Below are 57381 nucleotides of genomic sequence, written 5' to 3' on the forward strand. Positions count from 1 at the left end.
GGGCTCCGGAAATTCGGACAGTGTGCTAAGTGGTAGCCTGGCTTCACCGAGGCCCCCGCGAGGTGGCGACACAAAGGAGCGAGGCGATGAAGAGAACGAGACGGAATCACGGGGCCACGTTTAAGGCGCAGGTGGCCTTGGCGGCGGTCAAAGGCGACAAAACCCTGGCCGACTTAGCGGAGCAGTTTCAGGTTCACCCCACCCAGATCACCGAATGGAAGCAGCAATTGCTGGCGCGGGCGGCGGACGTGTTTGGCGGAGCGAACCCGCCAGCAGAGACGCCCGATCTCAAGACCCTGCACGCCAAGATCGGCCAGCTGGCCCTGGAGAATGATTTTTTAGCCGGGGCGCTCACCAAGGCGGGCTTGCGGAGCGCAAAGCCATGATCGATCGAACCCATCCCCTCCCGGTTGTGCGGCAATGCCAGCTGCTGAAGCTGGCCCGCTCGACCGCGTACTACCAGCCGATGCCGGTTTCAGAGACGACGCTGGCGCTGATGCGTCGGATTGACGAGCTGCATCTCCAGTATCCCTTTGCCGGTGCGCGCATGCTGCGCGATCTCTTGCGACGCGAGGGCCGCGCCATTGGCCGACGCCAGGTGGCCACTCTGATGCGCCGCATGGGCATTGAGGCCCTGTATCGCAAACCGTCGCTCAGCCGGCGGCATCCAGCCCATCAGATTTACCCCTATCTCTTGCGGGATCTCACCATCTCGCGTCCGAATCAGGCCTGGGCGGCGGATATCACCTATATTCCCATGCGTCGTGGCTTCCTGTATCTCTTTGCGGTGCTGGACTGGGCGAGTCGTCGGGTCTTGGCGTGGCGGCTGTCCAATACGTTGACGACGGACTTCTGTCTCGAGGCCGTACAGGAGGCGATTACGCAGTATGGCTGCCCCGAGATCTTCAACACCGATCAAGGGTGCCAATTCACGAGCCAGGAGTTCACGGGGCTGCTGACCCACCACGGCATTCAGATCAGCATGGACGGGAAAGGGTGCTGGCGGGACAACGTGTTCGTGGAACGACTCTGGAAGAGCATTAAATACGAAGAGGTCTATCTACACGCGTACGACACCGTCGAGGCCGCGCATCAGGGGGTGGCGCGCTATCTGACGTTCTATAATCAGACCCGGCCGCATCAGGCCCTTGACGGTCAGACACCAGACCAGGTGTACTATGACCATCTGACGACACGGCAGACCGCCGCGTAGTCAACAATCCGCCAGGCGCCACTTAAGAATGGGCCGACACTGTCCAACCAACCGGAGCCACCTCTTACTGCCTGAAGGGCTACGACGATGAGTCCGAGTACCCTGAGGCCAGCGGCTGCTCGTTCACGAGATATTTCTTTCCCTCAGGATTTGAGGCGGGATGGCGTTTGGCCGGGGAAGCAAAGGTTCTCTGGGAGGCTTTCCAGCACGTGCGGGCGGAGGCCAAACTGCCCGGTAAAACTGAAATCCCGATGCAGTACTTTTCAAGAACTGTGGAATTTGCTCTCAGGGACTACAGGTCGATTGACGGCGGCCCACCGACAATTTCGTTGAATCAGTGGAAAGAAGCCATCGAACGTTCTGGATACCGTGATGCGGGGCGATACTTATGAACCAAGTGAACACAGTGAATTGTCAGACGATGCCGCGCGCAAGATATACTTGGGATGCCAGCCAATGCTTTCCGTTTGAGTCCACATGGTCAATCCTTCAGAAGTTCATGGGGCTTAATGCATGCGGGGCTCGAGATATTCAGCGCGAATTTGGTATTGCGTCGAAAAGACAACATCCTCAAAACTGGTCGGATCGGGATCGGAACTTACATGGCTGGGGCGCTCTAAATCCGGAGATCGTACAGCTTTCACTGAACTTAACAGACCTCCAAATGAGGACGGCGCGCACCGTTGACTATGTTCGCCCGGACGAAGCGAAAGTGTTAGCCAGTCGATCCCTTCGTATCTGTCCGAAATGTATCAGGGGAGGATTTCATACGCCTCTCCATCAGTTGGTATTCATTCCCCAATGCCCTCTGCACAAGGAGCCGCTCCTGAACGTCTGTGTTGACTGCGGTAGGCCAACTCCTCTTTACTATTTGTCGAGGCAGTCGTTTTGTACTCCGTATGGTTGCGCAGAATGCGGAGCGGTCTGGTGGCAACGTAGCCGTGTCGGACAGATGACAGAAGGGGAACAAGAAGAGCGTGTTCGCATCATGTCTGAGATCGGGGAGTGGCTGACTAAACGGAGGGAGGACCAAACGATTGAGGCTCAGATCTCAAAATTAGCTCGATTTATACCGGACGAGAATGAATTTCAGGCCTATGTTCGACGTCTGCCGGAAAGGTGGGCGGACGTCTTAGGAGTGAGCGCTCCGCAACAAATCGCAGAGTTACGAGAGGCAGACTTACATGTCACGGTGGAGTATATGACGCGTAGCGTCGATGGACCAGGTTCATCCAGATCTTTAGACAATAGGAAATTTTTCGATGTGTATCGCGCGATTCGCCGTTCACTTACAAGGCGAGTTCACAAAGATCATCAAAAGTGTTTTGAGAAAATGGGGCGTGGCCTTTGGTTCCCGGTCACAGCCAGAGAATTGCCCGTGCGGCAATTCTGCCAAGAGGCATACGCGTTGCTTCTCTGGAGAATGTTTTGGGAAAACATCGATGTTCCGCAAAAATTCTTTTCGCGGCAGTTATTGCTCATCCATCGCGAGATAGATTTTGTATCCGACCGAATACTATCAGGCATCTCTCAAGAGGCTGCCATTCGAATATTCGGGCTGGAATGTCTGAGAACGTATCGGCGATGCCAGGAGCTCGGGAGCTTGATGCGGCAAAAGGAGCATATCGCTTTTCCCTTGTATCGCCTGAATAAGGATCGAGCTGGCGAATGGGTTGTGAAGGTCCCTAAAATGGGAAACAGGCAGAGGCTTCATTGGTGGTGGCCAAGGCGATGGGAAAAGGCTCTTTCGATTCAAGACCACGAATCAAAACGGGCTGCTTAGGATGACATTCTAAAAAGGCGTTTGGACTTGAAGAATATACCGTAAGGGAGAGCATCGGCTTAGTGCCAGAGATTCGCCCGCATCTGCCCCAGTTTCCGGCCCTTCTATATATTTGGCCTGGAAGACACCATCCTTGTATGGCAAAGCTAATTCTTGCCGTTCGTCGAAAAATCATCCAATTGACTGAGTTGGGGTATCAGCCTACACTCGGCTGCTATAGCAAGCGGCGCGGGAATGAACATTTTTGTGCCCAGTGCCCAAATACGGCTGACATCATTTTACTTCCAAAGTGTAATAAGATTTAGTAGTTCGGACATGTGGAGTGGGACGGAATCTCGAATCGGACAAGCAAGTTGACATAATATATCTTATCGGACATTTATCCGATGCTGTCTTTTGAGCTGTTGGCTCGCGTCCGCAAAGAACTGTTCCTCACCGGCAGCGCACTCTACGAGACGATTGTCGCCATCGCGGAACGCGTCAACCGCAAGGTCCATGTCCTGCGCCTCCATGGTCAGGCCACGACGATTCTGAACCAGATTCACGCCATTCATCGACAGGTCGGTCGCCGCATCGCAGAGTTGGGAACCAAACCCTCCGGCGCCATACCGGCGGTCGCTCCCGGCACGCTCCCGTCGCTGGAAAATACCATCCGCACAGCCTCCGACCGCATCAAGGGGCAACAGGCCGCCTTGCAACAGATCGAACGGCATATCCGTGACCTCAAGATCGAATTGGCCCACGAGGACCTGCTCACCATGCAACGCGAACTGGGTCTGCGTGACGCGGCCATCGAACGCGTGCTCGTCGCCCGTGGCGCACCGGTCATCGGCCATCCGATCGGTGAATTCGACCTGCCGTCGACGACCCACATCGTGGCGGTCTTTCGAGGCCCATTCCTGCTCCCGCTCTCCGATTCCATGACGCTCCGGCCCGACGACATTGTGATTCTTGTCGGCCTTCGCCACGACTTGGCTCACTGGCTTCCGCATTTCCAACGACCGGCTGCATCGAAATCGGCCTAAGCCTCCTCGCTTCCGTTGCCGCCCGAGAATCTGTTATTCTGAAACCGAACCAGGTTCGTGAGATTCGGCCTCCGGAGCTTGCCCAGCATGAAGACACAGACTTCCTTCGCGACCGCACTCATTCTCGCTCTCGGTTTCTCCGGGTGGCTGACAGGCACCTCAGCGATCACACTGGCCGCTACCGACATCGCATCACCCCCTCGGAAAGAGTCGCCTGGGCTGCGCATGCTCGAAGAACTCCAAACCGTGATCACGGACTTGGCCGAGGAGGCTAAACCGTCGGTCGTGAGCATTTTCCCGATTCAGACCCTGGGCAAGTCGCGCGACGGATCCGGCGAGCGGGTTCCGAACTCCACAGGTTCCGGCTCAGGCGTCATCGTCGATCCAAACGGTCACATTATTACGAATAACCATGTGGTGGGTGATGCCACGGAAGTTGAGGTTCGCCTCTCCGACAAGACCAAACTGTTCGCACAAGTCGTCGGCAAGGATCCGGACACCGACCTGGCTGTTCTGAAAGTCACGACCGACCACCCCCTCCCCGCCGCCCGGTTCGGTGACTCCACCGGAGTGAAGGTCGGTCAGTGGGTGCTGGCGGTCGGAAACCCCTTCGGTCTGGATCGAACGGTGACGCTCGGGGTGGTCAGCGGCATCGGGCGGGAAAACATCAATCTCTCACGGTACGAGAACTTCATCCAGACCGACGCCTCCATCAATCCAGGGAACTCCGGCGGACCGCTCTTCAATCTGCGGGGAGATGTCATCGGCATCAACACGGCCATCATCAATTTTGCCCAGGGGATCGGATTTGCGATTCCCTCCAACATGGCCAAGCAGGTGATGAACCAGCTCATCTCGAAGGGAAAGGTCGTGCGGGCCTGGCTGGGCGTCGGGCTGCAACCGCTGACACCGGATCTGGCCAACAAATTCGGCGTGGATGAAAACGAAGGGGTCCTGGTGAACGAAGTATTCGAACGGGACCCGGCCGCTCTGGCCGGCATCAAGCCGGGCGATGTCATCACCAAAGTCGATGGCGCGCTCGTCGATACCCCGAACAAACTCTCCCGCCTGGTCGCCGCGTTAGACCCCGGTTCCACGACGCATGTTGAAGTCGTGCGGGACGGCAAACGCCTCACGCTGAACGTGGCCCTGAGCGAACGCCGTGATGCGGTGGTTACGGCCTCTCTTCCTCAGAGCAGGACGGACTTGAAGCTGGGAATCGACGTACAAGACCTGACTGCGGGTCTGGCGGAGAAGTTTCGACTGAACGAGAGCAGAGGCGTTCTGATCTCGAAAGTAGAAGCAGGAAGTCTGGCCCAGGCCGAAGGGTTGCGGGAAGGCGATCTGGTCAAGGAAGTCAACCGCGTCGACACAGGCACAGTCGGAGAATTCACGGTGGCCGTCTCCAAGGTCAAACGCGGCGACACGATTCTCTTGCGCGTCCTGCGCGAAGGGCGGGCATTCTACGTCGTCCTGAAGCCCGCCGATCGGTAAGAGGGATAGCCCGCCAATCCTTCCTTCTGGCGGATCCCGCCGGTCAATGCGCCACGGCCCCGTGGCGCTCCATCTTGTGTTCCTCAATGATGCGGCCGGCCAACTCGCGCGGCACTTCCTCGTATTGAGCATATTCCATTGCGTAGCTCCCCTGTCCTCCCGTCATTGAATTTAGTGACGCCGCATAGCTGAGCATCTCGGCCTGTGGCACCAGGGCCTTGACGATTTCAATGTGGCCGTTCGCCTCGACCATGACGATCCGGCCTCGCCTCGCATTCAGGTCGCCAAGGACCGTCCCCACACATTCGGCCGGTACCTCGACTTCAACCGTCATCAGCGGCTCAAGCAAGATCGGGTGGGCCGCTTCCAGCGCTTTTTTCACTCCCATCGACCCGGCGATTTTGAAGGCCAACTCGGATGAATCCACCACATGGTAGGAGCCATCGTAGACGGTCACCCGCACATCGACGGCAGGATACCCGGCAAGCGGCCCTTCATGCAGCGCCTCCACGACACCCTTTTCGACCGCCGGCACGAAGTTGCGCGGAATGGCGCCGCCGACGATTTTATTCTCAAACTCGAAGCCCTGGCCGCGCGGCAACGGACCGACTTCCAACCAGCAATCACCATATTGGCCATGGCCGCCGGTCTGCTTCTTATACTTCCCCTGTGCCTGGGCCACGCTACGAATCGTTTCCCGATACGGAATTTTCGGCGCGTGCACAATCACGTCCGCGCCGTATTTACGATGCAGTTTTTCCAACGCCACATCGATGTGTAATTGGCCCATGCCGCTCAGGACCATCTCCTTCGTCTCGATATGACGCACGAACTCCAGGCTCGGATCTTCCTCGATCACCTTATGCAGCCCCAGGCTCACCTTCTCGATATCTGTCTTCGATTTCGGCTCGATCGCAAACGACACCACCGGCCTGGGAAATGGAATCCCGGGATATCGGATCGGCGCATGCTCGTCACAGAGCGTATCTCCCGTCACCGTATCCTTCAGCTTGCCGATCGCCACGATTTCTCCGGCCGTCGCACGCGTGATCGGCGTATATTTTTTGCCGAAAATGGAGAACAGATGCCCGCCTCGCTCCCTGACCTGCCGCGTGGAATTATACATTGCGGTATCCGCTTCCAGCGTTCCCGAATAGACGCGCACGTAAGAAAGACGGCCGATGAATGGATCGATGAGGGTCTTGAAGACGACGGCGGAGAATGGATCGGTCGGCAGCGGGTGCCTGTTTATCGGTCCCCCGTCTTCCATCGACCCTGTGCCCTGCAGCGGTGCAACCCGGGCGCGACTGACTGGTGAGGGCAACAGATCGACGAGAGTGTGCAGGAGCGAGTGCACACCGATGTGTCGCAAGGCGGATCCTCCGACGATGGGCACCAGCGACCCGCGTTGAACTCCGGCCTGCAGTCCCTCCAGCAACGCCTCCTCCGTCAATGCGCCGTCGGTCAAATACCGTTCGAGCAGCGCCTCGTCTCCCTCGGCTACGAGTTCCATGACGCGACGCCTGGCTTGATCAACCCGGTCACGCCACTCAGGCGGCACCGGCCCCTGCTGCGATTTCGGACGGTCCGGCTGCGACGTCACCACATGATTCTGCAACACATCCACGACGTCGCCCAATTGCGCACCGCTGCCCATCGGCAGGATCAGGGGAACGGCAGTCATCTCCAATTCCTTGGTCAGATCCTCCACCGTGTTGTCGAATACCGTGCCGTCCTTGTCCAGATCATTGACGAACACGACACAGGGTACCCCGGAGTCACGGACCATCGACCAGATCCTCTGCAGGGCGCTGCGCACGCCCGATGCCGCACTCACGACCAATACCACACCGTCTGCCGCACGCAATGCCGATCGCGTCTCACCGATGAAGCTGGGCGAGCCCGGGGTATCCAGAAGCGTGAGCACTCGATCCTGATAAGAGCAACGAAGGACGGTGGTGTTGAGTGAGGTTCGGCGATGGATTTCTTCCGGCTCAAAATCCGACACCGTGGTTCCGGCGAAGATGGAGCCGGGAGCGGAGAGACTGCCCGCGCAATACGCCAGCGCTTCGACTAACGAGGTTTTGCCCGATCCCGCATGCGATACCACAGCCACATTCCTGATGGATTCGGTGAGGGGAACGTTCATGATGACCTCCTCCGATGAGTCGGCGGCCGCTGTGGGCCTGGTTAGAGAGACACGTGCAGGTGATGCCATCCTTTCTCAAAACATTCGATCGAATTCTGCCGGGAAAGGAGCGAGCGCGATCTGTCGCCGCAGTTCATACCCTCGCGCCTTCCCCATTCAACCACCCCTGGTCGGCAAAACTGACATAGCGACCGTCCCCCACGATGAGGTGATCCAGGACCTGAATTCCCAGGAGAGAACCGGCAGACACCAGCCGGGCCGTCAACACCCGGTCTTCCTGGCTTGGCGTGGGGTCCCCGCTGGGATGATTGTGGAGGAAAATGACTCCGGCGGCAGACGCACGCATGGCGGGAATAAAGACTTCCCTTGGATGCACGATGCTCAACGTCAGACTGCCTTCAGAAATCGTCACGTCGCGAATGACTTGGTTCTTGGCGTCCAGCAGCACCACCGCGAAAATCTCGTGCCGCAAGTCCCGCAACCGTGCGTGGTAATGCTTAAACAGGTCGGCGCTCGAGCTGATGCGCGTCCCGGTCGTCAACGGCGCAGACACCGCGCGTTTCCCGACTTCTACCGCCGCCTTCAACTGCGCAGCCTTGGCAGGGCCCACTCCGGGAATGGCGCAGAGCTCCTCGGCGCTGCAATGCAGCAGGCCGAAGATACCTCCGACACGATCGAGTACTTCCATCCCGACTTTGACGGCGGAGGCTTCCTGCCGCCCCACGCGCAACAGAATGGCCAACAATTGAGCGTCGGAGAGGCTTTCGGCACCCTCACGGAGCAAACGTTCGCGCGGACGTTCAGTCTCGGGCCACTTTCCAATCCCGCGCCCTGTTTTTTGGGGTGTCATTGCCTACTTCCTACGACAAAAAAATGTCGGCTTGCACCTTTTTGTGCCGGAGACTTGACGCCTGACGCATCTCATGTATGGCGGTTGGCATACATAAATAGTTGAAAAACATAGACTTGACATTTTGGTGCAGCTCTTGCTTGAGAGGTGACACAGCTGTAAACGTCACCACCCAGGAGGAGCAAATGGAATGTCCGAAGTGCAAAGGCATGATGATGTTGGAACGGTTCTCAGACTTCTTCCTCATTTTCTACGCCTGGAAGTGCATTAACTGTGGAGCCATCATCGATCGGACGATTTCGGCGAATCGAAGAAAGAGCCTCGCCGCTCGCGAAGCTCAGCCCGTCGCGACCCGCTAGTCCGGCGCGTTCGCTGCTCTGTTCTCTGTGTGATGTGGTGGTGTGACGACCTTTGAATTTCGGCCACCTCCTCAGCCCGCGTGAACCGAGACTTGGTGTCGCCCGATTATAGCGAGCCGCTTCCTACGCGTCAAAGCACGCCCACTCCTCGTCGACGTCTGCAGCGCTCCCCGCCCCGCGGCGGGGAGAAGACCTTTTCGACGCTTCCATCTCCGTGATCACACCTCGTCACCTTGACCCCTTCAAAAACGCTGTGTTAGAGTCTCTCACTTCTTAGCCAGAGACGAATGGCTCTCACCCGAATACGATCATGCGCGTCATCGCAGGGCTTCATCGGGGCCGACGGTTGCTTGGTCCCAGAGGACAGGCGATTCGACCGACGTCCGACCGAGTGAAAGAGGCCCTCTTTTCGATCCTTGGCGAACGGACCACGGGAGCTCGTGTGCTCGACCTCTATGCCGGAACCGGCTCAATCGGAATTGAAGCGCTGAGCCGCGGCGCGGCACATGCGACCTTTGTGGAAGCTGATCGTCAGGCCCTGCGCCTAGTCAACTCGAACCTTGAGCAATGCGGCTTGCAACAATCCGCCAATGTCTGCGCCTGCCAGGTCAGCCAGTTTTTCCGTCGGGCAACCCAGTGGTCGGGCCCCTACGACATTGTGTTCTGCGATCCGCCCTACCAATTGACCCCGGAGCTCATCGCAATGGCGCAGGAATGGAATGCCGGATGGCTGGCCGACGATGCCGTGGTGATCATCGAGCACGGAAAGAAAGCGGAGATCCCGCAGACCCTGGGCCTGCTCTCGCAGGTCAAACGGTACGACTACGGCGACACCGCGCTCACACGATTTCACGTCACAGCGAAAGAAGCCCAACCCCGATGAAGACCGCCGTCTATCCCGGCACATTCGACCCGATCACGCATGGACACAGCGATATCATCCGACGCGGATTTCGGATGTTCGAGAAGGTGATTGTGGCGATCGCGCCCAACCCGGGCAAACACCCGTTCTTCAGCGTGAAGGAACGACTGGAGATGGTGGGACTGGTGACCAAAGATCTGCCGAACCTGGAAGTCACCACCTTCGAAGGGCTGCTGGTGGATTTTGTGCGGGAATGCGGTGCCCATGCTATTCTGCGCGGCCTACGGGCAATTTCCGATTTCGAGCATGAGTTTCAGATGGCGCTCATCAATCGCAAGCTGGCGGAAACCGTCGAAACGGTCTTCCTGATGCCCAGTGAGGAATATTCCTATTTGTCTTCCACCATCATTAAGGATGTCGCCAGCCACGGCGGATCGCTCCAGGACTTTGTGCATCCCGAAGTGGCTCGGAGGCTCCAAGAACGAATTCGGAGTTTCAAAGGATGAAACTTGCAGCCCGTGTCGGACGAATTGTCCCCTCCCCGACCCTCAGTATTACCGCCACCGCCAAGTCGATGGCGGCACAAGGGATCGATGTCATCGATTTCGCGTCCGGAGAACCGGACTTCGATACCCCCGAACCGGTGAAGGCCGCGGCAGAAGCAGCCATTCGCGCGGGCTTCACGAAGTATACGCCGTCGTCGGGGATCGACGAATTGCGCGTGGCGATTGCGGATAAATTGAAGGAGGAGCAAGGCCTCCAGTACGACAAGTCCCAGATCCTCGTCTCCTGCGGCGCCAAACATTCACTCTACAACCTGGCGGAGGCCCTGCTTGAAGCGGGCGATGAACTGATTATCCCGGTTCCCTTCTGGGTCTCCTATCAGGACCAGACCCTGCTCAACGACGCCACGCCCGTCCTGCTCCAGACGCGGGAAGAAGACGGGTATACGATCAGCCAGGAAGCGCTGGAAGCCGTCATCACGCCACGAACCAAAGCCATCATCGTCAACAGTCCCTGTAACCCGACCGGCGCCACCTACGACCGGACAACCCTCGAAGGTATTGCGGCCGCAGCCCTGCGCCACGACCTGGTGATCATCTCGGACGAGATCTACGAGAAAGTGCTCTACGATGGCACCCAGCACATCAGCATCGCGACCTTAAGCCCGGAAGTGGCGGCTCGAACCGTCGTCATCAACGGAGTCTCGAAAGCCTACGCCATGACCGGCTGGCGCATCGGGTACGCTGCGGGACCAAAGCCGCTGCTGACGGCCATGGCCAATATTCAAAGCCAGAGCACCTCGAACCCCTGTTCGATTTCACAGAAAGCTGCGGTGGCCGCGCTTCGCCTCGGGAATCCCTTTACCAAAACCATGGTGACGGAATTTGACCGGCGCCGACGCGTCATGGTCGACCGTCTCAACAAGATGCCCGGCGTGACCTGCTGCATGCCCACGGGGGCGTTTTATGCGTTCCCGAATGTAAGCGGCTTGTTGGGCAAGCGCTGGAAGGATCAGCCCATCGGCTCCGCGGCGAACCTGGCGACCTATCTACTCAACGAGGCCCAGGTGGCGGTGGTGCCCGGCGAACCGTTTGGAAGCGACATTCACATTCGGCTGTCCTATGCGACCGCCATGGAAGCGATCGAGCGAGGACTGACCCGTATCGATGCGGCGCTTCGCCGGTTGTCCTAAGCTCAGAGGACCTGAATACCTCGTAGCACTTGATTTTGGCTCAATCAAAGCTACTACAAGATGGCGCCGCGGATCCCGGCAAATCGAGCATCAGGACAGCGCGCGACGCTAGCTGACCAGAGGAGGAATGACCCGTGCCCATATATGAATATCAATGTACGAGCTGTGCCCACCGCTTCGAGGTGAAGCAAAGCATCAAGGACGAGCCCATTAAGGAATGTGTGCGTTGCGGAAAAGAAGTGACGAAGCTGATCTCTTCCCCTGCCATCATGTTCAAAGGCAGCGGGTGGTATATCACCGACTATTCGGACAAGATGAAACCCGGCTCGGGAAGCGATACCTCCGAGAAACCGGCGGCGTCCAGCACGGATAAGACAAAGGCACCGGCTTCCTCTGAAGGCGGAGGCACGAGTTCTACGACAACGCCTGCTCCTGCCCCTGCGGCAGCTCCGAGCTCGACGACATCGACGAGTACAAGTACATCCACATCCGGCACGAGCACATCAGGCTCAAGCTCCTCATCGTCCTCAAGCACCTAGCAGGTTCTTGACAGATGGTTGCCCCCCTGCGCGCTTCAGCACCGGCGACAGTCAAGCATTCCCTGCACATCCTCCTCAGGCCGTTCAAACTCGCTGCCCAATGGAGCCGCAGCGAAGCCTGCGGCGCGACGATAGAGGAGCCCCAGGTCGCTGGACGCCGGCGAGACGGTACGCTGACAGTGTTCTAGCCCGACGCGTCCCCCTGCAGTACGTGGAGGCCCTGAACCAGGCGGGACCGCCGTTGACGGAATTTTTCAACGGTGTACCAGTCCCGGAAGCAGAAGGGACGGACACCACCGGCAACAGAAGCGACGGGTGTTTACCTCACCGGGGCAGGTTTTATTTTCTTGGTGCTGTGGGACCTGACCGAGGACTTCGCGGCGGGCTTGTGCGTCGGCTTGACGGACTTCTTCACGGCTGATTTTGCGACCGGCTTGGCCGCACTGCTCTTCGTGGCTTTCACCGCGCGTTCTCTTGCGGCGGCGATCGTGTGCTCCAGGTTCGCGATCATCGCGGACTTTTCTTTATTCACCCGCGTCAAATCTTCCACCCGAATCTGCAGTTCCTCTTTCGCCTTGTTCGCGGCGTTGAGCTGATTCTGCAGCAGCGCCTTATCTGCGGCCGCCTGTTGGGATTCCGAGTGCAACTGTTCGATCTGAGCCTGGAGAGCCGGCGGCCAGAAATCGCACCCCGACAGCAGAAGCATCGCACCGACCCCGAGCGTAGACAGTCCCATCACCGCGCGACGTGAACGAATGAGCATAAGTGATCCTCCCATGAGGGTGAATTATACCGACAACCGAGAATCAAATCATGATGAAAGTTCGTAACCCTGCCGTGCAAGCGCCGCGCGGATCAGGTCCGTGGAGAGGGCCCCGGCTCGAAGCAGGTGCGGGCGGTCGCGCGCATCCACCATGGTAGAAGGGAGACCTCCCGGCGTGTGCCCGCCATCCAAAATGAGATCCACCCCTGCCCCCAACGCGCGCTGCACTGCCACGGCGTTGTCGAGCGGTGGTTCCGAGGAGCGATTGGCACTGGTCCCGGTCAGGGGGCCGGTGTGCCGCAACAAATGCTGGAGCTGAAGCAAGGGAGCCTGCCGCACCCCGATCGTTCCGGTCCCCGCCGTCAACAGCGCCGGCAAGTCAGGCGCCGCAGGAAACACGATGGTCAGAGGCCCGGGCCAGAACTGTTCCATCAGGAGGGCTGCGGCGGGAGGAGTCGCCTGGACCAACTGAGGCAATTGGTCCAGGCTTCCGATAAGCACGAGAATCGGCTTATCGGATGGCCGCCCTTTCAACTCGATGAGACGCCGGAGCGCCGTCTCATCCGTCGGACGGACCGCCAAACCGTAGTACGTTTCGGTGGGCAGCGCGAGAACGCCATGCGCATCCAACACCTGTCGGACATCAGGCAGAACGCGATCGCAGGTTGTGTCGGTAAAGGGAAGGATCAGAGCCATGGAATAATGGCCGAAAACTGCTCGGATCAGATCTTGTGCGGCAAGGCCCGATGCGCGATATCGGTTCGATAATGGCGCCCTTCAAACAAAATCGAAGGCACCGCTTGATACACCTGCGCCCGCGCATCGAGCAAAGACGGCCCCCAGGCGGTGACCGCCAGAACTCGTCCTCCCGCAGTCACCACGCGCCCCGACTCCCGTTTCGTACCGGCGTGGAACACCGCGACGCGCGATTCACCGAATGGAGTAGGCAGCCCCTGAATGGGAAGGCCGGTCGGATAGGAACCGGGATAACCCGGCGACGTCATCACGACGCACACGGCCGTATCCGGATGCCATTCCACCGTCAATTCATCTAGACGGTGCTCGACCACCGCCTCCATCACCTCGACCAGATCGGTTTTCAAGAGCGGCAGCACGACTTCAGTTTCAGGATCTCCCATACGCGCGTTGAACTCCAGCACATAGGGGGTCCCCTTCACGACCATGAGGCCCGCGTAGAGCACACCTTGAAAGGGGCAACCCAGACGGGCCAGCGCATCCACCGTCGGCTGCAGCACCTGACGCGTCACCTGTTCACGCAGCGCAGCCGTGGCAATCGGCGCCGGAGCATAGGCGCCCATGCCGCCGGTATTGGGTCCGCTGTCGCCGTCTCCCACTCGTTTGTGGTCCTGAGCCGGCACCATAGGGACCACGGTCTTCCCGTCGGTGAAGGCCATGAGCGTCAGCTCTTCGCCGTCCAGAAACTCTTCGATCAGCACGCGATGTCCGGCCTGACCGAACAGGGATTTTTCCATGGCATCGCGGACGGCCTGCTTGGCTTCCTCGCGTGTCGTAGCCACGACCACCCCTTTGCCCTGCGCGAGACCGTCGGCCTTGACCACAATCGGAACCGGCTGCTCGTCCAGATAGGCCAGCGCCTGGTCCATGCGTTCGAAGCTGCGCGCGGCAGCGGTCGGGATTCGATTGGCGGCCATGATGTCTTTGGAGAAGCTCTTGCTGGATTCCAGGCGAGCGGCGGCCTTGGTCGGTCCGAAGATTTTTAGTCGCGCCTTGCGAAACTCATCCGCGATGCCCAACGCCAACGGCGCTTCCGGGCCGACTACAGTGAGATCGATCTGCTCCTTGAGCGCAAACGCCTTGAGACCCTCGATATCATCGGCCTTGATCGGGACACAGGTGGCGAGACCTTCGATGCCGGCATTCCCCGGCGCACAGAATATCTGCGGTTTCCGCGGACTTTGGGCGATCTTCCACACCATGGCATGTTCCCGCCCGCCACCACCGACAACAAGAATCTTCACATCTCAACCTTTACTTTAAATAAAAACGAAGCAGCATCTTGTAAGTGGCAGGCTCGTCAGAATTGCCGACGTCGAGACGTTTTCCTGCTCGTCCAGATAAGCGAAAGAAGACACATCCCCTGAGGGCGTTCAAACGGGATGGCCAACAAGGCCGCAGGCAAGAAAAAACCGGAGGCGTAGCCTCAGGGCTACGTTGAGGATTTTTTCTCGCCGAGAACGAAGTTGGAGGCCCGTTTCAACGCCCCTCAATGGCGGAAGTGGCGCATGCCCGTGAGTATCATCGCCATTCCGTGTTCGTCCACAGCCTTCGTCACCTCAGGGTCGCGGATCGAACCGCCCGGCTGAATCACACAGGTAATGCCGGCTTCCGCCGCCGCGTCAATGCCGTCACGGAACGGAAAAAAGGCATCGGATGCCATCACGCAGCCCTTCACAGGCGACTGGGCTTTCATGACGGCCAGTTTCACCGAGTCCACCCGGCTCATCTGCCCGGCTCCGATTCCGACGATTTCGCCCGGACGCCCGTAGATGATGGCGTTCGACTTCACATGTTTACAGACTACCCAGGCAAACGCGCAGGCGGCATATTCTTCTTCGGTCGGCTTGCGCGAGGTCGGAACCGCCAGAGCCTTGATGTCCTTGATCATGCCCAAATCGCGATCCTGCACGATCAATCCGCCGACCAGCTTCTTGAGATCGTACCCCTCCGCAGTCGCCTTGCTCAGCGGTCCCACGTCCAAGAGACGGATGTCCTTCTTGCGCTTGAGTTCAGCCAGCGCGTCCTCGGCGAAGCCCGGCGCGATGACGACCTCGACGAAGGTTGAGGTGATTTCCTTGGCCGCAGCCAAATCCACCGGACGATTGAAGGCAATGACACCGCCGAACGCCGACACGGGGTCGGTCGCGCGCGCCTTCACATAGGCGTCCACCGGTGTCGCACCGAGTGCGCAGCCGCAGGGGTTATTGTGCTTGATGATGGCCACCGCGGTCTGCTCGAACTCCTTCACGAGTTCGAGCGCCGAGTTGGAGTCGAGGAAATTATTGTAGGACATGGCCTTGCCGTGGAGAATTTTCCCGCGCGACACAGCCGGTTCCTTGGCATTCATTTCACGATAGAACGCCCCCTGCTGATGGGGATTTTCTCCGTAGCGCAGCGTCTCCACACGTTCAAATTGCAGCGAGAGGATGGCGGGGAACTTCACCTCGCTCCCCTGCACCTGCTTTTCGAGATACCCGGCAATCAGACTGTCATACCGGGCGGTATGCTGAAACACCTTCATGGCCAACTCGCGGCGCAACGCGGGGGTCACGGAACCGGACTTCAGCGCCTCCAGCACCCGGCCGTAGTCGGCGGGATCGACCAGGACCAGCACGTCTTCATGATTCTTCGCGGCGGATCGCAACATCGACGGACCGCCGATGTCGATATTTTCAATGGCCTCTTCGAACGGACAATTGGGCTTCGCGACCGTCGATTCAAAGGGATAGAGATTGACCACCACCACATCGATGTTGCCGATGCCATGTTGCTGCATCTGCTTGACATGATCGGGCACGCGACGGCGGCCGAGGAGTCCGCCATGAATTTTCGGGTGCAACGTCTTCACGCGCCCGTCCAGGATCTCCGGCGACCCCGTATAGGCGGCCACGTCGGTGACAGCCACGCCTGCCTCACGCAAGGCCTTCGCGGTTCCACCGGTGGACAACACTTCGGCGCCCAGGGCCGCCAGCCCCTTCGCCATCTCGACGACTCCGGTCTTGTCAGAAACACTGATCAGTGCCCGCGCAATGCTGGCCATGATGAACTCCTTCAACTATTGATATCGTGTGGGTGGGAAACCATGAGCTAGACGAAAAGCGCCGTGACAATACCAGATGGCTCACGGCCACTGCAAGCCGGACACACCTGAACTCGACCCCGAACGGCACGGCTGCGCGACGCGAAATCACCCGGCAGACGCCGGCCTCTGCTGAAGAATCCAGGCTAGCATGAGTATCGGCGATGTGATACCCTTCCGCCGATAGAGATGCGCCAACATGAGGTGACGCATCAGCTTAATCAAGTAACACTCGAAGTCTTGAAACGACACCAGCCCACGGCGACTCGATGCCGCAGCGGGGCCTCGTGCCTGAGACGATAAAGGCTTGCGCATGTCGCGCGGAATTATTTTCGGCGTAGGACTCTTCGCCCTCACATTATTGGCGTTCCTCTGTATCCCTCGACACCTGCCGGTGACGTCGTCGGCGACCGGTCACTCCGCGTTCAGCGCCCACATTGAAAACGGCCAGCTGACACTGTCCGGCACGGTAGCCAGCGAGGAGGCCAAAGGCGCCGCGGTGGCGCGCGCACAAGATCTCGCCAAGAGCCTCAGGCTGCGTGTCACCGACAATCTGAACATCATCGAAGACGGCCAGGCCGCTGGATGGGAAGCCGCCCTCCCCGCGCTCGTCACACAGGCGGTCACACTCCAGCACCATCAGGCCACCCTCTCCCTCTCCGGCCAGACGGTGACGGTAAAAGGCGCAGTCCCAAGCGCGGACGCAAAAACAAAACTGCTCCATGAAGTGGCTTCACTGCTCGGAACCTCTATACACGTGCAAGACCAGGTGACCGTCGCGTCGTCAGGCTCCGCGAGTCAGGCCAACCTTACTCCCGCCAGCCAGCCGTCCGCCGCACCGCATGCCTCCCGAGCCCAAGTCCAAGCCGGGCTGGATGAGATATTGCGGGGCGAACATATCGCATTCGAAAGTAACAGCGCGGTCCTGACTTCGAAGGGACGAGCCGTGGTCGACAAACTGGTGCCGGCGCTCAAGCGGGCACCCGATGCAGTCATCGAAATCGGCGGCCACACCGACTCCTACGGCGATCCCGACTACAACCTCCAACTGAGCCGCACCAGAGCCGAGGCGGTCCGGCAATACCTCGTGGAACATCAGATACCGAATCGGCTGACCGCCGTCGGTTATGGATCGACGCGCCCCCTGAGCCAGGACCGGACGCGCGCCGCGTCGAAGAAAAACCGGCGCATCGAATTTCGTGTGAAAGAGGAACGGTGAACCTATGGGAGCCATGATTCTGCAAATGGTGGGGTGCTTGCTGGTGGCAGCGACCATCGGACTGATGATGGGCTGGCTGCTCCGCAGCTTTGCCACCTCTGAAAAACGTCAGCAGCTGTCCGAAATCGCCACCCGACTCCGCGGGCGCGAACATGAACTGGATACCCTCAACCATGAGTTGAAGGTGCGCACCTCTGCCGTCCAGATGCTGGAAGGCAAGATGATCACCTCGGAAGCGGCGCTCAAAGACCTGACCGCCGACCTCGGGACAAAAGTCGAACAACTCACGGCCTTGCAGACGGAGGTTCGTGAAAAGGGTGTGCGCCTGCATGCCGCCGAACGTGAACGGGATACCCTCCGACGCGAGGTCGAAGAAGCCGAAGCCAGGATCAAGGCACAATCGACGGGATTTGCCGAAATGCAGGCGCAGATGGAGAATGCCGAAGACGTGTTGATTGCCCGCGACCAGGAGATTGCTACCTTAAAAACCTGGGTGGAGCAACTGGCGCCGAAAGATGCCGAGATCGCCCGGCTGCGCACCCGTACGGAAGAGTTGGAACCGTTCCTGGAAAAAAGCCGCCGATTGGAGCGCGAACAGGAGCAGGATCGCGCCCGCGCGTCAGCCATACTACAGGCCAAAGAACAGCAACTCGCACAGACCCAGGCACGCCTCAACGCAATCGAACTGGACCTCGCCAACCTGCGAACGCAGAGCCAGGAAGACCTCGCGCGATTCGGAGAGACATTGCAGGAACGGGACGCGGAGATTCAGCGTCTGCGGACAACGGTCGAAGAGTTGGACATGTTCCGGGGCGAGGTGGAGAAAAAAGACCTTGCGCTCCGCGAGGCCGAAGAGCGTCGTGTGATGGATGTGAGCGAGCGGGAAGAAGAGATTGGAGCACTCCGCAAGCGACTCGTCGAGTATCGTGTAGCCCAGCGGTTCAGCGCGCAAGCTAAGTCGACGGGAGCCACCGAGTCGGGCTCAACCGGTAGCGCCACCACAAAACGGAGCGCAGGAAAAGGTCACCCGGCCCAAAAAGACGATCTCAAACAGATCCACGGGATCGGCCCGGTGATGGAGCGCGTCCTCAATCGCATGGGGATGTTCACGTTCCGGCAGATCGCCGAGTGGAAGGAACAAGACGTCGAACACATGGCATCGGAACTCAACACGTTCCCCGATCGCATCCGACACGACAATTGGATCGACGGCGCCAAGGAGCAGCACTTCCTGAAGTACGGCGAGGAACTCTAACCGGCAGCACGGTCCTCCCTCCGGGTTCCCGACCACCTGCACCGCGTCAACCACCTCAACACGTTGCCGATCGGCAGGCCCCCGGCACCTCCCCCCTCCCCTCACTCATCCAGGCTGGGTCGGACAAGATACGGCCCATAGACCAGAGCAAACAGCAGATAGGCCCCGCTCCACGCGGCTCCGGCGGAGCCAAGCACCAGATTCGTCGGAAGGCCGGTGCCTGGTCCGAAGACACGCAACATCGCGCCGAGGATCACCAACCCATAGATGAAGACCGTTGCGGGACCGGCATGTTTGGGCCGCCCCGTGTGGCCGAGACTTGCACGCGTCATCACCGCCAGGGTCATCGATCCGACGGCGCCGGTGGTCAATGCATGCACCGCATCTTCTTTCGCGAGCCCGATTCCCAGCAGAGCGCACCCGAGAACCAGCATCGACAAGGCGAGCCAGCCGTACCCCACATGCAGACTCAGCACGAGCGGTTCCCGCCATGTGAGCCAGCCGTACCAGCGCAAGAGACGAACGAGATTCACGGTCCCGGCAGCGAGAAAGATCCAGCCCGTCGCCGACGCCAACGGCAGCACCGTCCAGGCCAGCGCGGCCATGAGGACCAGCGCGATCGAGAGTGCGTCGAAGCGGGAAAACGGTGCAGGTCGTTCCTTCTTCCCGTGACCCGCCAGAAATTCTCGCGTAAAGTTCGGCGTGAGTCGTCCGCCGATGAAGGTCAGCAGGAAGAGGTCCAGCGCGAGCGCGAGCCGCAGCGCAAGGTCCGTCTCCGCGCCGCTCACTGTGAGAACATGGAAGGTCATATTCGCGGCGGCGTACAGACTGATCGCTACGGCCACCGGCGCATGGTTCCAACTGTTCCCGGCGGCAAGTTCCCGCCACAGCAGCCCCACCAACGCGACGAGAAACGCCCCGTCCACGATGGCGGCGAAGAACGGTGTCACCAAAGGAATCGCCATGGCCATACGTCCGGCCAGCCACAGGCTGAAGAGCAGCATCAGTTCGCGGCCCTGGATCGCCGGACGATCCGTCCAGTTGGGCACCGCCGTGAGGAGGAAGCCGGCAATCACTGCAGGGAGAAAACCAAACAGCATCTCATGCACATGCCAATCGCGAGCCGTGGAGAGCAGGACCGGGTTCCCGGTTCCGGCCAGGATCAGAATCCAGGCGGGAACCGCCACACCGGCGAACAGTGCAGCCCCCAGGAAAAACGGGCGGAATCCGTACGAAAAGAACGTCGTCATCGGCGAGACTGCGCGTCGTTCCACTCCATTACCCATGGTCCCTCACTCCTCCCCCTCACCTACTCAGGCCGATACATCGATGCGTCGACATGACCGCCATAGTAATACCACAGCGACCGCGATGTCTCGGCAGAGAACAACCGAAGCTCTGAACAGGCGGTGAGGAATGAAAGAACAACTGCCCTACTCGACGTCGTACCCGCGAGCCGGCAGGTACGGACCCGGCGCGTGCAGCAATTGAAACGCCTCGCGCGTATCGACCCGCGCAGTTTCCGCGGAATGTGCGGCAACCGGAGCAGCCCCGATCTCAACCGGCTCCCTCCGGATCTCCTGACCGGTTCGACTGCGGTACACCAGTTCGTCGGTATCCAGATCGTATTCAGGCAACTCGAGGCTCTCCCATCGCTGCATGAAGTAGTGGGCGTAGAACGTATACAGACCATGCTCCTTGCGGTTCCGCTGCAAGACATACTCCGGCATGTTCTGACTATCCAGATCGACATGGTAATGCTGCAACCAGAGATAGTCACCGAGGATCACCAGTTTGACCAGCGGAGCATCGGCATAGAGCTTCAGCCTCACGACCTTGCCGATCGCCTTGAGACGCTTGAGCAGCGCGATGCTCCGCCGAACCTCCTCACGGAAGGCCGGATACGTGCAGGTAGGATGGGCCAAGGCCTGCATGCGGGCGCGCGCATCCTGACTGAACGGATTCACCAGGAGGATCTTGGCCTCCAGGCTCTTGTCGAGGACCGACGACAGATCGCCGACCTGGTCCACCAGGGTCCCGGCTCCGCTGGACCCGATCACCATCACGGAACGACCGGTACCCTGCTCATCTTTCAACGCTTGAATACGCCGGCGCGCCTGTGGCCCGCGCCGGGGAAAGAAAGAGACGAGGCCGGCGCCGAGCGCAGCTTCGGCAAGCGCCCGATCCCGCAGACTGCGGTGGACATAGTTGAAGCAGCCCATCAACAGAACAGCCGCGATCATCTCGACGGCAATCAGTGAAAATTTGTCATGTTCGACATGCGACCAGAACGACAGGAACCGGCCGGCTCCGGCCGGCAGGAGGAGCGCAATGCCTGCGCTCATGGCGACGATGACGATGTGATACAGGCTCCCTGCCGCATGGCGGAGGAATGCCCGGAGAACGAAACAGGATTCGTGAAACAACGAGACACCTCTAGAACAGGTAAAGAAAGATTCCCACGGCGGTGACGAGCTGGCAGTGCGAACGACGGAGGAACAACCTTCGGCGGTAGGCTCAGCGGAGACGGCGCGGCTGCGGGCACAAACAACAATCGCGTAAGACTTCAGAGATTCAAGGGCTGCTGCCCCCGGCTACAGAAGGTCTTACGCGAACACCCGCACTGTACCAGGTCTGATGACGCGACGCAAGGACGGGAATGCTGAGAGGCGTATCCACACGGTGATTCGACACCAGTCGCTTCGCTCAGGTCGCCAACTGATCCGTCAGCCAATCCATCGCATCAGGCGACGCCAACCAGGCTTCGGCAAAGTTCGCAATATACAAAACCGCTTCGTTCCGGTCTCCGGGACTATAGTGTTCCGGCAAGCGAGCCGGCGGTTTCCGCTTGCCGGCAAAGAACCCAGCCACGTGCGGATTGCCGTCCATCGCCAATACCAAATGCTCCTTTGCTGCGACCTGGTCTCCCCGTCGAAGGTCGAGCAAGACATGGCTCCACAGAAACGCGGCAGAGGCGTCGTGCGCATAGTCACGAAAGAGTCGTGCTGCTCCAGTATCCTTCCCCAGCGTAAGATAGCGACTCAACAATCCATGGCGAATCCCCTGGTTGTCGTCAGGATTCAGCTCTAATAACGCTTCGCAATGCGTGAGCGATTCTCGCTTCCGGCCTAGAGCCCACAAACAATCGGCCAGCCCCCGGCGCGCGCGCATGTACGGTCTGGTTTCGATCATGCCCCAGAAGTATCCCCTGTGCTCGTCAAAAAAGGCTTTGCCCAGGCTCCGCCGCCCGGCATCGACCCCTTGCTGATACAAGGTACAGGCTTCCTGCGGGGATCGTGCCTCTGCCTCCGCCAGCACATTGTAGGCATCCGCACAATCAGGGAAAATTTCGAGAGCCTCGCGGGCGAGGGCGGCAGCTTGTCGTTGAGTCCGTGCCTCCCAGGCCTGATAGATCAATGCTTGAGCCCGTTCTGTCGGAGCCTGCGCCCGAAGCAGGGGAAGCCGGCCACCCCCCTCTTCCATCAGACGAGTCATGAAGGCCTGCGCATCGTCCAGGCTTTCAAACGCTTGTTCCCGCATGATTCGGTTGAGATCCGCCATGAACGCATCCGTGCCGGTCCGGTTCCGCCCCGGCGATGCGGGAGACTTTCCCACCTGTGCGCGTGTGCCTGTGGATTTTTTCGTCATGACCGCACGCTCCCGATCACGCCTCTCCTGGAGATCGCACCTATCATCGATTCAGCCCTCGTCGTCGCCGGCATCTGTACTCTGCGCTCATACCGGCCGGAGACGTTCATATCAAAAAATGGTGGCCAGGTACTCCAGCAGAAATACAAGCCCGGTGCCGCCCGTGGGCAACGCAATCGCCCCGAACAACGGATGGCGGGTGAACGGCAGAAACGCGCCCTCCTGATAGTCCTCGATCAGCGCCACCATTCGCTCGACCTGCTCTCGCTTTTCCTTCTTGAAGACGACTTCGCCGGATAATCCATCGAGCCGAGACTTCAATTGGACGACGGCGGCGCGTTTGGCCTGCTCGGCGGAACGACGCAGAAACACCCCGTTCCCGAATGCATAGGCGGCGTTCACCCCGAAGATCGCCATGAGACCGAGCGGAAAGTCCCATCGGTCGAAATAACTGTGCCGGGCAACCGCCATGAGGAACACGACCACGAACGGATAATAAATCATGGCGCTGATGACCGCCGTGCGCTTGGCAATGAACTCCACCGCGATCCACTCATGTACATAGGCCTGGTCCACTCCCCGCTTTGCAGCCTCCCGGACGAGCAGCCGGTCCGACCACCAAATAGTCGTGCCGACCATGATTTTGATCAAACGCCGGCAGAGCCGCGTCGCATCGACGACATAAAACATCAACAGCGTCATGGCCAGAACACTGAACCCCAGTACGGCATAGCTGATCGTAAAGCAGGCCGACCCGCGGCAAGGCATCACGGGAAATCCGGAGATCACCAGCAACAGGGCCCCGAACCCCAGATAACACAGTGCCTGCGGCACGATGCGCACAAGTCGCTCCTTCCAGCTCCCCAACGCCCGATATTCCCGCCACAGCAGAGCCGCCTCCGCATCGCCCATCGGTTGCGGACGCCAGTGATGAATGCCGACGAGTGAACCGGCTTGAATCGAGAGCGGCGCCCGTGGACGGAGGAACCGGAAACGGCGGCTCAGCTGCGTTTCGTTGTCCCGCAGCCGTCTCCACGAATGTCCGAGAAAGAGCAGACAGAGCAGGAATGCGAGAAGCCTGAGCACCGTGGTCGGCCAGACACTGATCCCGTCGGTCAGCGAGAAGGGTTCACCCGCCGTTCGATCGCTCATCGCCCAGCAGAGCAGGCCGAGCAACAGGCACACCATCAAGACAAGGCCGACCACAGCTCCCTGGACCCAACGAGATTGCGCCCATTGCCACAACTCGCTGTTGATCAACAGCGCACAGAGGGCCATGAGACTGAGTGCAGATAAGAACAACGCAATCGTCTGCGGGCTGAGCACGCGCAATTCACCGGTATCCGGGTCCAGATCGGGACGCGGAAGATGCAGGTTCGGAAGCGCCTCCGGTCGCCGACCGGCATCGTAAGGTCCATCGAGGCTGATATCGACAGGGCCATGACGCCCGACTTCATACAACCGCGGGGGCACCGTCTTCGGGAACGTCACCGTCGCCGGAATCTGCAGTTCGCCAGGGCCCGGGCCCGGCACGATATCATTTACGGCCCGCAGCACCGAATAGAACAACGCGGTCTGATAACTGTCGCGGAACGGCGGAATGGGTGTCTGAATCAACGGATGAAGTTCCAGACCGAAATGGGACGCGATCACCAGATTCCTGGTCCACTGGAGCTGGCTCGGATGGGTCAATCGTGCATCGAGATCGGTCGTGAAAAACAGGGCGTGGGGAAAGTCGCTCCGCAAAGCCTGGAGGATCATCAGCTTGTCGTACACGTCGCTGCCCAACACGCCGATGGCCTTGAACTCGCCGTCGTTACTCGCTTCTTCGCGCTTGAGGGTTTCAACCAGCCGTCGAAGATAGTCCAACTGACTGCGGCCGGCCGGAGTCTCCGCCAGACTCTGCTCCCCACGCAGTCCCCCGTCTCCGATTTTTCCTTTCGTCTGAGCGCCACCGGAATCCTTCTCAGTATTCTTGGGCGGCAGCTCGCCGTCGAGGCCGGCCAGGTAGGAATAACGGTGCACCCAGTCCGGATACTGTTCACTGCGCAAGCGATTAAAGTGATACTCGAAGCCTCTCATCGCGCGATCAGGCCCTGTCTCCGCCAGGCTGCGTGCCATCGCGACGAGTGTACGCGGCAGGGACCTCCCGTAGAGCGTGTCCCATTCCGAGATCAGAGCGATATGAGGAATCCGGCACTTCCCGTCCGAGTGCCGGGATGACACCGCGGCAGAATCGGAGTCTGCCTCCTTGCACGGCCCAGCCTCCCCCCGCGGAATCGTCAAGTCGATCCGGCGACGTTTGAGCTCCTCCACCAGTTGCTCCGCCAGCACGGCATCCGTGCCGATGGTCCGGATCAAGCGCAGTCCGCCCGCCTCGAACCACTGCTCCACGCCGCGTGCCGCATCCGGCCCTTGAAGGTCACCCAACAGAACCGGATCTGCCGCCGTCGCCCAGGATGAATAGAATTGAACACCTTTCAGCGAATCCAACTGCCGCCGGGAGGCAGCAAGAAAAGCCGCGGACGATCCGCCCGAGGATTGATCGGCACCGTACAAGGCCGTCAGTTCGCCGACCATGGCGCCCAGCGAACCGGAGGAGCGTGGCCCCACCACACGATAGGACACCGTACTCTGCTTGAACGCCTGCTGAACTTCCGTCACCAGCTCACTGAGCGACAGAAGCGGCTTCGGACTGAAGTCCTGTTCCTTCAGCCAAAGCACCAATACCTGCGTAGACTGCTTCGGCTCAGCCGGTTTGGGCCTCCCGAGAAACGACTCGACGGGGACGACGAGATGCACGTTTCCCGGTCGGACAAAATATCTGATCGATTCGCCGGACTCCGGCTGATATCCTGCCGCCCCTAAGGCCGACACGAGGGCGTAGCGATCCCGCAACCTCGACTCGACTCCGCTGGCATAGGGACTTCCGTCCACAAAGACCGGCAACAATAAAAAGTCGGAAGGTGCTCCGGCTTGAGTCACCGCCGTCAGCAGTTTGAAAAAGGTGTGGTGTGCGTCCGAATCAGGCTGTTTTGCGACAGCAGCCTCTTTCTGTCGGTGGGTCGAGACAGCCTCGAAGGGATCCTGCCAGAGTCGCGCCTGCACCCGATCCGCCCCGATAGACACAGCCTTCTCCGCTTCCTTGTCGATTGGCCGCGACGTCTTGAGCGGTACCTGGTAGATGACGAGGCTGCTGACCACCGCCAACAACAAGGCCACGATGCCCGTCAGCGGCAGCTTGGATTTCTCTTCCTTCTGTTCAGCCATTGAGGCGATCCGTCTTCCGGAAAATTGCGTCAGCGGCGCGTTCGCATCACGGCTCGCGCCAGGCATCTTCTTCACGTCAAAAAACAGCGACAGGCTAGCCTTGGGCAACAAAACTGTCAATGGAGAGAATGAGGAAATGGTGGTGACTCGATAAGACCCGCACTGCATCCTTGGATATGCATCATCCCAATGCTCCCTCCAGCTCGCTTCCCTTATTTCCCAGGAGGGTAGTCAGGGTAGCCTCCAGCTGCGCGCAGCCTTCTTACCCACCCAACCCTCCGGTGCGCCGCGCCGTTTACCCAGGCGAGGGCCTTCCGAGCCAGCTCCTCTTCTATCCAGGGAGGGTGGCTTGGTGGTATCCGACTGTGCGCGTCCAACGAGGGCCTTCTGAGGCCGCGCGTTGCGCGAACAAAGGAGATCAGCAGGCCGCCCTCCCCTCTCCTCCCTTCCGTTTGACTTCAACTTTCCCTCTCACTACAATTCGCCCGTGGCATCACAATTCGTTCATCTGCATCTCCATACCCAATACAGCCTCCTCGACGGCGCCAACCAAATCGACCCCCTGATGCAACAGGTGAAGTCGTTCGGGCAACCGGCCGTCGCGATGACCGATCATGGCAACATGTTCGGGGCGGTGGAGTTCTACCGGAAAGCGAAGGAAGCGGGGGTCAAACCCATCATCGGGTGCGAAGCCTACATGGCGCCGGGCAGTAGGCTCGAGAAGAATTCTCACCTCGCGCACAACGACTACTACCACCTGATTCTGCTCGCGACAAACCTCAAGGGATACCAGAACCTCATCAAGCTTGTGAGCAAAGCATATCTTGAAGGTTTCTACTATAAGCCGCGGATGGATAAGGAAATTCTGCAGCAGCACCATGAAGGATTGATCGGCCTCTCTGGCTGTCTCAGCGGCGAGGTCGCCTACCTCATCGGGCAAAAAGATCTCGCGGGCGCCACCAAAGCGGCTGGCGAATATCGGGAAATTTTCGGCAAAGACAACTATTACTTGGAACTGCAAGCCAACGGGTTGGAGCATCAGCGCATCGCCAACGACGGCCTGCTGGAGATCCACAAGAAGCTGGACATCCCGCTCGCCGGCACCAACGATTGTCATTATCTGAAAGCAGAAGATTCGCGTCCACATGACCTCATGCTCTGCCTGCAAACCGGTAAGACCATCAACGATCCCAATCGGATGAAGTTCGATACCGACCAGCTCTACGTCAAATCGACGGACCAGGCATTGAGAGAGTTCAAGGAAATGCCGACCGCGGTCTCGAATACCGTCAAGATTGCTGAAGCCTGCACCCTCGACCTGGCGTTCAATAAGACCTACCTGCCTCAGTTTAAAGTGCCCGAGGGCTTCACCCGCGAATCCTATGTGGAGCAACTGGCCCTGGAAGGGCTGGCGGCACGCCTCAAGGAACGGCCGAGCTCTATTCCCGAGATCGCTTATCAGGTCCGGCTGAAAGAAGAAGTCGCCGTGATCTGCTCGATGGGATTCGCCGGCTACTTTCTCATCGTCTGGGACATCATCAAGTTCGCCCGCTCGCGCGGCATTCCGGTCGGGCCCGGACGCGGCTCCGCTGCCGGCAGCCTCGTTGCCTATGCCCTGCGTATCACCGATCTCGATCCGCTCGTCTACTCACTGCTCTTCGAACGGTTCCTGAATCCTGAGCGTGTGTCCCTTCCCGACATCGACATGGACTTCTGCATGGATCGCCGGGATGAAGTCATCAACTACGTCATCCATAAATACGGCGAAGACCATGTTGCGCAAATCATCACATTCGGGACCATGAAGGCGAAGGCGGCCATTCGCGACGTGGGGCGTGTGCTCGAAATGCCCTACGCCGAAGTGGATCGGATTGCGAAGCTGGTCCCGGACGACTTGAAGATGACCCTCGACAAGGCGCTCGAACAGGAGCCGCGCCTGAAGGAACTCGTCGATAAAGATGTGAAGGTGAAGGAACTCATGTCGGTGGCGCAGTCGCTCGAAGGCCTCGCCCGCCATGCCTCCACACACGCGGCCGGTATCGTGATCTCCGATCAGCCGCTCACCGAACACGTCCCGCTTTACAAGGGCCCCAAGGACGAAATCGTCACCCAATATTCGATGGGTGATGTCGAAAAAATCGGCCTGGTGAAGTTCGACTTCCTTGGACTGAAAACGCTCACCATGATTCACCGCGCAGAGACGTTGGTGAACGAAGTGCGCCCCGGTCAGCCGCCCTTGCTCGTCGAGCAACTGGCGTTCGACGATCCTGAAACATTTGCGCTGCTGTCGTCCGGAAAAACCACCGGCGTCTTCCAGCTCGAAAGTTCCGGCATGCGCGACCTCTTAATGGGCCTGAAACCGGACCGGTTCGAAGACATCATCGCCATCATCGCGCTCTATCGCCCCGGCCCGATGGACCTCATTCCGGACTTCATCAAGCGCAAACAGGGCAAGATCCCGATCGCCTATGAGATGCCCGAGCTCGAGCCGATCCTGAAGGACACGTACGGCGTCATCGTGTACCAGGAACAGGTCATGGCCATCGCCAACAAGGTGGCCGGATTCTCGCTGGGACAAGCGGATATTCTCCGTCGCGCCATGGGCAAGAAGAAGCCCGAGGAGATGGAGAAGCTCCGCGTCCAATTCCTGGAAGGCGCGAAACAGAAAAAAATATCCGAGAAGAAGGCCGACAAACTCTACGAACTCATCCAGAAGTTTGCCGGATACGGCTTCAACAAATCGCACGCCGCCGCCTATGCGGTGGTCTGTTACCAGACGGCGTATCTCAAGGCGCATTACCCCACCGAGTTCATGGCGGCGCTGATGACCACCGACATGGGCAACGCCGACAAGATCGTCGGCTACTTCACCGAATGTCGCGGGCTCGGCATTCCGGTGTTGCCACCGGACGTGAACCAGAGCCAGAAGAATTTCGCCGTCGTGGACAAGAGCATCCGCTTCGGGCTCGCGGCGATCAAGAATGTCGGCGAAGGCGCGGTTGAAGCCATCATTGAAGTGCGCAACGAGACCGGACCGTTTCGCTCCTTCTTCGACCTCTTCCGCCGGGTCGATCTCCGCAAGTTGAACAAACGCATGATGGAAGGGTTGATCAAAGCCGGGGCCTTCGATTCCATGGGCGGACGGCGCTCGCAATACCTGGCCGTGCTCGACCAGGCCATGGACGAAGGGATGAGCATCCAGAAAGAGCGCGCGCTCGGCCAGACCAGCATCTTTGGCGACGACACCATCGGTATGCCGCAGCAACTGGATGAGCCGGCCTTGCCCGACGTGCCAGAATGGAGCCAGGGCGAGCTGCTGAAATACGAGCGGGAGTTGACCGGCTTCTACATCAGCGCCCATCCGCTGGCCCGCTATGAAGCGGCCATCCAACTCTTCGCCAACACCACGACCATGCAGATCCCCGATGTGCCGGACGGACGCGAGGTCAAACTCTGCGGGATCATCACGGCGGTGAAATCCATGCTCACCAAAAAAGGCGACCGCATGGCCTACATCACACTAGAGGATTTACATGGGCTGGTAGAAGTGATAGCCTTCCCCGACCTGTATCGAGACCATGCCGACATGATCGTGCCGGAACGGGTCGTGCGATTGACGGGCACCGTGGATCGCGGAGACAAGGGCACCAAGTTGCGCGGGACCAAGATCGAACCGCTGGCTGATTTGCAGAACACAGGGATTTCGCGGGTGATGATTCACCTGCACGACGGACCGACGGCCTCCACCAGACTGCCGATGCTCCGACAGGTGTTCCAGAAATATCCCGGTGCTTCGAGCGTCTCTCTGGTCATGGCCCTCGGCGGTACGATGGAAGCGCGAACCTCTCCCCTCCCCAACGTCAAGATCACTCCCAGCGAGCATTTTGTCGCCGATATTGAGGAAGTGCTAGGCAAGGGCGCCATCACTTTGGTAACCTAGGCGAACCTAGGCAACACCCTTAAGGGGGTTCAGCAGTATGAGAGACTACCTCGACTTTGAAAAACCGATCCGCGAACTCGAAGAAAAAATCGAGAAGCTGGCCTCCGCCGAGTCTCCCAAGTCCGGCACGCAGGACGAAATCCGCAAGCTCCGGACAAAACTCGCCCAGGTCGAGCACCAGCTCTATACAACCCTGACGCCCTGGCAGCGCACCCAACTGGCCCGCCATCCTCAGCGGCCCACGACCCTCGACTATATCAACGAACTCTCTCGCGAATTCCTCGAACTGCACGGCGACCGCAGCTTCGGCGACGACCGCGCAATCGTGGGCGGCTTCGCCCGCTTCAACGATCGCTCAGTCATGATTATCGGGCACCAAAAAGGAAAGACGCTCAAAGAGCGTATGCAGCGGAACTTCGGCATGCCCAATCCGGAAGGCTACCGGAAGGCGTTGCGGCTCATGCGGCTGGCGGAAAAGTTCGGCCGCCCGATCATTACGCTGATCGACACCCCCGGCGCCTATCCCGGTATCGGCGCGGAAGAACGCGGACAGGCCGAAGCCATCGCCAGAAACCTGTTCGTCATGTCCCGACTGTCAGTGCCCATCATATCCGTCGTCATCGGCGAAGGCGGCAGCGGCGGCGCCCTGGCGTTGGGCGTGAGCGACCGCATCCTCATGCTGGAACATTCCGTCTACTCCGTCATTTCCCCCGAAGGCTGCGCGGCGATTCTGTACGATGACCCGTCAAAGGTTCCGGATGCCGCAGCCTCGCTGAAAATGACCGCGCAGGATCTGGTCGGACTCGGCATCGTCGATGAAGTGATTCCGGAACCGTTGGGCGGCGCGCATCGTGACCCCCGGGCCATGTGCGATCGGGTCGCCAAGACCCTGGCCAATCAGTTGTATGCCCTGGTTGAACTGCCGACCGACCAGCTCATCGCCCAGCGCGATCAGAAATTCCGCAAGATCGGGGTGGTCGGCGGGCTCGTACCGGTAGGGGCCTAACCCCCTGGAATTCTTCCTCTCCACCATTGCACGCCTGACTTAACGTTGCTCTATCCCCTGCATCCGGCCCTGGCCATCAAGACCCGCTGAAACCACCTACATACTCGTCCTGATTTTCCATTGCCCGACGACTTGTTACACTGCCCCCCGCCTGCGTGCGTTGAATGGGTCCCGTCTCGACAAGAACACCTCGATACGCGTCGCCCCGTTTTCATCCTCGTTCGCAGGATCGCCATTCATCACGCGACAGGGATTTTTTTACAGGAGGTAGGTACGGGTATGTCGAAGTCGATCGTGAACGCATTCGTGGCAACCATGTTATGGAGTTGGGGAGTCTGGACGGGAGGCGCCTTCGGGCAATCGCTGCTCACCGGCACCCCGCTGGGTGAAGCGCCCACCCCGGTCTTCTCGGCACAAACGCCGGGCCTGGAAGGTCGCTCCTCGTCGGATCCATTGTGGACTGACGCCCTCTGGCATGCGGATGAGAAGGGCATCAACCGCTTTTTTCCACAAGACGGATTCCTCCGCGTGCGCGGCTGGGTGGACGGCGGGTATACGTATAATGCAAGCAACCCGCGCAGCAACTTCAGCGGACCCTACAACGCCATCGACCGCGACATTCCGGTCCTCAACCAGTTGTACATGATTGTCGAGAAACCGCTGACCGCCACGGGCAGCAATTGGGGCATCGGCGGACGCTTGGATTTCATGTATGGCTACGACTACTTCCTGACACAGAGCAACGGAGTCGAGCGGCGTGAGAACGGCGCGCAGGGCTGGAACGCCCAGGGTCAGCACTACGGGCTGGCGATGCCGCAGGCCTATGCCGAAATCGGGAACCAGACCTTCTCGGTGAAGGTCGGCCACTTCTATACGATCATCGGCTACGAAGGTGTGCCGTCCATCAACAACTTCTTCTACTCCAAATCCTTTGCCTACCAATTCGCCGGCCCCTTCACCCACTGGGGCGGACTGGCCACCTGGCACCTGAACGACCGCATCACGTTGCAAGGCGGCCTGGTGAACGGCTGGGATTCGCTCGACCGGACGAAGGACAGCACCACGGGTCTGGCCAGCATCAAGTACACCGCGCCGGAGAATCTCTGGTCGCTCTCATTCTCCATGGTCACGGGCAACGAACCCAGCGCCGTGGCCACACAATTTGAAACCCGCACGCGATACAGCCTGATCTTCACGGCACATCCGGCCGAGCGATGGGAATACGTCTTCCACCATCACTATGCCTATCAAAACCAGGGCAAGGTCGACGGCGGCACCGCGCGTTGGTACGGCATCGACAACTATCTGTACTATGCGCTCACCGATCAATGGCGGGCCGGTCTGCGCTTCGAGTGGATGCGCGACGAAGCCGGCACCAGGGTCGGCGGCAACCCGGTTCGCGACAACCCGAACCTCGGGCCGTTTGCCGGGTCCTTCTATTCGCTCAGCGCCGGCCTCAACTACCGGCCGCACCCCAATGTGTTGATCCGTCCGGAAGTGCGCGCCGATTGGTTCGACGGGCAGCGCTCGCCGTACAACGACGGCCTGAACAAGAATCAGGTCTTGGCCGCCATCAACGGCACGCTGCAGTTCTAGCGCGAGGTGGAACGGAGCAGGCGGGTCGGAGATTACCGGCCTGCCTGCCCCGCAGGCAGCAAGCCCAACGCAATGAATCGCTCCTGAATGATCGACAGGATGTGGTGCCGAAGCTCGGTCCGGTACGGCGCGAGGGAGGGATCACCGAGATACCGGTCCACCGTGCGAGGCAGCTTCTTCCACCAGGTGCGTGCCGCCTCCCGCGCCTGTTGAGCTCCGCTCTCCCCGCCCGCCAGAATCGCCCTCAATTCCTTCTCGAAGAATCCGACATGCACCTGTTCGTCTTCGAGGATGTCCGCCAGGTCCGGCCGCACCGTCGCGAGGAGCGTCGCGAATTCCAGTCCGAGCGCCTCATACCCGAACAACAACACCGCCAGCATTTCCCACTGCGACGGCACAGTCGGCAGAGTCGGCGCCCGCTGGGACGTGGTACCCAGCATCCCTTCGAATTGCCGCAGGTGATCCTGCTCGTCGGTCTCGTGGCGCTGGAGAAACGTCTGGACGTGGCGGGGAAGATTCTGGGTCTGAGCGGCCCGCACCGCCCAGAGCGCCATGGCTTCGGCGCGTAAAAACCGTTCGAGCAAGGCCCTTTCACAAGTCTGAGGCAGAACCATCATCGCACCATCAATCCTCACTCGGCGGGACGATCGGACCGGCCCACTCGCCCTTCGTCAGTCCGACTTCCTGCGAGGCTCCATCGGGCCATTGGAAATACCCCACCGCATCAACGTAGAGAATCAGCGGATCCATGTCCTCTCCCAGCCCGCGCCACCAATACCACCCGGCCTTGGCCGGTTTGTCGCTCGTCCATATCAAGCTAGTCATGATCCTCCCGTGAATCGTGAAGCGTATCCCCGTCAGGGATAAGAGCTTATGGCATTTGGCTTATAGCCTATGGCCGGACGAAACATACTCTCTCAACTCCGGCGATAGGCTATTCGCCCCGGCTCCTATCCCATTCGCTATAGGCCATGTGTTATAGGCTATAGGCTCTTCAGGAGACGCACCCTACCATGGTCCGATTACCAATAGAAGAGGCGATCCCGGCACTGCGCCGGACCCTGGCAACCGGACGCGCAGCCTTACTGACGGCGCAACCGGGCGCGGGAAAAACCACGCGTGTCCCGCTGGCCCTGCTGCATGAACCCTGGCTGGCCGGACAGAAACTGGTGCTGCTCGAACCCCGGCGATTGGCCGCCCGCGCGGCCGCAACTTACATGGCTGCCATGCTGGGTGAGCCCGTCGGCAAGACGGTCGGGTACCGCATCCGCCACGATACCAGGGTCGGGAAGGACACGCGGATCGAAGTCGTCACCGAAGGCATTCTCACAAGGCTGCTGCAGCACGACCCGTCACTCGCCGGATACGGCCTCGTCATCTTCGACGAATTTCACGAACGCAGCCTGCAGGCGGATCTTGGCTTGGCCTTCGCCAGGGAATCGCAACGCCTCTTCAGACCGGACCTTCGCCTGCTTGTGATGTCGGCGACCCTCGACTGCGCGGCGGTCACCCGCCTGCTGCAGGATGCGGACACCATCTCCTGCGAAGGCCGCCTGTTCCCCGTCACCACGCAATATCTCGACCGGCCGATCGAATGGCATCTGGAACCGGCAGTGGTCCGGAGCATTCGTCAGGCCCTGGCTCGTGACGAGGGCAGTCTGTTGGTATTTCTCCCCGGCATGGCGGAGATCCGGCGCGTCGAGCGGCAACTTGTCGAGGCCTCCCTCGGCCCGGATATGCTCATCGCACCGCTGCATGGTGAACTCCCGCAGAGTGAACAGGAACAGGCGATTCTCCCCGCGCCGACAGGGCGACGAAAGATCGTACTCGCGACCTCAATCGCAGAAACCAGTTTGACTATCGAAGGTGTGCGGGTCGTCATCGATGCAGGACTGATGCGGGTTCCGCGCTTCGATCCCCGCTCAGGGCTGACGCGGCTGGATACCATTCGTGTTACCCAGGACGCAGCCGATCAACGACGCGGTCGCGCAGGCCGACTGGAGCCGGGCACCTGTTATCGCCTCTGGACGACGGCCGAGCAGCAAGCACTTCTCCCTCGCCGCCCTCCGGAAATCCTGGAGGCGGACCTGGCCCCGCTGGCGCTGGATCTCGCGGAATGGGGTGTGATTGAAACAAGCGAACTGTCCTGGCTCGACCCGCCGCCGGCAGGGGCGTTGGCCCAGGCCCGTGAACTTCTGCGACAGCTCGGAGCGCTCGATGCGCAAGGAGCCCTGACCGCACACGGCCGCCGGCTGGCCCACGTCACTGTTCATCCAAGACTGGCCCACATGATGGTGACCGCCGTGCCGATCGGCCTGGGAACCCATGCCTGCGACCTGGCGGCGCTGCTAAGCGAACGTGACATTCTGCAAGGGGGACCGGGTTGGCGAAACGCCGACCTGCGCATCCGAGTTGAAGCCTTGCGTGGCGCCAGAGACCATCTTGCCGGTGCAACGATCAATCGTGCCGGTTGCGAACGGGTGCGGCGGGCATCGGAGCAGTGGCGGCGACAGCTGCAGCTCACACCATCTTCCGTCGACGGCACCGACCATACCGGCACACTACTCGCTCTCGCCTACCCCGACCGCATTGCGCAACGGATCGCAGGCAGCGAGGGTCGCTATCGTTTGGCCAACGGACGAGGCGCGGCATTTCACACCGTACAAGGCCTCTCTCAAGATGAGTATCTGGTGGTGGCACAACTCGACGGCACCGGCGACTGGGCGCGTATCCTCCTGGCGGCGCCGGTTGGATTGCCGGATCTACAGCACCATTGCGCCGGGCAGATCAACACCGTCGATGTCCTGGAGTGGGACGACCGGTTGGAATCCGTCCGCGCCAGACGGCAGCGCCGGTTGGGGCAACTCATCCTCGACGATCGGGCCACCCACGACCCGGACCCGACTCAAGTCACCGCCGCCTTACTGTTCGGCATCCGTCGGGCGGGGATCACCTGTCTGCCCTGGACCAAAGAGCTGCAGCAGTGGCGCGCACGCGTCGGGTTTCTCCATCGCATCGACCCCACTTGGCCGGACCTGTCAGACGACGCGCTCACAAACAACCTCGACGCGTGGCTGGGGCCATTTGTCAGCGGCCTCACAAGCCTCGCGCAGGTTCGTCGCATCGATCTCCAACCGCCGCTCGAAAGCCTGCTCACATGGCAGCAGCGGCAGGAACTTCCCAGGCTCGTGCCCACACACCTCACCGTGCCGAGTGGCTCCCATGTGCGACTGGACTACGATCAGAGCGAGACGCCGGTGCTGGCCGTGCGCTTACAGGAAATGTTCGGCTGTCAGGAGACACCGCGCATCGCGGGTGGAAGGGTGCCGGTGATGGTGCATCTGCTCTCGCCGGCGGGACGGCCTGTCCAGGTCACGAAAGACCTGGCAAGCTTTTGGCGCTCGACTTATCAAGAGGTGAAGAAAGAACTGCGAGGCCGCTACCCACGCCACCACTGGCCGGATGATCCACTCACCGCTCAACCCACGAATCGGACAAAACGACGAACGTAGGACCGGGCCCTTCCGCTTGTCCAACCACGCACGTGCGACCGGCGCTTGCTAATCTTCCACAATTGCAGCATTCTACTCGCAGCCTGCACCCACTCTTGCGACCCACGAGATGCCAATGAATCATTTCGCGATTGTCACCGCCTTCGGGCAAGACCGTCCCGGTATCGTCGCCCTGATGGCGGATAGCCTCTACCGACTCGGCTGTAATATCGAAGACACCTGCATGACCCGGCTTCGTGGCGAGTTCACCATGATGCTCATGGTGCGCCTTCCAGAGGGAATCGCCGCCGAGGAGCTTGGCCGACGCCTGACGCCCTATACGACTCCGCTGGACCTTGCCGTCTTGTGCAGAGCGATGCCGGATCAGGCAGCAACCAGGCAGACGGCACTGGAGGTACCGACGTTCATGTTGTCGGTCTACGGGGCCGACCATCCGGGCATCGTGGCACAGGTGGCCCGCACCGTCGCCCAGCATAACGGCAACATCACCGACATGAATACCCGCGTGGTTGGATCGGGAGAGCGTCCCATCTATGTCATGGTCCTGGAGGTTCAATTACAGGAGGCCCAGCAAGCCGACCAGCTCAGACAGGCCCTGGAACAATTGAAGCCACTGCTGGGTGTTGATTTGACCTTCCGTCTGCTCGAAAGTGTCACCTTCTGATCGTGGCTATCCGTCCGATTCTGCAGTACCCCCATCAGGCACTCAAATCCACGAACGCCGCCGTCGCCCCCGCCGATCCGGCCGTGCAAGCGGTGGTTCAAGATATGCTGGATACGCTCGCCGCGTCACCCGGCGTGGCACTGGCGGCGCCCCAGATCGGGCATGCCGTGCAGGTGATCGTCGTGGATGTGTCGCGCAAGAAAGGCGAGAGGGGCCATGGATTGGTCGTGCTGTTGAACCCGGTCATTCTCTCGCTGGAAGGGAAAAAAAGCGTGCGGGAAGGCTGCCTGAGCGTGCCGGACTATACGGGTCATGTGCTGCGCTACGAACAGGCGCTCGTGGAGGGGATGGCGCCGGACGGCCGGGTCGTCACGGTGAGTGCCTCAGGATTCGAGGCGCTCGCCTTTCAGCATGAAGTGGACCATTTGAACGGCATGCTCTTCCTCGACCGTATTCAGTCACTCAGCACCGATCTCTTCAGACGAAAAAAATAACTCCCGACAACCACCAATTATTTTCTCGGCCGCCATCCCTTGAGACGTGCCGCAATGGCCTCATGTTGTTCCGCAGTGAGCATCGCCGCCAACGCATCACGGCGGAGTCTGGCCCGACTGCTGTCCTGACGACTCGCAAGGGAATACCAGAAGAACGCCTCCAGCACATCCGGCGTCACCCCCTGCCCCTGCTCATACAACATGCCCATGTCGCGTTGCGCCAAGGCGTGGCCCTGGTCGGCCGCCAACTGCAGCCACCTCACCGCTTCGGCCTCATCGGTTTCCCCGAGACTGCCCGTGAGCAAGGCCTGTCCCAACATCCATTGCGCGTTCGCATCGCCCTGCCCGGCAAGCGCCTGCAGCTGATGCTGGGAGGACGGATCGGCCAAGGCCGACGGCAGCGGACAGAACAACAGCACCATCGTCGCCGCCAACAGCCATCGCCATCCGAAATGATTCGTGACCCGCGCTCCCCGTCCGTTCAAGACCGCCCCCCGTCTGCGACTCTACTCAATGGTCAGCCAACAACGCCTCGGCGGCTTTTCGCCCGGACAGCAGCGCCCCATCCAACGTCCCGGTCTCGCAATAATCACCGCATTGATACAACCCCGGCCTCACCCGCGGCGATGCGCCTGATGCCTGCGCCGTGAGGATCTCAATCGGCGGCAGCGCTCTCTTGATGTGATCGGTCCGGAGGTGTCGCCAGACATGCACCTCCTCACCAAACCACTCGCGCAACTGCCGGCACACCGCTTGCTGGAGATCACCGCCGGCGAGAGATGGTTGCCCCGACAAGCTGACCGAAATCAGCGACAGTCCCAAGGGCGCATAGCCCTGGGCGACCTCGCTCAAGACACAGGCGGTGCCTACCGGTCCCTGACCGTCTCCGTTCAGAATCAACCAGGGTCCACGGACCGGTGGAGCGGGCGCGTCGAAATACAGACAGATCGCGTCACGTCCGGGCGCGGCCGGCCGGCTATCGCCTCGTAACGTGGCAGCGGTGGCATCATCCGTGGCCAGGACCAGAACATCGGCGGCGAGTCGTTCACCGGACGCCAGAACCGCGGTGGTGCCGTCCAGGTGACTGACCGCTGCGTTCAATCGGATCGACTCCGTTGGAAGAGTCGCGGCCAGCTGGCTCGCAATCGCGCCCATGCCCTGTTGCGGCAGCGCAATGTCGCCGCGAGAGAACGCCGCCCAGACCAATTCAAACAGCCGGCAGGGCGTGGACAACGCCTGATCAAGAAACACGCCACTCAGAAAGGGCAGGAAAAAGCGCTGCTGCATGGCGGGAGAAAACCCATAGACCTGCAGGGCCTCCAGCGTGGTGCGCTCGCCTCCGCCCGCCTGCCCACAGAGCTGCCGGCGCAACGCATCCCGACGGAGCCGGAGCACCTTGAGCTTGTCACCGAACGAACCGATCGGGCTCATCATCGTGGAGAGAAGATCCTGCGGACGGCGAAGCGGGTCGCTGATCCGATGAAAACCTCCGGCATACCGCACCATCGCGCCGGGATGAAACGGCTGGAGTTGCAGCGCGGGATAATCCAACATCCGCCCGGCTTCGGGATAACCGGTCAGAAACACCTGAAACCCTCGATCGAGTTGGAATCCATCCACACGATCGGTCCTCACCCGCCCGCCTACGGCATCGGATGCGTCGAGAAGGCTGCAGCCGAGTCCGGCCTGCGACAGATGTCGCGCACAAGCCAAGCCGGCAAGACCGGCGCCGACGATGATCACACGAGGATTAGCAGACATGATGGGCGGCATTCTAAACGCGGGCGGGACCAGACTCCAGTTTCCTGACGACGATTCTCAGCCTGCTAGACTGTCTTGCAGGCAATTTTCAACTCCGCCTCCCCGTCGCTCCCGGGTGTCACCCGCGACCATTCCCTGGTTCCTTTCCCCGACTGCAAAGGACGACCCTTGCCCATTTGTGTCGCATAGTACTTGGTCTGCAGGGGACGGCTCTTGTGAGCGAGACAATCGATCTGCTTCTTGATGCGCACGGAGCGATAGGTCCCCTGCGGAATCTGCCGATCCACTTTGAAGTCCTTCAGGGTCCAGAGCGTCACGGTCTTGCCGGTCGGACCGACCGTGGCCACATCCACGTAGCCGTCATACTTGTGCGTGCCGCCGACCAGAATCCATTCCGCCGACGCCACGTTGAAAAAAAGCATCGTTGAGAACATCACCAGTACCACATATTTCAGCATGTTTGCCCCATCACAAGCGTTCAGATACACGTTTCAGAAGCCTCGGGCTATCTTCTGCTAATAACCTCGGCCGCTGCCTCCATCACGCCTCATACGATCAAAGGGCAGAGCGTCATACCGTTTCTTCACGTCGGGGTGCTGGGAGAGATAGCCTTTGACGGCGACTTCATCGGCCAATACGTCTTTGATCCGCTCACGATAGCTCTCAACCGTCAGATCATATTTAGCCAGGAGCGGCTCGAGCTTGGCATTGATCTCGACCGTCATTTCCTCCATCCGCTCGGGCGACGGACGCTGCCCCTCTCCATATCGCTCCCACCCCTGAAAGTAGCTGGTCATCAGCTCACCGACCTCGACCCGCGCGTTCACAAACTTCTCCACCTCTGCCGGCTCGGCAGCCCAACCGGTTCCCCCGCACAGGACCACCGCCGACAGGATGCCGCTCATCAGACGCGCCGGATGGATCACCATGGTGCCCTCTCGAAGAATGGTCCCTCGTTCGCTGCAAAGCCGCAGCCATCATACCATCACAGGTATGCGACATACATCCAACTGATCCCGGCCCCACGCTCCACAGCCGCTGTCATCGATCGACTTCTCTTTCCGCACTCGGCAGTGTACAGTCACACCATCCGACCGCATCCAGACGTGGCGCTCCGCTTGACCCGATGAGCATGACCGGCAAACCGCACTTCACACAACGAGATCCGGCGTCGTCCGACAGGGTGCCTCCTCCCCGAAAGCCGGCGCGGAGCATGCCACGCGCGAAGGCAAGCAGCGCGAAACGTGTGACGCTGGATCGCCTGCTCTCCAAACTCGGCATTGCCAGCCGGAGCCAGGCACAGGAATGGATCAGGGCCGGACGAGTCCGCATCAATCAACGCCTGGTACGCATGCCGGACACCTGGATCGACTGGCCCGGCGATGCCGTCACCATCGACGATCGACCGGTCCAGCAGCGCCCTCCGCAATTCATTCTCTTCCATAAACCCAAAGGTGTAGTCACGACCCATCAGGACGAGAAGGGCCGAAAGACCATCTTCGATGTACTTCCTCCTGAGTTGAAAAGCCTGCACGCAGTCGGTCGCTTGGATCAGGCGACGAGTGGTCTCCTCCTGCTCACCAACGACTCGACGCTCTCCAGTTTCCTGACCGATCCGAAACAGCAGGTGCCGCGCCTCTATCTAGTCACGGTGCGTGGTGAGGTCTCGGACGAGACAGGCCGGGCAGCGCTTGACGGGGTGGACGATCAGGGCGAGCGGTTGCACTGCGCCTCCGTCACCATTCAGAAACGCTCAGGCCGGGAATCCCATCTGGCCGTCACGTTGACCGAAGGCAAGAATCGTGAGATCCGGCGGCTCTTCAAGGCGCTGGGACATGAGGTGACCAGATTGAGGCGGATTCAATACGGCCCCTTCACCCTCGGCGATCTCCAACCGGGCGCCTGGCGCGAACTCCCGATCGACGCAGCCAGGGCGCAACTCCAGTTGCCGCCGGCTCATAGGGCACGGGTACCACAGGCGAAACCAGACCTGCTCGACAAGCGCGCACCCTGAGCGCCCGCTCCCCCCCCACACGTCAGCTGAAATCTTTCCAGGCCAGGGCCGACAACTCACTGAAAAGTGGGCGTCGTCGCTGACTCCCTACGTTTTTTCCATCAAGCCTGTCGTTCTCTTTGCCGGAGCGGGTGAAAGAACTTGCCAACCTGCTTGCCTGTGCTATGGTGAATACAGCACAGGAAATTTCGGAGCGTGACCTTCCGCATTGTCGTAAGAGTCGCCCCCAGCTGTAGTCCACCACCAGCAAGACTCGCAGCCACCCTATGACAGGGAACGGCACACCTGCGATCGCAGGCGGTCTCAATAGAGGAGCACGAGAGCAATGACTCACATGACAAAGCGCTTGGCAACCATGGCCACCATGCTGGCGTTTGTCGCAAGCGTCGCCGGACCGGCGATGACCGCTGCGGCCACCCCGGAAAAAACCTCGATCGAGATCAAGGTTCGGGTCAGTGAAAAGGGATTCCTGGATGAGAAGGGCCGACCCTACGGAGCGAAGCGCGCCCTGCAGGTGCCGAAAGATACGATGGTGAAGATCACCTTCGTGTTCGGTGAAGACATGACCAGCCTGGCCGTGGGAGACACGCACCAGATCACGATCCGGGCCGAAGACGGCTGGAAGCAGGAGACCGGCTCAGTCTGGGTGATGAACCGGGAATCGAGCGTGAGTTTTCTGGCCGGGGAAAAGAACCGAACTCACTATCGCGCCTACTGCATCCTCGACTGCATCGGCATGGAGCATCTCACCAATCTGCTGATCCAGGTCGTCTAACCAGGCTGGTCAACTAGCCTGTCCGGCAAAGCCGCGGTGAAATGAAAACGCTCGGCGTACTGATGCAATACGCCGAGCGGTCGAATTTGTGAGCACGCAGAGTGGCGAGGATTCACCCACCTGCTAGTAGCCCCGTCCGGTGCTGCCTCCGCCACCCCCACTCATCCGATTCAACGGAAGCGCCTCATACCGGGTCTTTAGATCCGGATGCTGGGCGAGATATCCTTTCACCGCCGCATCATCGGCGAACACGTCTTTGCTGCGCGCGCGGTAATCCTCCAGCGTCAGGCCATGCTTGGACAGGAGCGTGGTCAGTTTCGCGTTGATGTCGTCGCCCATCTCCTTCATTTTCTCCGGCGACGGCCGCTGCCCGGACCCGTAGGACTCCCCGCCCTTGAAATAATTCGTCATCATTTCGCCGATCTCGATGCGGGCGTTCACAAACTTCTCCACATCGGCCGGCTCAGCCGCCAGGCCATTCCCTGCGAACAACACGACGCCCAATGAGATCCCGATGATGTGACGCGATACAGGCATGGTCATAATGTCCTCCCAGAGTATGAATCTAATAATATAGGCTGCCTTTCGGCATCATACCATCTCGACCGGACGACCTGCACTTGTCAGGCGATCCACCTGGCAGGCCACGAAGAGTGGCAGGATGTGCGAAGAGCCGACCCCTGAACATAGAAACCAGCGCCCTGTAGCCATGTGGAGCGGCGATGCCGCTACTCGCCGTGACCGTGGTCCTCGAGTCAGGTATCATCCCATGGGTCTCCGAACTCTCGCTGGTTTTCCTCACGCTTCTCGGTGGATTGGCAGCATACGTAGGCGGAGCCAATATACTGTGGGGTGCCATCCGCGTCACCTTCTGGGGTGCACTGGCATGGCGGCGACGGCAGGCGTCGGGGCGCTGTTCGGAACGACGCTCTGAGCTAAGCCATGTTACGGGGTCGAGACGCTGTCGTTCTGTGCAATCTCGTAGACCAGAGTCACGTTGGCCTCAACCTTCAACTCTCCGCCAAGGATGGGAGGCTCGCCGCCGCCGGCATCCATCGCCATCATCGAGCGTGACGTATGGGGCATCGGACGCACCACCTGTCCTGCTTCATTCACGCTGATCAACCGCACCAGTTTTAATTTCAACGACTCGCTCAGCGTCACGGCTTTCTCGCGTGCGTTCGCCACGGCCTGCTTCATCGCGCCACGTGTCGTTTGTTGTTCATCCTTCAGCGCCCACTGCAAACCCTGGAAGTGATTCGCCCCAGCCGCCAAGGCCTGCTCGATCACGGCGGCGACCTTCTCCGGATTGAAGACCTCCACCGTCAGCTGATTACTCACCAGATAGCCGATGATCTCCGGTGCCATCGGAAGCGCATCGGCGTTGTGTTTGGGCGGCGGTTTATATTGTGGCGACACGCTGAATGCCGACGTCTGAATGCGCGCCTTATCGATGTGCAGCTCGGTCAGTCGATCGATCATTTTCTGCATGACGTTGCTGTTCTGCCGCTGGGCCTCCGCAAGTAATCTGCCGACCGTCTGCATCCCGAACGTCACATAGGCCATGTCCGGCGCAATTGCGAAATTCCCCGTACCGGTGACCGTCATCATCGGGACGACCGGCTTCGAGTCGTCGTGGGCTCGCGCAAATCCCGGGAGGCCCAGCAGGATCAGAGCCAGTGCGAGTAGGATCGTGAAGTGTTTTTTCCTCTGCCCCTTATGATTCATCTCATCCTCGCTATGTTTCTGCTCAGACGATCCTCGGTTCCACACCAGATCAACCACACGACCCAGCAAAACGAATGTTGTGGCCGATGATGGGTGAGGCGGCATTAAGTGGCGGATTTCACGTCCGACAACTTGCGCACGAACGCCGTCATTTCATCCAACTTGTGCGTCCCGACGGCCAGGTCATTCTCCAACCGCTCAATCATGTCCAAGCAGGTCTTCACCGTTTCGACGAGTTGGGCCTGCGTCATCGCCGGCAACTTCTGTTCGATGTCATGTCTGTTCATGCTTATTCCCCCATGCCGTTTTCATGGAGCAATGTGACGTATCCAAGGGGCGTTTTCAACTGCGTCGCGCGCGGTCCCTGAACCTCACTGTCACCTGAATGGACTACGCCACAACCCTCGACGACAAGCTTGCGCATTCAGCGATGCTCCCTATCGGTGAATCTTGATAGGGGCACAGGAAAGGTATGGACTAGAAGGCAGGGGTAACGGACGCGCGATTACTCGGGCGATGACGGCATGAGTCGAGCGAGATCGCTTGGCTTACATTCGACTGCTGTCGTGCAACGCGAACCATGCATAGGGCATGAGGTAGTAACACAGGAGAAATAATGTGAGGCCCAACACCCCACCGACCATCCCTCTGACGACGACCCCGGCGAGAGGGAGCAGGAACACCATCAGGTGCATCACGTGCGCGATGGGCTTGTGCTGGTCATAAAACGCTTGGCGGGTGTCACTCGTAAGCGCCTCGATGAAGGAATGAGTGTAAGCAATCATCACCGCACCTCCTCGTCCATCGAACAGGAAGAACGGATATGCCGGCAGCGGTAGCCTGAGGCATCGATCACCGAGAGAGCGGCTACCTAGCGCATCACGCTACGCTCAATGAGGCATGGCGTCAAGAGCCATGCGGGGCGGGTTGGCGTGTGAGCTGCTTCAAGAAGTCGCCCAGCACGGTGCGAAACTGGTCGGGGTCTTCCGCCATCATAAAATGGCCGGTGTCGAATTCCACCAGCTGCGCCCCGTGGATCTGCGCCTGAATTCCCTTGGCGATAGTCGGCGTGGCGACACCATCCTTGGCGCCGACCATAACCAGAGTCGGCACAGTGATGCGGCTGAGCTGACCATGCACGTTGAACTGCGACATGGAAGTCAGCGCCTCCCTGATCACCGTGGCATTCCAGGTGGGGATCCGTTCAAGCAAGGGCCTGTAGGTTTGAGCCGGCGCATCGGGAGGAAAACTTTCCACGATCATATCCTTCGACACTTCCCGATAGTCACGCGGCGCGCCGATGGTCGGAATGTCGTCGTCGAGAATCATCGCCCCGTCGGTCGTGGACACCAGCACCAGCGCCCGTACCCGCTCAGGATGATCCAGCGCGAGACGCTGCAGAATCATCCCGCCCATGGACACACCCACCCACACAGCACGGTCGATCTTGAGCGTATCGGCCAGGGTGATGAGATCCTTCGAAAACTGCTCGATCGTGAACCCGCTCGGCGGTTTCTCCGAATCGCCGTATCCACGCAGGTCCACTGCAATACCTCGGAAATCCGGCGAAAAGGCACTCACATATTGGGGAAAGATATTGCTGGTCGTCACCACGCCGTGGACAAAGATAACCGGATCGCCATTGCCTGCCTCTAGCACGCTGAGGGTCAAGCCGTTGAGATCGATCATATGGCGTTGGAACAGATGGCCCGGGGGCATGGACTCGGCTAAGGCCTGCTGGGTGCGGTTGTTGCGAGCGGGCTGCGTGGATTCCGCACAGCCGGACGCGCCGAGAACACTCAACGTGAGCAGGATCGTCATCAACCGCATGCAACTCCCCTTTCTACAGAGATCACTGAATCTACATGCAGCCTAAGCTGTCAGGCGAGCAGATGCAATGCTGAGCTGCCACCCGGCATTCTCGCTCCCGCACAATTTCTTGGACTCCTCGAATTGATGACTCCCGGCACTGAGTGGTTGCCCTGCGCACAGGAACACAGGCATGCCATCCGGCCCATCGTCGGGCCCCTCAGATCGACGGCCGATAGCGCCGCGCTGGTGGGTCAGGCAGACAACATGCCGACCGCGCGATCATCCGAACTTACTTGATTCGCGAGACGACCGCCCGGACCGGCGCCCATTCGATCTGCGGTTGCAGAGTGAACAGGACGTGCGCAAGCCCCCGGTACGCCGCCTCCAATTCACGACAGCGCTCGACGAATCGACCGGAGGCCATCCGCGGAAAGTAATCGCGGTGACGCTCGTAGAAGAGCGCTCGCCGTCTCCAGCGATCGGCATTGACCCTGAACAACCGGGCGGCAAACCCGGAGGGACCGGTGAGTGCCAACCAGTGCCGGTCCCGTCTGAGAGGACGTGCAGTCATTGAGGTGGATGCGGATGTGGTCACTGCTTTCATCGGTTCTCCTCCTTCTTCCGTTCGCCTGTGTCATAGATTCGAACGTCCTGACAGAGGCGCTGTGATGACACCAGTCTCGGTTTACCCTGCCCCTACTGTAGTCTCGCCACATGAGGAAATGATTAGTGCAGCATGAGAAAGACTTCATACAAGCACAGCAGGCCGGGGCTTCCGGTCGCGGTAGCTCCACAATTGCTGGACTCGAAATCCTATGGATCTGTCCGTGCGGGCGGCCCAGTCTCTACGGACGTGGCTGTGACAGATCCCGCGCCTGCCCTCAGACAGGGCGCAGGTCCAATGCCTGCCGCGACTGTGGGAAGGCAGGCAGGCGATGGCGGATTCAGCTACAATCTCCCCGTGAAAGTCTTTCCGGACGCGATCATAATCCTGATAGCGCGTGCTCCAATCCGGTGGGTTCACACACTGGATGCAAGGATCTGCACAGGGAGGGAACATGGCTGAAGACCAGAGAGCTGACCTAGAGGCCTGCTTGGCTCAAGCGCGGCGGTCAGAACGTCGGCTTCGTGTCCAATACGCAGTCACCCGTGTGCTGGCCGAGTCCTCAACCCTGAAAGACGCAGGCCATGAAATCCTTCGGGCCATCGGTGAAAGTCTGGACTGGGAATTGGGCATGTTTTGGGCCGTAGACAAGCAGGCTGAGTTGCTGCGTTTCGTTGACTTGTGGCATGCGCCGCAGGTTGAGGCCTCCGAGTTCATACAGGACAGCCGGGAACGGACCTTTCAACGGGGTGTGGGGCTTATCGGTCGAACCTGGGAAAGCGGAACGCCTATTTGGATTCCTGATGTGACCGGCGACCCCCATTTCCGCCGGGCCTCGATCGCGGCTCACGTCGGACTGCATGGAGGATTTGCCTTTCCAGTCCGTAAGGGCGAACGCATTGACGGAGTCATTGAATTTTTCAGCCACCAGATCCGCAAGCCGGATCAGGATATTCTCGACATGGTGGCCGACATCGGCATCAAAGTGGGCCAGTTTGTGGACCGCGAGCAGACAGCGGAAGCGCTGCGCCAAGCGGAGGCCCTGGCCGACGTGGCGAGACTGCTGGGAGACATCGGCCATGATATCAAGAATATGCTGATGCCGATCATGAGCGGGGCGGCGCTGCTGGAGGAAGAACTCGACGAGTGTTATCACCGCCTACCGGAGAGTGTCACCGGCAAACTGAAGCACAGTCGGGATCTGACCAAGGAACTCCTGGATATGATCCGGAATGGGTCCCGCCGCATTCAGGACCGGGTCAGGGAGATGGCGGAATCGGTCAAAGGCCTCACCCGGGGCTGCCGGAATTTGCGCCCTGCCGACTCGCGGAGGTGGTCGCCGGCGTGTACGCAGCGCTCAGGATCCTGGCCGATCAACGTAAGGTCGCGCTGCGCGTGGATGGACTCGATACCCTCCCCGTGATTCAGGCTGACGAGAGCCGGCTGTTCAATGCGATCTATAATCTCGTCAACAACGCGATTCCGGAAGTGTCACCCGGCGGATCCGTCACGCTGCGTGGCCGTACGGATCAGGCGGGAAGGAGCATCCTGGTGTCGGCCATCGATACCGGTAGGGGCATGCCAGCCGAAGTCCTCAAGAGCCTCTTCACGTACAGCGCCATCAGCCGAAAGGTCGGCGGGACAGGGCTGGGCACAAAGATTGTGAAAGATGTCGTCGATGCCCATGGAGGCAGCATCACCGTTGAGAGCGAGCCAGGCGTCGGCACCTCGTTTCACATCACGCTTCCCCTGGAGGGACCACCGCCCCACTCGCAGAAGGCTTCGACGAACAGTCCGCGATGACCAGGCCATGGGATCGATGTCCGCAGATCATCGCTAACAGAGACTGACTCCGGCAACCAGGCCCGCTCTCTTCCAGATGCGTGGGCCCGATCAGCCGGTCATCGAACCCAGGGCGGCGTAATCGTCGGCGGAGGCGGAGGCCCCTCGAGCAGTCCTGGTGCCCTCTTAGGAGGTTCCGGAGGGAGGGCCTGACCTTCCCCTTCGACCCTGCGCTTGAGCCTGACCACCAGGGCGCCCATCACATCCCATTGCTGAAAGTTTTTGCGCACCGCACGGGGATGTTGGTTGTGACAATCGACACAGGACCGCACCAGCGCCAAATCGGCCGACACCGCCTTGAATTCATCGCCGTCGACGAAGCCGATGACCCCGCGTTGTCGATCCTTCTCCAACTGAAGTAACGCTGTCATCTCCGCGTCCGTGCGGGGGCGGTTCGCCGGATTCAGCGGCGTCAAACTGATGAGGCCGATCTCCAAACCCTCCACCTGTTCAGCGGCTTCCTTGACGAACTGGGCAGGAAGCGGGAGAAAATGGGCATCTGTTTTCCAATCCTCCCGCGGCGACAGTCCCGCGTCTCGCGCATGTTCGACGACGTGGAGCACGTAAGCGGTACGAAAGGCTCTGACAATATTGAGGATGTACCCGGCCGTCTGATCAAAGGAGGGTTCGGCCCTGATCACGCCCCACCCGGGTATGGTCAGGCAACCGGCCAGGCTGAACGCAATGACGACGTGACGTATGCGCATAACACCTCGCAACGGATCGTTTCGGGAGCGGCAGACATGCAGCAGGAACGCGAGGAGCCTAGCCGATTGAAACTCCACCGGTCAACAAGCAGGCCCCCCCGGCCGCTTTCCCGCCTCAACGTGTCAGGCAGCGCCCAACACCTCTCGAAAGACCGTGGCCAAATCACGCAGCGCTTTTCCCCCGTCGCCGACATAGAGCGAGCCGTGCATCGTCGCCACGGTCTTCGGCTGCAGCGCCGCCAGCCGCTGCAATGTTGGATCTGTCAGCGTGCAATAGGGCATGTAGTTCGCCAGTGGACCCTGCTGATATTCCACGAGCACGTCCCGACTGCGGCCCACCACGTCCGACTGGGTGACCGGTTCCACATTGCCGTTTTGATGCAGAAGATCGGAGCAGAGCAGCGTCCGCTGTGTTTCTTCGAACATCAGACCGGACTCCCAGCAATGCGGCACGTGCGGCGTGGCCAGAAATCGAAAGCGGTACTTCCCCGTCTCCAGCACCTCGCCATCTGTCATCCCCTTCGCCGGCCGGAGCGCGAGACAATCATCCACACTCACGAGCTTGCTCACCAGACTACAGACCGCATCGGACTGGGGCGCCAACTGCTGCCACTCCGGCAACGACTCGCACTCATCGGCCTCGAAATGGCTGAACCCGATCCAGCGCAAGGTGCGGACGTCGATGAGCTACGCCACCGTCTCCTTCACCGCCGGAAACAGCGCGCGCGGGCCGGTGTGATACAGGAGCGGCTCGGCATCACGGACCAGAAACTGACTGAATTGCAGGTTGAACGGTTCGAGGAAGGTGGTGATGCGGAACAGGTCCGGAGCAACTTCGGTAATCTGCGCCATAGTGCCTCCACACAAGATGAGGCGGCATGGTACCTGGTCGGCTAAAACGCTTCAACTGAGCGAGGTGTTTGAAGGCAGCCGACCGGACGGATGCGTCAAGAAGACTCTCGCCTCGCTTGTGTCACCTCCATGCCCTCTCAACCATGCGTTACCTGGCCGCGTTCCTCGGTCTCCCACTGAACTCCCGCTGGTCGCTCAAGGCCCAAAGGATCTATATCGGTGCGCAGAGATCGAAAAGATCGACCTACGAGCCGGGCGAAACACAGTTGGTTTGCTTGCGCAACTGACACAAGCGAAACCGGGTCAACTGCGACCAGTACTTCAAGGCGCCGTGCACGTCGTTCCAGGAATCGAAGACCTCCGCGTCGAGAAAGCGCCCGCCGACCCGCCGATCCACGGCGGCCGCGAGGATCTCCCCAGACTCCGCATCCATGAGTTTGCCCTCGATGGAGGCCGTGCCTTTGAACAACGGTTTTCCGGTGGTGAGCGTCTTGATGGTCGAGGCGACGAAGGCGATGTTAAACGGCGCCGGCACACTCGAGACGATATCCAAGGCTGGATAGGATTGTTCGGCATCGGTGTGCGCGGCCTGCATCCGAAACATCTTGGGGCCCGGTTCGCTCACCATCTCGTAGTCCTTGGCGAGTTCCTGATACAGGAGCGCGTAGAAGGAACCAGCAATCACCTGGGCCTCCTTCGGATCCAGCCCATCGACCTTGGAGTCTTTCCCCCGCCAGATCATGATCGGATCTAAGAGAATCTTGTTGTACGCAGCCTTCGCCGGCCAATCGACTGCCGGATTGCGATACACCAGGAGCGCTTCGTCGCCCTTGCCCTCGCGCATCTGCGCATAGAGATCCTGCAGAAATCCGGACGGCTCCACCGACCGGGCATGCCTGGTCGCTCCGCAGCCGGCGAACGCGACCGAGACCGCCACGAATAGCAAGACAGATCGCAACATCATGATACCTCCCTGGAACAGATCAAGAGGCTCGATCATTCGTCATACTTCCTGGCGTTGCCATAGGACTTCTCGACTGGATACTTGGCTTCGTTCTTCTTCAGTTTCGACAACACCGCGGCATTCACATCCAGGCCCAGATCATGACACAGGTAGGAAAGCAGGATCACGACATCGGCGATTTCATCCTCAACGCGTTCCCGTGACGGGCTTTCCAGGAGACGGGCCACCTCGTCGTGCGACTTCCATTGGAAGATCTCCAGCAATTCGCTCGCCTCAACCGTAATGGCGGCCGCAAGTTCCTTGGGCTGGTGAAACTGCTCCCAATCGCGCTTCCGTCGAAACTCCAGCACCGCCGCCAGCACCTTGTCGTTCAGCATCGAGGTCCTCTCTCTTTGGGGTCAGGTCTTGCAATCATACAATCTTATCTGGCCTCACAGCCGCAGCCGGCGCGTTTCTCGTCGAACTACGCTGGAATCCTGCAATCGAATTGTCGTACTCTGCCTGCCCTTGTCCTGTCTGGTTGCAGATTCCTGGGACCGGCGAAACCCAGACAGAGCAACTGAATTACCGGCGAGTGTACGGCCTGGCGATGGGTGATTTCCAGACCTGACTCCCTCCAGGCGTGATGCCTGATAGAGCGGCCGGGAACATGATTGAAAAATAGGAGCGAGTGACGTAGAGGATGAGGTAGGAACAGACAGGCTGCGGCAACACTTCACACGCAGGTGGTCTCGGCGCTGTTTGCAGGAGGTCCGATCATGAACGTACGACTCGTGGTCCTGTTGTTTCCACTCTTGTCGATCGGTGCGTCAGTTCACGCACAGAGCACTTGTTCGGATTGTTTCAACGCCGCACAAGCGGAGGCGAGAAAATGCCTCGATAATGCCATTAGTGCAGGCGATAGGAACGATTGCCTGGAGACTCGGCAAACCCGAACCAAGGCTTGCAGCGACAATCAATGTCGGGAGGACAGAGAGGAAGTGGCGACCACGGAGACGCAACCGACGCGCAGTCGGCCGGGCGTCACGCCATACACACCAACGGAAGGCGAGTGGCTGGCATTACTCATGCGAGCCGGCCTGAGACGCGAGGCTACTCCCGACCATCCCTATTCGCTCGACATTGTACTCGCCGATCCGCAAACGCTCCAGATTGTCGTGCGACATGCTTCCACGCTGGACCGCAACACGCTGAACAAAGCCATCGAGACCGCCCGGGAAGCGATCAGAAGCACGGCTAGAAATTATGGATGGGAAAAGTGGGTCAAGATCCGGGAGACGGTCGAAGCATATCCCGCCAAGAAATAAACCTCCCCCTTTTTCCCTTTTTTGGGGTCAGGTCTTGCAATCACATACTTTCCTGCTCGGCCCGCTTCAAGCGGCGGCTCACCGTGGCGGCATGTACACCCAGATGGTCCGCAATTTCGGCCAATCGATACCCGTACTGCCGATAGGCCTGATGGATGGTCTTCTCCAGGTCGCCCTTCCGCTGAAACAGCGTTTCCAATGAGGGGCGCTGGGCTTGCGTCTGTCGGCGCGGAATGTCACGGATCACCCGATTCGGTTGGTGCTGCGCCACGAATTTTTCCGACCCCAGGTAGATCTGGCCGGTGAGTTGCTCCCAAGGGACTGGCCCACCCCGCCCCTCCGCCACAAAGGTGCGATACCGCTCCTGCGCCGGTCCCTCGCGTTGGCCGAATTGACTCAGAATCCAGTTCGTCGTCAGCCAGCCAGGCGCCTTCGTCTCCCCCACCGTCGCCCGGTAACTGCTCCAGGCCCATAACCGGGGATGAGACACGATCTTCGCACGGACCGGATTCAGCACGACGTACCGGCACAATTCAAGCAGATGCGCGTCTTTTTCCACCAGAATCGCCGTGAAGCGCCCTTGAAACACATGCCCGACCTGCTCGTGACGGAGGTTGTAGGCCTGCGTATAGCGGCCATTCAATTGCCGCATGCCGAGCGAGAGATTCGGCTTCGGCGTCTCGATCAACAGATGATAGTGATTGTCCATCAGACAGTAGGCATGGCAGATCCACCCGTAGCGATCGATGACGTGGGCCAGCAGGCTCAGCCATTGGGAGCGGTCGCGATCGTCAGCTACGATGTCTTGCCGGGCGTTGCCCCGACTCGTGACATGGTAGACGGCGCCGGGGAATGACAAACGAAGGGGACGTGCCATGAGCGGGAGTGTAGCGTGAGAAATTGTTTAATTGCAAGACCTGACCCCGTAGAAGGGAGGGAAGGCTAGTGGTGCGCCGCCGGAGAAGATCCAGGCTTGGCCGGGCGGGCGAAGAGGCGATGAATCTGCACTTGATACAGGATCACCAAGGCCAGGCCCGGGGGCACCCACCAGAGACCGGCTTCGAGGCCGGTCCGGTCGGTTGCGGCGTTGAGGCTCGTGAGACTGTTGGCCTGTCCGGTCGTCGCAATCAACAGATTGGGAAAAATCCCCCAAGCCGCCGCAACCAATAGGCTCGCGACCGACACACTCGACGCCACGAAGCCAACGAACGGCCGTTGACGGACAGCGCTCACGTGCCGGACCAGCAGCGCGACCACCGCCGTCAGGGGCCAGACAAAGCCGATGGGAGCGGCCGCATAATGCACGCCGAACGCTGGCTGCACGGAGGGCAGCGCCACGACCAGGGCCACGAGCAACAACACCAACAAGACGGTTGCGGACTTCGCCAGCGCCTCCGCCCTTGCCTGCAACTCCCCGCGCGTCTTCATGACCAGGAAACTCGCGCCCTGCAACGTCAACAGGGCGACCAGGGTCAGCCCCGTCAGCAGAGTGAACCAATCCAGAATGCCGGGCATCGAACCGGGGCTGAAGTCGGTCCAGAGCGGAAGGAAGAAATAGCCGCTCGCATTCAAAGGAACGCCCCGCAGCAGATTCCCCACCACCAGCCCCACCACGAAGGCCAGCAGCAGATTGGCCAGAAAGAAGATCGTATCCCAGAACGTGCGCCACAACGCGTGATCGACATGCTCTCGCAGTTCGAACGCCAACCCCCTCCCCATCAGGAGCCACAGCATGATCATCAAGGCGAGGTAGAACCCGCTGAACCCCGACGCAAAGGCCTTCGGAAAGGCCAGGAACAAGAGAGCGCTGCCGGCGATCACCCACACTTCGTTGCCGGTCCACACCGGTCCGATCGTCTCCCGCACCAGGCGGCGTTCGCTCTCCTGCCGGGCCACGAATGGCGACAGGATCCCGACGCCGAAGTCATAGCCGTCGAGCACCACATAGGTGGTCAACACGAACAGCACCAGGGCATACCAGATCGTTTCCAAGCGCTAGCTCCCCGCCTGCCCCACAGCCGGCTCCGTCGGCCCGTGACGCAGGATCTCCAGAAACAACAAGACGAACAGCAGCCCCAACCCGAGATAGATCCCCAGGAAGCCCAGCAAGGTGAAGAGAGCATTGCCGGAATGGACCAACGGCGAGATGCCCTCCTCCGTGCGAAAGAGCCCGTACACCAGCCAGGGTTGGCGGCCGAGCTCCGCCGTCATCCAGCCGGCTGTCGTCGCAAGATAGGGAAAAGGAGCGCTCAACAGCAGGAGCCAGAGCAACCAACGGGCAGTGAAGAGCCGGCCACGCCACAACCACGCCAGGGCCAATCCCATCACCGCGAGCAGGAGCGTGCCGAGCCCGACCATGATGTGGTACGCGTAATACAGCAGCGCAATGTGGTCCGGCCACTCGCGCGGGGGAAAGGCATCCAGCCCCTTCACCTTCGCGTAAAGATCGTCATAGGCGAGCAGGCTCAGCGCCGACGGCACGACGAGCGGATTATCGATCGTCATGGTTTCCATGTTGGGCTGGCCGATCAGCACGAGGTCGGCGCCGCGCTCGGTGCGAAAGAGGCCCTCGAAGGCAGCGCCCTTGACCGGCTGGAACTCGAACACCTGCCGCGCGCTCTCATGTCCCGTCGGTGTGATGAGCAGCACCGAGGCGAACGCGCCCGCCACAACGCCCGTGCGCAGACAGGTCCTGGCCAGCGCAGGATGTTTCCCCGCCAGTTGATAGAGGCCACCCACCGCAGCCACCACGAACGCGCCGGTGACGACCGCCGCCGTCATGTTATGGGCGAACTGCCAGATCAGCCAGGGATTCGTGAGCAGCCCGACCAGACTCTCGACCGTCAGACGGCCGTCGGCCGCCACGTGATAGGCCACAGGATGTTGCATCCAGGCGTTCGTCGCCAGAATAAAATAGCCGGATAACCAGGAACCGAGCCATAGCAAAACCGTCGCCAGCCACAACGTGCGCCGGCTCACGCGCGATTCGCCGAATAAGAGCACCCCGAGGAACGACGACTCCAAAAAAAAGGCGAACACCCCTTCCATCGCCAGCGTCTGCCCGACGATGCCGCCTGCGTATTCGGAGAACTTGGCCCAGTTGGTGCCGAACTGAAATTCGAGCGGAATGCCCGTGACGACCCCGAACGCGAAACTCAGCGCAAAGATGCCGGTCCAGAATCGCGCGACCTGGTGATAATGGTCCCCCTCACTGAGCAGGTCACGCGTGCGCAGATACACCAGCAGCAGGGCGAGTCCCATCGTGAGCTGAGGAAAGAGGTAGTGAAACGTGGCCGTGACGGCGAATTGCAGCCGGTCATATTGCAGCGCGGTATCCATCACTACCTCACCCCCTTGAATTGGCCCGCGACATTGTGACTGATCAGACCTGCTGGGGAAGCTAGTGACTTCCCCAGGGCCGATGAAGTATTTGATTGCAACACCTGACCCTAAATAGAAATAGTGCGACGTCTACAGTTTGGGGATGTGGAGGGTTTTGCTGATCATCAGGGTGCCGGAGAGGACGAACATCAGGGACAGGGGATGCAGGTCGCCGGGCCCGACGGTCCAGACACCCCAATAGAGATGTTCGCCGAGTCGCTCCTGCCAGGCGGCCAGGGCTAGGACGCCGGTCAACAGCGCGGTGGTGGGAATGGGGGTGCCTTCGAAATAAGCCACCTTCTCCCGACCCGCGGAGAGGCTCTCGGCAGTCACGTTGTACCGGGCCAGGCGACTCACCCCGCAGCAGACGAAGTACGTCAGCGCGATCCAGTCCCACCCTCCTCTTAGACCGGCGGCGAATCCGAGTGCTGCCGGTGCGACTCCGAATGAGATGATGTCGGCCAGCGAATCCAACTCCCGCCCGAGCACTGACTGCTGATGCCGCCATCGAGCAACCCGGCCGTCCAACCAATCAAAGAGCAGGGCCGCCGGCGCCAGGGTCGTGGCGGCGAAGAAATGGGTCGGAGACCCGCTGCCCATGTAGTGCATGGCGAAGAACACGGCCGCGAGCCCGCAGGCGGCGTTGCCCAGCGTGAGCACGTCGGCCAGATGAAACTCGCGGAGCATCGAAAAATGTTTCGGAGCTGCAGCGGCCACGACAGGAAAATCTACGCGGGATTGCGCCGAATGTCCAGAATCTGAACTCTGAAGCGAGTGGGGTGCAGTCAAGCAGAACTTCTTGTCGTCTTCATTGCCCGACCAAGCCGGGCGGCAGGCCCGCAAGCCTACCGCCCCGGACTACTTCGAAATGGGATTAGGGCTCAACCCGTTGCAACGTGGTCACGTGGCCTTTATCGGTGACATAGGCCTTGACCATATCGCCTTCGACCACCTTGTCGAGCTTCGTGCTCTTGTCCACATGCACTTTGACGAGTTCCCCGTCTGTATTTCTGATCTGATAAAACTCGCCGTCCATCTTCATGAGGGTGCCCTTGACGGCATCCTTGGTGATCCGCTCACCGATGCTCGGCGTGGCTTCCTTCTCTTTCATGGGATCGGCCGCAAACGCGAGTCCTCCCCCTCCGCTAACCAGGGCTGCGACGAGCAGCATTTCAACACTTCGTTTCATCATATACCCTCCCATGTTGTCACTGAGTCGGTGTCAACTCTTACCGTAACCCTCATGAGAAGGAGGACATACTGGGAAAATCCCCTGCCACCGGGCCTCTGTGAGTCATGTGGGGAACGCAGGCTGGATAGGCGGATGACTAAATTCGAACCAGGGATTCCATGTTGAGAGGAAACGAGGTAGCTGATGAAAGCTTCGGTGGGCTGCGATTGTTCCCCAAGTGTTCCGCAATCACAGCCGACTGATACCCGTACTGACAGATCAGCCCGCTGAACCATCTTCTCCGGGCCGTACTTCCACTCAAACCGCCCGGGGCCTGACATCGCCGCCTAAGATGCCCCCCGGAAAAGATTTCATGCTGACCTCCCTCGATCAATTGTTTGATTGCAAGACCTGACCCTAAATGGGGTGGAATCCGCGCCTCATCGCGCGAGCTTCTTTTTGATGGCAGTCAGGTTCTCAGGGGTCGATCGCACTCGTATCGTGAGTCCTTCGGCATCATATTCCTCGGACAGGATACGCATCTTGGCGCGGATCTCCGCAACGACCCCTTGAGCGGTAAAGGGAATGCGCAATTCCTCGTCGAGCATATCGCTCTCAAAGTACCCCATGATGCGCTCACGGAGCGCCTGCAGATCGTCCTTGTTTCTCGTGGACAGCACAATGGCGTCGGGATACTCCGCCTTCAAGGCCGCGAGTTCCTCCGGCGCGAGACGATCCCGTTTATTCAACACCAACAGGCTGGGAACCTCTGTGGCGCCGACTTCGGCCAACACCTTCCGCGTGACGTCGAGTTGGGAGCGAAAGGACGGGTCGGAGGCATCGACGACAAACAGCAAGAGCGAAGCACTGGCCGCTTCATCCAGCGTCGACTTGAACGAGGCCACCAGGTCATGCGGGAGCTTTTTGATGAAACCCACCGTATCGGACAGGAGGACCTTCGGACACGTCTCAGGATACAAGGGCCGGATCGTGGTATCGAGCGTGGCGAACAGCTTGTCGGCCACGAGCACTTCACTGCCCGTCATCGCCCGCATGAGCGAGGATTTCCCGGCATTGGTGTACCCGACGAGCGCGACCGTCAATTCGTGTTCCCGCCTCGCACGGCGCGTCTGATGCTCGTCCCCGATCGCCGCCAATTCCTCCCGGAGTTCCTTCGTGCGATCGCGGATTCTGCGCTTATCGAGCTCCAGACTCGTCTCCCCGGCTCCTTTGCCGCCGACTCCCCCGCCCTGCCGCTCGCTGCCGCCTCCGGTTTCCCGCAGCCGGG

General features: G+C 60.0%; 56 protein-coding genes and 2 pseudogenes (1 of these 58 only partly in view). 23 read left to right on the top strand and 35 right to left on the bottom strand.

Annotated elements, in window-relative coordinates:
* Nucleotides 1-86 precede the first annotated feature (86 nt).
* From NSND_RS03325 to NSND_RS03340, 4 genes are all read left to right on the top strand, one after another.
* Nucleotides 87-1213, top strand: a protein-coding gene (locus tag NSND_RS03325; protein WP_369974229.1) for an IS3 family transposase whose coding sequence is annotated in 2 segments (ribosomal slippage) — nt 87-345 and nt 345-1213 — 1128 coding nt in all. Because the reading frame shifts where the segments join, the coding sequence is not laid out codon by codon here.
* A 952-nt stretch (nt 1214-2165) separates the two neighbouring features.
* Nucleotides 2166-2996, top strand: coding sequence for a hypothetical protein (locus NSND_RS03330; protein ID WP_080877603.1), 831 nt, complete (start codon nt 2166-2168; stop codon nt 2994-2996).
* A gap of 386 nt (nt 2997-3382) precedes the next feature.
* Entirely contained in the window at nt 3383-4021 is a 639-nt protein-coding gene (locus NSND_RS03335; protein ID WP_080877604.1) for a TrkA C-terminal domain-containing protein, read from the top strand.
* A gap of 87 nt (nt 4022-4108) precedes the next feature.
* Complete coding sequence (locus NSND_RS03340; protein WP_080877605.1) at nt 4109-5515, top strand: Do family serine endopeptidase; 1407 nt, start codon at nt 4109-4111, stop codon at nt 5513-5515.
* Nucleotides 5516-5558: 43 nt separating this feature from the next.
* Here the strand turns inward: NSND_RS03340 and fusA are convergent, their stop codons facing one another.
* Both fusA and radC read right to left on the bottom strand, forming a co-directional pair.
* Nucleotides 5559-7664: an elongation factor G gene (fusA, locus tag NSND_RS03345; protein WP_080877606.1), complete on the bottom strand. Its 2106-nt coding sequence runs from the start codon at nt 7662-7664 to the stop codon at nt 5559-5561.
* A gap of 133 nt (nt 7665-7797) precedes the next feature.
* Entirely contained in the window at nt 7798-8514 is a 717-nt protein-coding gene (gene radC / locus NSND_RS03350) for a RadC family protein (RefSeq protein WP_080877607.1), read from the bottom strand.
* Between the two features lie 185 nt (nt 8515-8699).
* Here radC and NSND_RS21470 point away from each other — a divergent pair, with 185 nt between their 5' ends.
* The 5 genes and pseudogenes from NSND_RS21470 to NSND_RS22025 form a co-directional block, all read left to right on the top strand.
* Nucleotides 8700-8873 (top strand): hypothetical protein, encoded by a 174-nt coding sequence (locus NSND_RS21470; protein ID WP_013249094.1) that lies wholly within the window; start codon nt 8700-8702, stop codon nt 8871-8873.
* A gap of 310 nt (nt 8874-9183) precedes the next feature.
* Complete coding sequence (gene rsmD / locus NSND_RS03355; RefSeq protein ID WP_080877608.1) at nt 9184-9756, top strand: 16S rRNA (guanine(966)-N(2))-methyltransferase RsmD; 573 nt, start codon at nt 9184-9186, stop codon at nt 9754-9756.
* Nucleotides 9753-10241, top strand: a complete 489-nt coding sequence (gene coaD / locus NSND_RS03360) for a pantetheine-phosphate adenylyltransferase (RefSeq protein ID WP_080877609.1) — start codon at nt 9753-9755, stop codon at nt 10239-10241. The genes rsmD and coaD overlap by 4 nt, the downstream gene beginning before the upstream one ends.
* Nucleotides 10238-11431, top strand: coding sequence for a pyridoxal phosphate-dependent aminotransferase (locus NSND_RS03365; RefSeq protein WP_080877610.1), 1194 nt, complete (start codon nt 10238-10240; stop codon nt 11429-11431). Before coaD ends, NSND_RS03365 begins: the two co-directional genes overlap by 4 nt.
* A 134-nt stretch (nt 11432-11565) precedes the next feature.
* Nucleotides 11566-11706, top strand: a pseudogene (locus NSND_RS22025) (FmdB family zinc ribbon protein); the annotation flags it as partial.
* 26 nt (nt 11707-11732) lie between these two features.
* Here the strand turns inward: NSND_RS22025 and NSND_RS21600 are convergent.
* The 5 genes from NSND_RS21600 to purH all read right to left on the bottom strand — a co-directional run bounded on the left by NSND_RS21600 (nt 11733) and on the right by purH (nt 16532).
* Nucleotides 11733-11966: a hypothetical protein gene (locus NSND_RS21600; protein ID WP_235000151.1), complete on the bottom strand. Its 234-nt coding sequence runs from the start codon at nt 11964-11966 to the stop codon at nt 11733-11735.
* Between the two features lie 323 nt (nt 11967-12289).
* Nucleotides 12290-12733 (bottom strand): hypothetical protein, encoded by a 444-nt coding sequence (locus NSND_RS03375; RefSeq protein ID WP_080877612.1) that lies wholly within the window; start codon nt 12731-12733, stop codon nt 12290-12292.
* 48 nt (nt 12734-12781) lie between these two features.
* Nucleotides 12782-13429 (bottom strand): L-threonylcarbamoyladenylate synthase, encoded by a 648-nt coding sequence (locus NSND_RS03380; RefSeq protein WP_080877613.1) that lies wholly within the window; start codon nt 13427-13429, stop codon nt 12782-12784.
* Nucleotides 13430-13455: 26 nt separating this feature from the next.
* Nucleotides 13456-14733 (bottom strand): phosphoribosylamine--glycine ligase, encoded by a 1278-nt coding sequence (gene purD / locus NSND_RS03385; RefSeq protein ID WP_080877614.1) that lies wholly within the window; start codon nt 14731-14733, stop codon nt 13456-13458.
* 245 nt (nt 14734-14978) lie between these two features.
* A complete protein-coding gene (gene purH, locus NSND_RS03390) occupies nt 14979-16532 on the bottom strand; it encodes a bifunctional phosphoribosylaminoimidazolecarboxamide formyltransferase/IMP cyclohydrolase (RefSeq protein WP_080877615.1) in 1554 nt (517 codons plus the stop codon).
* 352 nt (nt 16533-16884) lie between these two features.
* Here purH and NSND_RS03395 point away from each other — a divergent pair, with 352 nt between their 5' ends.
* Both NSND_RS03395 and NSND_RS03400 read left to right on the top strand, forming a co-directional pair.
* Nucleotides 16885-17790 carry an OmpA family protein gene (locus NSND_RS03395; RefSeq protein ID WP_080877616.1) on the top strand — a complete coding sequence of 302 codons (906 nt, stop codon included), beginning with the start codon at nt 16885-16887 and terminating at the stop codon, nt 17788-17790.
* Between the two features lie 4 nt (nt 17791-17794).
* Nucleotides 17795-19045: a hypothetical protein gene (locus NSND_RS03400; RefSeq protein ID WP_080877617.1), complete on the top strand. Its 1251-nt coding sequence runs from the start codon at nt 17795-17797 to the stop codon at nt 19043-19045.
* A 101-nt stretch (nt 19046-19146) separates the two neighbouring features.
* Here NSND_RS03400 and NSND_RS03405 read toward each other — a convergent pair whose 3' ends face one another.
* From NSND_RS03405 to NSND_RS03420, 4 genes are all read right to left on the bottom strand, one after another.
* Nucleotides 19147-20331: an NnrS family protein gene (locus NSND_RS03405; RefSeq protein ID WP_080877618.1), complete on the bottom strand. Its 1185-nt coding sequence runs from the start codon at nt 20329-20331 to the stop codon at nt 19147-19149.
* Nucleotides 20332-20478: 147 nt separating this feature from the next.
* A complete protein-coding gene (locus NSND_RS03410; RefSeq protein WP_080877619.1) occupies nt 20479-21471 on the bottom strand; it encodes a hypothetical protein in 993 nt (330 codons plus the stop codon).
* 280 nt (nt 21472-21751) lie between these two features.
* Nucleotides 21752-22693, bottom strand: a complete 942-nt coding sequence (locus tag NSND_RS03415) for a hypothetical protein (protein WP_080877620.1) — start codon at nt 22691-22693, stop codon at nt 21752-21754.
* Between the two features lie 111 nt (nt 22694-22804).
* Nucleotides 22805-25963 (bottom strand): hypothetical protein, encoded by a 3159-nt coding sequence (locus NSND_RS03420; RefSeq protein WP_143833376.1) that lies wholly within the window; start codon nt 25961-25963, stop codon nt 22805-22807.
* Nucleotides 25964-26450: 487 nt separating this feature from the next.
* Here NSND_RS03420 and NSND_RS03425 point away from each other — a divergent pair, with 487 nt between their 5' ends.
* From NSND_RS03425 to NSND_RS03435, 3 genes are all read left to right on the top strand, one after another.
* The gene (locus NSND_RS03425) at nt 26451-29903 is read left to right on the top strand and encodes a DNA polymerase III subunit alpha (protein ID WP_080877622.1); all 3453 of its coding nucleotides are present in this window, start codon (nt 26451-26453) and stop codon (nt 29901-29903) included.
* Between the two features lie 37 nt (nt 29904-29940).
* Nucleotides 29941-30909 (top strand): acetyl-CoA carboxylase carboxyltransferase subunit alpha, encoded by a 969-nt coding sequence (locus NSND_RS03430; RefSeq protein ID WP_080877623.1) that lies wholly within the window; start codon nt 29941-29943, stop codon nt 30907-30909.
* A gap of 279 nt (nt 30910-31188) precedes the next feature.
* Entirely contained in the window at nt 31189-32505 is a 1317-nt protein-coding gene (locus NSND_RS03435) for an outer membrane beta-barrel protein (RefSeq protein ID WP_080877624.1), read from the top strand.
* A 32-nt stretch (nt 32506-32537) separates the two neighbouring features.
* Here NSND_RS03435 and NSND_RS03440 read toward each other — a convergent pair whose 3' ends face one another.
* Both NSND_RS03440 and NSND_RS03445 read right to left on the bottom strand, forming a co-directional pair.
* Nucleotides 32538-33122, bottom strand: coding sequence for a ferritin-like domain-containing protein (locus tag NSND_RS03440; protein ID WP_080877625.1), 585 nt, complete (start codon nt 33120-33122; stop codon nt 32538-32540).
* A 7-nt stretch (nt 33123-33129) separates the two neighbouring features.
* Nucleotides 33130-33330 (bottom strand): hypothetical protein, encoded by a 201-nt coding sequence (locus NSND_RS03445; RefSeq protein WP_080877626.1) that lies wholly within the window; start codon nt 33328-33330, stop codon nt 33130-33132.
* 188 nt (nt 33331-33518) lie between these two features.
* On the opposite strand from NSND_RS03445, the gene hrpB reads away from it, so the two are divergent.
* The 3 genes from hrpB to def all read left to right on the top strand — a co-directional run bounded on the left by hrpB (nt 33519) and on the right by def (nt 37175).
* The gene (gene hrpB / locus NSND_RS03450; protein ID WP_080877627.1) at nt 33519-36017 is read left to right on the top strand and encodes an ATP-dependent helicase HrpB; all 2499 of its coding nucleotides are present in this window, start codon (nt 33519-33521) and stop codon (nt 36015-36017) included.
* Between the two features lie 115 nt (nt 36018-36132).
* Nucleotides 36133-36681: a glycine cleavage system transcriptional repressor gene (locus NSND_RS03455; RefSeq protein ID WP_159450608.1), complete on the top strand. Its 549-nt coding sequence runs from the start codon at nt 36133-36135 to the stop codon at nt 36679-36681.
* A 2-nt stretch (nt 36682-36683) separates the two neighbouring features.
* Nucleotides 36684-37175, top strand: coding sequence for a peptide deformylase (gene def / locus NSND_RS03460; protein ID WP_080877629.1), 492 nt, complete (start codon nt 36684-36686; stop codon nt 37173-37175).
* A gap of 17 nt (nt 37176-37192) precedes the next feature.
* Here def and NSND_RS03465 read toward each other — a convergent pair whose 3' ends face one another.
* The 4 genes from NSND_RS03465 to NSND_RS03480 form a co-directional block, all read right to left on the bottom strand.
* Entirely contained in the window at nt 37193-37660 is a 468-nt protein-coding gene (locus tag NSND_RS03465; protein WP_080877630.1) for a tetratricopeptide repeat protein, read from the bottom strand.
* Nucleotides 37661-37685: 25 nt separating this feature from the next.
* Nucleotides 37686-38936 (bottom strand): NAD(P)/FAD-dependent oxidoreductase, encoded by a 1251-nt coding sequence (locus NSND_RS03470; protein ID WP_080877851.1) that lies wholly within the window; start codon nt 38934-38936, stop codon nt 37686-37688.
* 65 nt (nt 38937-39001) lie between these two features.
* Entirely contained in the window at nt 39002-39394 is a 393-nt protein-coding gene (locus NSND_RS03475) for a surface-adhesin E family protein (protein WP_080877631.1), read from the bottom strand.
* Between the two features lie 57 nt (nt 39395-39451).
* Complete coding sequence (locus NSND_RS03480; protein WP_080877632.1) at nt 39452-39865, bottom strand: hypothetical protein; 414 nt, start codon at nt 39863-39865, stop codon at nt 39452-39454.
* Between the two features lie 284 nt (nt 39866-40149).
* Between NSND_RS03480 and NSND_RS03485 the strand changes: the two genes are divergently transcribed.
* Entirely contained in the window at nt 40150-40950 is an 801-nt protein-coding gene (locus NSND_RS03485; RefSeq protein WP_159450609.1) for a pseudouridine synthase, read from the top strand.
* Between the two features lie 325 nt (nt 40951-41275).
* Nucleotides 41276-41725 (top strand): hypothetical protein, encoded by a 450-nt coding sequence (locus NSND_RS03490; RefSeq protein ID WP_080877634.1) that lies wholly within the window; start codon nt 41276-41278, stop codon nt 41723-41725.
* 123 nt (nt 41726-41848) lie between these two features.
* Here the strand turns inward: NSND_RS03490 and NSND_RS03495 are convergent, their stop codons facing one another.
* Entirely contained in the window at nt 41849-42262 is a 414-nt protein-coding gene (locus NSND_RS03495; RefSeq protein ID WP_235000152.1) for a hypothetical protein, read from the bottom strand.
* 185 nt (nt 42263-42447) lie between these two features.
* Here NSND_RS03495 and NSND_RS22030 point away from each other — a divergent pair.
* Nucleotides 42448-42552 (top strand): annotated as a pseudogene (locus tag NSND_RS22030) (VIT family protein); the annotation flags it as partial.
* 118 nt (nt 42553-42670) lie between these two features.
* Here NSND_RS22030 and NSND_RS03500 read toward each other — a convergent pair.
* From NSND_RS03500 to NSND_RS03520, 6 genes are all read right to left on the bottom strand, one after another.
* Entirely contained in the window at nt 42671-43453 is a 783-nt protein-coding gene (locus tag NSND_RS03500; protein WP_159450610.1) for an SIMPL domain-containing protein, read from the bottom strand.
* 104 nt (nt 43454-43557) lie between these two features.
* Nucleotides 43558-43740, bottom strand: a complete 183-nt coding sequence (locus tag NSND_RS03505; RefSeq protein ID WP_080877637.1) for a hypothetical protein — start codon at nt 43738-43740, stop codon at nt 43558-43560.
* Nucleotides 43741-43742: 2 nt separating this feature from the next.
* Entirely contained in the window at nt 43743-43877 is a 135-nt protein-coding gene (locus tag NSND_RS21800; protein ID WP_255373840.1) for a hypothetical protein, read from the bottom strand.
* Nucleotides 43878-44001: 124 nt separating this feature from the next.
* Nucleotides 44002-44238, bottom strand: coding sequence for a hypothetical protein (locus tag NSND_RS03510; RefSeq protein ID WP_080877638.1), 237 nt, complete (start codon nt 44236-44238; stop codon nt 44002-44004).
* Nucleotides 44239-44359: 121 nt separating this feature from the next.
* The gene (locus NSND_RS03515) at nt 44360-45283 is read right to left on the bottom strand and encodes an alpha/beta fold hydrolase (RefSeq protein ID WP_080877639.1); all 924 of its coding nucleotides are present in this window, start codon (nt 45281-45283) and stop codon (nt 44360-44362) included.
* Nucleotides 45284-45554: 271 nt separating this feature from the next.
* A complete protein-coding gene (locus tag NSND_RS03520; protein WP_080877640.1) occupies nt 45555-45869 on the bottom strand; it encodes a hypothetical protein in 315 nt (104 codons plus the stop codon).
* A gap of 454 nt (nt 45870-46323) precedes the next feature.
* Between NSND_RS03520 and NSND_RS03525 the strand changes: the two genes are divergently transcribed.
* On the top strand, nt 46324-47292 hold the full coding sequence (locus NSND_RS03525) for a GAF domain-containing protein (RefSeq protein ID WP_159450611.1): 969 nt from the start codon (nt 46324-46326) through the stop codon (nt 47290-47292).
* Nucleotides 47265-47672, top strand: a complete 408-nt coding sequence (locus tag NSND_RS21145; RefSeq protein WP_159450612.1) for a sensor histidine kinase — start codon at nt 47265-47267, stop codon at nt 47670-47672. Before NSND_RS03525 ends, NSND_RS21145 begins: the two co-directional genes overlap by 28 nt.
* Nucleotides 47673-47770: 98 nt before the next feature.
* On the opposite strand, the gene NSND_RS03535 is transcribed toward NSND_RS21145, so the two are convergent.
* The 5 genes from NSND_RS03535 to NSND_RS03550 form a co-directional block, all read right to left on the bottom strand.
* Entirely contained in the window at nt 47771-48418 is a 648-nt protein-coding gene (locus NSND_RS03535; protein ID WP_080877643.1) for a c-type heme family protein, read from the bottom strand.
* 123 nt (nt 48419-48541) lie between these two features.
* Nucleotides 48542-49087 (bottom strand): MBL fold metallo-hydrolase, encoded by a 546-nt coding sequence (locus NSND_RS03540; RefSeq protein WP_200810480.1) that lies wholly within the window; start codon nt 49085-49087, stop codon nt 48542-48544.
* 18 nt (nt 49088-49105) lie between these two features.
* Nucleotides 49106-49270, bottom strand: a complete 165-nt coding sequence (locus tag NSND_RS21475) for a hypothetical protein (RefSeq protein ID WP_200810481.1) — start codon at nt 49268-49270, stop codon at nt 49106-49108.
* 244 nt (nt 49271-49514) lie between these two features.
* A complete protein-coding gene (locus tag NSND_RS03545) occupies nt 49515-50234 on the bottom strand; it encodes a DUF3313 domain-containing protein (RefSeq protein WP_159450613.1) in 720 nt (239 codons plus the stop codon).
* Nucleotides 50235-50266: 32 nt separating this feature from the next.
* Entirely contained in the window at nt 50267-50611 is a 345-nt protein-coding gene (locus NSND_RS03550; protein WP_080877645.1) for a nucleotide pyrophosphohydrolase, read from the bottom strand.
* A gap of 381 nt (nt 50612-50992) precedes the next feature.
* On the opposite strand from NSND_RS03550, the gene NSND_RS03555 reads away from it, so the two are divergent.
* On the top strand, nt 50993-51541 hold the full coding sequence (locus tag NSND_RS03555) for a hypothetical protein (protein ID WP_080877646.1): 549 nt from the start codon (nt 50993-50995) through the stop codon (nt 51539-51541).
* A gap of 40 nt (nt 51542-51581) precedes the next feature.
* On the opposite strand, the gene NSND_RS03560 is transcribed toward NSND_RS03555, so the two are convergent.
* The 6 genes from NSND_RS03560 to hflX all read right to left on the bottom strand — a co-directional run.
* Nucleotides 51582-52418 (bottom strand): transposase, encoded by an 837-nt coding sequence (locus NSND_RS03560; RefSeq protein WP_080877647.1) that lies wholly within the window; start codon nt 52416-52418, stop codon nt 51582-51584.
* 65 nt (nt 52419-52483) lie between these two features.
* The gene (gene cydB, locus NSND_RS03565) at nt 52484-53533 is read right to left on the bottom strand and encodes a cytochrome d ubiquinol oxidase subunit II (protein ID WP_080877648.1); all 1050 of its coding nucleotides are present in this window, start codon (nt 53531-53533) and stop codon (nt 52484-52486) included.
* A gap of 3 nt (nt 53534-53536) precedes the next feature.
* On the bottom strand, nt 53537-54880 hold the full coding sequence (locus NSND_RS03570) for a cytochrome ubiquinol oxidase subunit I (RefSeq protein ID WP_080877649.1): 1344 nt from the start codon (nt 54878-54880) through the stop codon (nt 53537-53539).
* Between the two features lie 132 nt (nt 54881-55012).
* Complete coding sequence (locus tag NSND_RS03575; RefSeq protein ID WP_080877650.1) at nt 55013-55609, bottom strand: CDP-alcohol phosphatidyltransferase family protein; 597 nt, start codon at nt 55607-55609, stop codon at nt 55013-55015.
* Nucleotides 55610-55796: 187 nt separating this feature from the next.
* On the bottom strand, nt 55797-56114 hold the full coding sequence (locus NSND_RS03580; RefSeq protein ID WP_143833377.1) for a hypothetical protein: 318 nt from the start codon (nt 56112-56114) through the stop codon (nt 55797-55799).
* A gap of 419 nt (nt 56115-56533) precedes the next feature.
* Nucleotides 56534-57381 carry the 3' portion of a GTPase HflX gene (hflX, locus tag NSND_RS03585; protein ID WP_080877652.1) on the bottom strand. The gene runs 541 nt beyond the window's last position, so 848 of the gene's 1389 nt are visible here — the last part of the coding sequence; the start codon falls outside the window, past its right edge — the gene reads right to left on this strand; it ends in the stop codon at nt 56534-56536.

The sequence above is a fragment of the Nitrospira sp. ND1 genome (assembly GCF_900170025.1).
In the GTDB taxonomy this organism is placed as follows: domain Bacteria; phylum Nitrospirota; class Nitrospiria; order Nitrospirales; family Nitrospiraceae; genus Nitrospira_A.

Coding starts and splice junctions, on each gene's coding strand:
- NSND_RS03330 (WP_080877603.1), top strand. CDS start 2,166: ATGACAGAAGGGGAACAAGAAGAGCGTGTTCGCATCATGTCTGAGATC.
- NSND_RS03335 (WP_080877604.1), top strand. CDS start 3,383: ATGCTGTCTTTTGAGCTGTTGGCTCGCGTCCGCAAAGAACTGTTCCTC.
- NSND_RS03340 (WP_080877605.1), top strand. CDS start 4,109: ATGAAGACACAGACTTCCTTCGCGACCGCACTCATTCTCGCTCTCGGT.
- fusA (WP_080877606.1), bottom strand. CDS start 7,664: ATGAACGTTCCCCTCACCGAATCCATCAGGAATGTGGCTGTGGTATCG.
- radC (WP_080877607.1), bottom strand. CDS start 8,514: ATGACACCCCAAAAAACAGGGCGCGGGATTGGAAAGTGGCCCGAGACT.
- NSND_RS21470 (WP_013249094.1), top strand. CDS start 8,700: ATGGAATGTCCGAAGTGCAAAGGCATGATGATGTTGGAACGGTTCTCA.
- rsmD (WP_080877608.1), top strand. CDS start 9,184: ATGCGCGTCATCGCAGGGCTTCATCGGGGCCGACGGTTGCTTGGTCCC.
- coaD (WP_080877609.1), top strand. CDS start 9,753: ATGAAGACCGCCGTCTATCCCGGCACATTCGACCCGATCACGCATGGA.
- NSND_RS03365 (WP_080877610.1), top strand. CDS start 10,238: ATGAAACTTGCAGCCCGTGTCGGACGAATTGTCCCCTCCCCGACCCTC.
- NSND_RS03375 (WP_080877612.1), bottom strand. CDS start 12,733: ATGCTCATTCGTTCACGTCGCGCGGTGATGGGACTGTCTACGCTCGGG.
- NSND_RS03380 (WP_080877613.1), bottom strand. CDS start 13,429: ATGGCTCTGATCCTTCCCTTTACCGACACAACCTGCGATCGCGTTCTG.
- purH (WP_080877615.1), bottom strand. CDS start 16,532: ATGGCCAGCATTGCGCGGGCACTGATCAGTGTTTCTGACAAGACCGGA.
- NSND_RS03395 (WP_080877616.1), top strand. CDS start 16,885: ATGTCGCGCGGAATTATTTTCGGCGTAGGACTCTTCGCCCTCACATTA.
- NSND_RS03400 (WP_080877617.1), top strand. CDS start 17,795: ATGGGAGCCATGATTCTGCAAATGGTGGGGTGCTTGCTGGTGGCAGCG.
- NSND_RS03405 (WP_080877618.1), bottom strand. CDS start 20,331: ATGGGTAATGGAGTGGAACGACGCGCAGTCTCGCCGATGACGACGTTC.
- NSND_RS03415 (WP_080877620.1), bottom strand. CDS start 22,693: ATGACGAAAAAATCCACAGGCACACGCGCACAGGTGGGAAAGTCTCCC.
- NSND_RS03420 (WP_143833376.1), bottom strand. CDS start 25,963: ATGGCTGAACAGAAGGAAGAGAAATCCAAGCTGCCGCTGACGGGCATC.
- NSND_RS03430 (WP_080877623.1), top strand. CDS start 29,941: ATGAGAGACTACCTCGACTTTGAAAAACCGATCCGCGAACTCGAAGAA.
- NSND_RS03435 (WP_080877624.1), top strand. CDS start 31,189: ATGTCGAAGTCGATCGTGAACGCATTCGTGGCAACCATGTTATGGAGT.
- NSND_RS03440 (WP_080877625.1), bottom strand. CDS start 33,122: ATGATGGTTCTGCCTCAGACTTGTGAAAGGGCCTTGCTCGAACGGTTT.
- NSND_RS03445 (WP_080877626.1), bottom strand. CDS start 33,330: ATGACTAGCTTGATATGGACGAGCGACAAACCGGCCAAGGCCGGGTGG.
- hrpB (WP_080877627.1), top strand. CDS start 33,519: ATGGTCCGATTACCAATAGAAGAGGCGATCCCGGCACTGCGCCGGACC.
- NSND_RS03455 (WP_159450608.1), top strand. CDS start 36,133: ATGAATCATTTCGCGATTGTCACCGCCTTCGGGCAAGACCGTCCCGGT.
- NSND_RS03470 (WP_080877851.1), bottom strand. CDS start 38,936: ATGTCTGCTAATCCTCGTGTGATCATCGTCGGCGCCGGTCTTGCCGGC.
- NSND_RS03475 (WP_080877631.1), bottom strand. CDS start 39,394: ATGCTGAAATATGTGGTACTGGTGATGTTCTCAACGATGCTTTTTTTC.
- NSND_RS03480 (WP_080877632.1), bottom strand. CDS start 39,865: ATGGTGATCCATCCGGCGCGTCTGATGAGCGGCATCCTGTCGGCGGTG.
- NSND_RS03485 (WP_159450609.1), top strand. CDS start 40,150: ATGCCACGCGCGAAGGCAAGCAGCGCGAAACGTGTGACGCTGGATCGC.
- NSND_RS03490 (WP_080877634.1), top strand. CDS start 41,276: ATGACTCACATGACAAAGCGCTTGGCAACCATGGCCACCATGCTGGCG.
- NSND_RS03495 (WP_235000152.1), bottom strand. CDS start 42,262: ATGCCTGTATCGCGTCACATCATCGGGATCTCATTGGGCGTCGTGTTG.
- NSND_RS03500 (WP_159450610.1), bottom strand. CDS start 43,453: ATGAATCATAAGGGGCAGAGGAAAAAACACTTCACGATCCTACTCGCA.
- NSND_RS03505 (WP_080877637.1), bottom strand. CDS start 43,740: ATGAACAGACATGACATCGAACAGAAGTTGCCGGCGATGACGCAGGCC.
- NSND_RS21800 (WP_255373840.1), bottom strand. CDS start 43,877: ATGCGCAAGCTTGTCGTCGAGGGTTGTGGCGTAGTCCATTCAGGTGAC.
- NSND_RS03510 (WP_080877638.1), bottom strand. CDS start 44,238: ATGATTGCTTACACTCATTCCTTCATCGAGGCGCTTACGAGTGACACC.
- NSND_RS03515 (WP_080877639.1), bottom strand. CDS start 45,283: ATGCGGTTGATGACGATCCTGCTCACGTTGAGTGTTCTCGGCGCGTCC.
- NSND_RS03520 (WP_080877640.1), bottom strand. CDS start 45,869: ATGAAAGCAGTGACCACATCCGCATCCACCTCAATGACTGCACGTCCT.
- NSND_RS03525 (WP_159450611.1), top strand. CDS start 46,324: ATGGCTGAAGACCAGAGAGCTGACCTAGAGGCCTGCTTGGCTCAAGCG.
- NSND_RS03535 (WP_080877643.1), bottom strand. CDS start 48,418: ATGCGCATACGTCACGTCGTCATTGCGTTCAGCCTGGCCGGTTGCCTG.
- NSND_RS21475 (WP_200810481.1), bottom strand. CDS start 49,270: ATGGCGCAGATTACCGAAGTTGCTCCGGACCTGTTCCGCATCACCACC.
- NSND_RS03545 (WP_159450613.1), bottom strand. CDS start 50,234: ATGATGTTGCGATCTGTCTTGCTATTCGTGGCGGTCTCGGTCGCGTTC.
- NSND_RS03550 (WP_080877645.1), bottom strand. CDS start 50,611: ATGCTGAACGACAAGGTGCTGGCGGCGGTGCTGGAGTTTCGACGGAAG.
- NSND_RS03555 (WP_080877646.1), top strand. CDS start 50,993: ATGAACGTACGACTCGTGGTCCTGTTGTTTCCACTCTTGTCGATCGGT.
- NSND_RS03560 (WP_080877647.1), bottom strand. CDS start 52,418: ATGGCACGTCCCCTTCGTTTGTCATTCCCCGGCGCCGTCTACCATGTC.
- NSND_RS03570 (WP_080877649.1), bottom strand. CDS start 54,880: ATGGATACCGCGCTGCAATATGACCGGCTGCAATTCGCCGTCACGGCC.
- NSND_RS03575 (WP_080877650.1), bottom strand. CDS start 55,609: ATGCTCCGCGAGTTTCATCTGGCCGACGTGCTCACGCTGGGCAACGCC.
- NSND_RS03580 (WP_143833377.1), bottom strand. CDS start 56,114: ATGATGAAACGAAGTGTTGAAATGCTGCTCGTCGCAGCCCTGGTTAGC.